Origin of the sequence: Acaryochloris sp. IP29b_bin.137, from assembly GCF_028285745.1 — a bacterium.
GTDB lineage: Bacteria > Cyanobacteriota > Cyanobacteriia > Thermosynechococcales > Thermosynechococcaceae > Acaryochloris.
On sequence record NZ_JANQOP010000040.1, the window covers coordinates 1 to 55,416 of the forward strand.

Annotated in this window: 52 protein-coding genes, 1 tRNA gene and 1 pseudogene; 27 read left to right on the forward strand and 27 right to left on the reverse strand. The window is 48.9% G+C overall.

Annotation, left to right across the window (positions count from 1 at the left end):
* Positions 1-343: penicillin-binding transpeptidase domain-containing protein (locus Q0991_RS02915; RefSeq protein ID WP_299485352.1), on the forward strand; the 343-nt coding region annotated here is incomplete at its 5' end.
* A 381-nt stretch (positions 344-724) separates the two neighbouring features.
* Positions 725-1,936: a M48 family peptidase gene (locus tag Q0991_RS02920; RefSeq protein WP_299485354.1), complete on the forward strand. Its 1,212-nt coding sequence runs from the start codon at positions 725-727 to the stop codon at positions 1,934-1,936.
* A 128-nt stretch (positions 1,937-2,064) separates the two neighbouring features.
* Here the strand turns inward: Q0991_RS02920 and Q0991_RS02925 are convergent, their stop codons facing one another.
* On the reverse strand, positions 2,065-2,187 hold the full coding sequence (locus Q0991_RS02925; RefSeq protein WP_299485356.1) for a thermonuclease family protein: 123 nt from the start codon (positions 2,185-2,187) through the stop codon (positions 2,065-2,067).
* Positions 2,188-2,370: 183 nt separating this feature from the next.
* Positions 2,371-3,725: pseudogene (locus tag Q0991_RS02930) on the reverse strand (IS1380 family transposase).
* A gap of 103 nt (positions 3,726-3,828) precedes the next feature.
* Between Q0991_RS02930 and Q0991_RS02935 the strand changes: the two are divergent.
* A complete protein-coding gene (locus tag Q0991_RS02935; protein ID WP_299485358.1) occupies positions 3,829-4,002 on the forward strand; it encodes a hypothetical protein in 174 nt (57 codons plus the stop codon).
* On the opposite strand, the gene Q0991_RS02940 is transcribed toward Q0991_RS02935, so the two are convergent.
* Positions 3,999-4,655 (reverse strand): SOS response-associated peptidase, encoded by a 657-nt coding sequence (locus Q0991_RS02940; protein WP_299485360.1) that lies wholly within the window; start codon positions 4,653-4,655, stop codon positions 3,999-4,001. The two genes, Q0991_RS02935 and Q0991_RS02940, sit on opposite strands and share 4 nt — an antisense overlap.
* A 519-nt stretch (positions 4,656-5,174) precedes the next feature.
* Here Q0991_RS02940 and Q0991_RS02945 point away from each other — a divergent pair.
* Positions 5,175-5,510 (forward strand): hypothetical protein, encoded by a 336-nt coding sequence (locus Q0991_RS02945; protein ID WP_299485362.1) that lies wholly within the window; start codon positions 5,175-5,177, stop codon positions 5,508-5,510.
* A 98-nt stretch (positions 5,511-5,608) separates the two neighbouring features.
* On the opposite strand, the gene Q0991_RS02950 is transcribed toward Q0991_RS02945, so the two are convergent.
* A tRNA-Val gene (locus Q0991_RS02950) sits at positions 5,609-5,681 on the reverse strand.
* Between the two features lie 97 nt (positions 5,682-5,778).
* On the opposite strand from Q0991_RS02950, the gene Q0991_RS02955 reads away from it, so the two are divergent.
* The 8 genes from Q0991_RS02955 (at position 5,779) to Q0991_RS02990 (ending at position 13,479) form a co-directional block, all read left to right on the forward strand.
* Positions 5,779-6,294, forward strand: a complete 516-nt coding sequence (locus tag Q0991_RS02955) for a metal-binding protein (RefSeq protein WP_299485364.1) — start codon at positions 5,779-5,781, stop codon at positions 6,292-6,294.
* A 105-nt stretch (positions 6,295-6,399) separates the two neighbouring features.
* Positions 6,400-7,620: a nucleoside triphosphate pyrophosphohydrolase gene (gene mazG / locus Q0991_RS02960; protein ID WP_299485366.1), complete on the forward strand. Its 1,221-nt coding sequence runs from the start codon at positions 6,400-6,402 to the stop codon at positions 7,618-7,620.
* A gap of 40 nt (positions 7,621-7,660) precedes the next feature.
* Positions 7,661-8,038 carry an Npun_F0494 family protein gene (locus Q0991_RS02965; protein ID WP_299485368.1) on the forward strand — a complete coding sequence of 126 codons (378 nt, stop codon included), beginning with the start codon at positions 7,661-7,663 and terminating at the stop codon, positions 8,036-8,038.
* A complete protein-coding gene (locus tag Q0991_RS02970) occupies positions 8,038-9,531 on the forward strand; it encodes a cobyric acid synthase (protein ID WP_299485456.1) in 1,494 nt (497 codons plus the stop codon). The genes Q0991_RS02965 and Q0991_RS02970 overlap by 1 nt, the downstream gene beginning before the upstream one ends.
* Positions 9,532-10,282: 751 nt before the next feature.
* The gene (locus Q0991_RS02975; protein ID WP_299485370.1) at positions 10,283-10,639 is read left to right on the forward strand and encodes a hypothetical protein; all 357 of its coding nucleotides are present in this window, start codon (positions 10,283-10,285) and stop codon (positions 10,637-10,639) included.
* Between the two features lie 79 nt (positions 10,640-10,718).
* Positions 10,719-10,940 carry a hypothetical protein gene (locus Q0991_RS02980; RefSeq protein ID WP_299485372.1) on the forward strand — a complete coding sequence of 74 codons (222 nt, stop codon included), beginning with the start codon at positions 10,719-10,721 and terminating at the stop codon, positions 10,938-10,940.
* Between the two features lie 6 nt (positions 10,941-10,946).
* A complete protein-coding gene (locus Q0991_RS02985) occupies positions 10,947-11,870 on the forward strand; it encodes a cobalamin-binding protein (RefSeq protein WP_299485374.1) in 924 nt (307 codons plus the stop codon).
* Between the two features lie 4 nt (positions 11,871-11,874).
* Complete coding sequence (locus Q0991_RS02990; protein WP_299485376.1) at positions 11,875-13,479, forward strand: serine/threonine-protein kinase; 1,605 nt, start codon at positions 11,875-11,877, stop codon at positions 13,477-13,479.
* A 45-nt stretch (positions 13,480-13,524) separates the two neighbouring features.
* Here the strand turns inward: Q0991_RS02990 and Q0991_RS02995 are convergent, their stop codons facing one another.
* Positions 13,525-14,193 (reverse strand): VTT domain-containing protein, encoded by a 669-nt coding sequence (locus tag Q0991_RS02995; protein WP_299485379.1) that lies wholly within the window; start codon positions 14,191-14,193, stop codon positions 13,525-13,527.
* 404 nt (positions 14,194-14,597) lie between these two features.
* Here Q0991_RS02995 and Q0991_RS03000 point away from each other — a divergent pair, with 404 nt between their 5' ends.
* The 5 genes from Q0991_RS03000 (at position 14,598) to Q0991_RS03020 (ending at position 18,913) form a co-directional block, all read left to right on the forward strand.
* Entirely contained in the window at positions 14,598-15,788 is a 1,191-nt protein-coding gene (locus Q0991_RS03000; RefSeq protein WP_299485382.1) for an aldo/keto reductase, read from the forward strand.
* 775 nt (positions 15,789-16,563) lie between these two features.
* Positions 16,564-16,956 carry a hypothetical protein gene (locus Q0991_RS03005; RefSeq protein ID WP_299485384.1) on the forward strand — a complete coding sequence of 131 codons (393 nt, stop codon included), beginning with the start codon at positions 16,564-16,566 and terminating at the stop codon, positions 16,954-16,956.
* 65 nt (positions 16,957-17,021) lie between these two features.
* Positions 17,022-17,789 carry a hypothetical protein gene (locus Q0991_RS03010; RefSeq protein ID WP_299485386.1) on the forward strand — a complete coding sequence of 256 codons (768 nt, stop codon included), beginning with the start codon at positions 17,022-17,024 and terminating at the stop codon, positions 17,787-17,789.
* Between the two features lie 198 nt (positions 17,790-17,987).
* Positions 17,988-18,332 carry a hypothetical protein gene (locus Q0991_RS03015; RefSeq protein WP_299485388.1) on the forward strand — a complete coding sequence of 115 codons (345 nt, stop codon included), beginning with the start codon at positions 17,988-17,990 and terminating at the stop codon, positions 18,330-18,332.
* A gap of 80 nt (positions 18,333-18,412) precedes the next feature.
* On the forward strand, positions 18,413-18,913 hold the full coding sequence (locus tag Q0991_RS03020) for a hypothetical protein (protein ID WP_299485390.1): 501 nt from the start codon (positions 18,413-18,415) through the stop codon (positions 18,911-18,913).
* Between the two features lie 15 nt (positions 18,914-18,928).
* Here Q0991_RS03020 and Q0991_RS03025 read toward each other — a convergent pair whose 3' ends face one another.
* Complete coding sequence (locus Q0991_RS03025; protein ID WP_299485392.1) at positions 18,929-19,351, reverse strand: peptidylprolyl isomerase; 423 nt, start codon at positions 19,349-19,351, stop codon at positions 18,929-18,931.
* Between the two features lie 99 nt (positions 19,352-19,450).
* On the opposite strand from Q0991_RS03025, the gene Q0991_RS03030 reads away from it, so the two are divergent.
* From Q0991_RS03030 to Q0991_RS03040, 3 genes are all read left to right on the forward strand, one after another.
* Entirely contained in the window at positions 19,451-20,188 is a 738-nt protein-coding gene (locus Q0991_RS03030; RefSeq protein ID WP_299485394.1) for a DUF2459 domain-containing protein, read from the forward strand.
* An 86-nt stretch (positions 20,189-20,274) separates the two neighbouring features.
* Complete coding sequence (locus Q0991_RS03035; protein ID WP_299485397.1) at positions 20,275-20,832, forward strand: RNA 2'-phosphotransferase; 558 nt, start codon at positions 20,275-20,277, stop codon at positions 20,830-20,832.
* Between the two features lie 178 nt (positions 20,833-21,010).
* Positions 21,011-21,157 carry a hypothetical protein gene (locus tag Q0991_RS03040; protein ID WP_299485399.1) on the forward strand — a complete coding sequence of 49 codons (147 nt, stop codon included), beginning with the start codon at positions 21,011-21,013 and terminating at the stop codon, positions 21,155-21,157.
* 255 nt (positions 21,158-21,412) lie between these two features.
* On the opposite strand, the gene Q0991_RS03045 is transcribed toward Q0991_RS03040, so the two are convergent.
* Positions 21,413-21,859: a hypothetical protein gene (locus Q0991_RS03045; protein WP_299485401.1), complete on the reverse strand. Its 447-nt coding sequence runs from the start codon at positions 21,857-21,859 to the stop codon at positions 21,413-21,415.
* 237 nt (positions 21,860-22,096) lie between these two features.
* Here Q0991_RS03045 and Q0991_RS03050 point away from each other — a divergent pair, with 237 nt between their 5' ends.
* Both Q0991_RS03050 and Q0991_RS03055 read left to right on the forward strand, forming a co-directional pair.
* Positions 22,097-23,497, forward strand: coding sequence for an AAA-like domain-containing protein (locus Q0991_RS03050; RefSeq protein ID WP_299485404.1), 1,401 nt, complete (start codon positions 22,097-22,099; stop codon positions 23,495-23,497).
* Positions 23,472-26,993 carry an AAA-like domain-containing protein gene (locus Q0991_RS03055; protein WP_299485406.1) on the forward strand — a complete coding sequence of 1,174 codons (3,522 nt, stop codon included), beginning with the start codon at positions 23,472-23,474 and terminating at the stop codon, positions 26,991-26,993. The genes Q0991_RS03050 and Q0991_RS03055 overlap by 26 nt, the downstream gene beginning before the upstream one ends.
* Here Q0991_RS03055 and Q0991_RS03060 read toward each other — a convergent pair.
* From Q0991_RS03060 to Q0991_RS03105, 10 genes are all read right to left on the reverse strand, one after another.
* Positions 26,990-27,550, reverse strand: a complete 561-nt coding sequence (locus tag Q0991_RS03060) for an FHA domain-containing protein (RefSeq protein ID WP_299485408.1) — start codon at positions 27,548-27,550, stop codon at positions 26,990-26,992. The two genes, Q0991_RS03055 and Q0991_RS03060, sit on opposite strands and share 4 nt — an antisense overlap.
* Before the next feature lie 201 nt (positions 27,551-27,751).
* The gene (locus Q0991_RS03065) at positions 27,752-28,279 is read right to left on the reverse strand and encodes a DOMON-like domain-containing protein (RefSeq protein ID WP_299485410.1); all 528 of its coding nucleotides are present in this window, start codon (positions 28,277-28,279) and stop codon (positions 27,752-27,754) included.
* Positions 28,276-29,385, reverse strand: coding sequence for an aminoglycoside phosphotransferase family protein (locus tag Q0991_RS03070; RefSeq protein ID WP_299485412.1), 1,110 nt, complete (start codon positions 29,383-29,385; stop codon positions 28,276-28,278). Before Q0991_RS03070 ends, Q0991_RS03065 begins: the two co-directional genes overlap by 4 nt.
* Before the next feature lie 12 nt (positions 29,386-29,397).
* Positions 29,398-30,843 carry a serine/threonine-protein kinase gene (locus tag Q0991_RS03075; RefSeq protein ID WP_299485414.1) on the reverse strand — a complete coding sequence of 482 codons (1,446 nt, stop codon included), beginning with the start codon at positions 30,841-30,843 and terminating at the stop codon, positions 29,398-29,400.
* Between the two features lie 26 nt (positions 30,844-30,869).
* Complete coding sequence (locus Q0991_RS03080) at positions 30,870-31,859, reverse strand: LysR family transcriptional regulator (protein ID WP_299485416.1); 990 nt, start codon at positions 31,857-31,859, stop codon at positions 30,870-30,872.
* Between the two features lie 264 nt (positions 31,860-32,123).
* Entirely contained in the window at positions 32,124-32,993 is an 870-nt protein-coding gene (gene nadC, locus Q0991_RS03085; protein WP_299485418.1) for a carboxylating nicotinate-nucleotide diphosphorylase, read from the reverse strand.
* Positions 32,994-33,086: 93 nt separating this feature from the next.
* On the reverse strand, positions 33,087-34,475 hold the full coding sequence (locus tag Q0991_RS03090) for an MFS transporter (protein ID WP_299485420.1): 1,389 nt from the start codon (positions 34,473-34,475) through the stop codon (positions 33,087-33,089).
* A 166-nt stretch (positions 34,476-34,641) separates the two neighbouring features.
* Positions 34,642-34,899, reverse strand: coding sequence for an exodeoxyribonuclease VII small subunit (xseB, locus tag Q0991_RS03095; RefSeq protein ID WP_299485422.1), 258 nt, complete (start codon positions 34,897-34,899; stop codon positions 34,642-34,644).
* Complete coding sequence (gene xseA, locus Q0991_RS03100; RefSeq protein WP_299485424.1) at positions 34,889-36,145, reverse strand: exodeoxyribonuclease VII large subunit; 1,257 nt, start codon at positions 36,143-36,145, stop codon at positions 34,889-34,891. Before xseA ends, xseB begins: the two co-directional genes overlap by 11 nt.
* Positions 36,146-36,221: 76 nt before the next feature.
* Complete coding sequence (locus Q0991_RS03105; RefSeq protein ID WP_299485426.1) at positions 36,222-38,156, reverse strand: transglycosylase domain-containing protein; 1,935 nt, start codon at positions 38,154-38,156, stop codon at positions 36,222-36,224.
* A gap of 359 nt (positions 38,157-38,515) precedes the next feature.
* On the opposite strand from Q0991_RS03105, the gene tyrS reads away from it, so the two are divergent.
* The gene (gene tyrS, locus Q0991_RS03110; RefSeq protein ID WP_299485428.1) at positions 38,516-39,730 is read left to right on the forward strand and encodes a tyrosine--tRNA ligase; all 1,215 of its coding nucleotides are present in this window, start codon (positions 38,516-38,518) and stop codon (positions 39,728-39,730) included.
* Positions 39,731-39,942: 212 nt separating this feature from the next.
* Here the strand turns inward: tyrS and Q0991_RS03115 are convergent, their stop codons facing one another.
* From Q0991_RS03115 to Q0991_RS03145, 7 genes are all read right to left on the reverse strand, one after another.
* Positions 39,943-40,629 (reverse strand): hypothetical protein, encoded by a 687-nt coding sequence (locus Q0991_RS03115; RefSeq protein ID WP_299485430.1) that lies wholly within the window; start codon positions 40,627-40,629, stop codon positions 39,943-39,945.
* Between the two features lie 354 nt (positions 40,630-40,983).
* Positions 40,984-41,307: a hypothetical protein gene (locus Q0991_RS03120; protein WP_299485431.1), complete on the reverse strand. Its 324-nt coding sequence runs from the start codon at positions 41,305-41,307 to the stop codon at positions 40,984-40,986.
* Between the two features lie 182 nt (positions 41,308-41,489).
* A complete protein-coding gene (locus Q0991_RS03125; protein ID WP_299485433.1) occupies positions 41,490-42,665 on the reverse strand; it encodes a DUF58 domain-containing protein in 1,176 nt (391 codons plus the stop codon).
* Positions 42,666-42,695: 30 nt separating this feature from the next.
* Positions 42,696-44,111, reverse strand: a complete 1,416-nt coding sequence (locus Q0991_RS03130) for a heterodisulfide reductase-related iron-sulfur binding cluster (protein WP_299485435.1) — start codon at positions 44,109-44,111, stop codon at positions 42,696-42,698.
* Entirely contained in the window at positions 44,111-45,454 is a 1,344-nt protein-coding gene (locus Q0991_RS03135) for an FAD-binding oxidoreductase (protein WP_299485437.1), read from the reverse strand. Before Q0991_RS03135 ends, Q0991_RS03130 begins: the two co-directional genes overlap by 1 nt.
* Positions 45,455-45,675: 221 nt before the next feature.
* Positions 45,676-45,957, reverse strand: coding sequence for a hypothetical protein (locus Q0991_RS03140; RefSeq protein ID WP_299485439.1), 282 nt, complete (start codon positions 45,955-45,957; stop codon positions 45,676-45,678).
* A 335-nt stretch (positions 45,958-46,292) separates the two neighbouring features.
* Complete coding sequence (locus tag Q0991_RS03145; protein ID WP_299485441.1) at positions 46,293-47,009, reverse strand: hypothetical protein; 717 nt, start codon at positions 47,007-47,009, stop codon at positions 46,293-46,295.
* A gap of 373 nt (positions 47,010-47,382) precedes the next feature.
* On the opposite strand from Q0991_RS03145, the gene acs reads away from it, so the two are divergent.
* Complete coding sequence (gene acs / locus Q0991_RS03150; RefSeq protein WP_299485443.1) at positions 47,383-49,353, forward strand: acetate--CoA ligase; 1,971 nt, start codon at positions 47,383-47,385, stop codon at positions 49,351-49,353.
* A 520-nt stretch (positions 49,354-49,873) separates the two neighbouring features.
* Here acs and Q0991_RS03155 read toward each other — a convergent pair.
* A complete protein-coding gene (locus Q0991_RS03155; protein WP_299485445.1) occupies positions 49,874-50,281 on the reverse strand; it encodes an MAPEG family protein in 408 nt (135 codons plus the stop codon).
* Positions 50,282-50,335: 54 nt separating this feature from the next.
* Entirely contained in the window at positions 50,336-50,875 is a 540-nt protein-coding gene (locus Q0991_RS03160) for a peroxiredoxin-like family protein (protein ID WP_299485446.1), read from the reverse strand.
* A gap of 119 nt (positions 50,876-50,994) precedes the next feature.
* Here Q0991_RS03160 and Q0991_RS03165 point away from each other — a divergent pair, with 119 nt between their 5' ends.
* Positions 50,995-51,864: a LysR family transcriptional regulator gene (locus Q0991_RS03165; protein WP_299485448.1), complete on the forward strand. Its 870-nt coding sequence runs from the start codon at positions 50,995-50,997 to the stop codon at positions 51,862-51,864.
* 739 nt (positions 51,865-52,603) lie between these two features.
* Complete coding sequence (locus tag Q0991_RS03170) at positions 52,604-53,218, forward strand: pentapeptide repeat-containing protein (protein ID WP_299485450.1); 615 nt, start codon at positions 52,604-52,606, stop codon at positions 53,216-53,218.
* Between the two features lie 64 nt (positions 53,219-53,282).
* On the opposite strand, the gene Q0991_RS03175 is transcribed toward Q0991_RS03170, so the two are convergent.
* On the reverse strand, positions 53,283-54,254 hold the full coding sequence (locus Q0991_RS03175) for a branched-chain amino acid transaminase (protein WP_299485452.1): 972 nt from the start codon (positions 54,252-54,254) through the stop codon (positions 53,283-53,285).
* 67 nt (positions 54,255-54,321) lie between these two features.
* Between Q0991_RS03175 and Q0991_RS03180 the strand changes: the two genes are divergently transcribed.
* A complete protein-coding gene (locus Q0991_RS03180) occupies positions 54,322-55,149 on the forward strand; it encodes a helix-turn-helix domain-containing protein (RefSeq protein ID WP_299485454.1) in 828 nt (275 codons plus the stop codon).
* The last annotated feature ends 267 nt before the right edge of the window (positions 55,150-55,416 follow it).

Genomic DNA, 55,416 nt, shown 5'->3' on the forward strand with positions numbered 1-55,416 from the left:
ACAGCCCAAGTTAGTGCTCAATCAATGGGCGGCGGCTTCTGTCAACAGTACATTGCAAACCGTTGTCCAAAGTGGGACGGGCGTTGCTGCTCAGATTGGTCGTCCGGCTGCAGGGAAGACGGGGACCACTTCATCCGAACGAGATGTTTGGTTTGTCGGCTATGTACCTCAGCTGTCAGTGGCGGTATGGGCCGGCAATGATAACTATGCCCGCATCGGAGCGGGAGCGACGGGGGGCGGGTGGATGGCCCCGGTTTGGCGAGAGTTTATGAGTGAGGTCCTCAAAGACACCCCTGTCCAATATTTTGAGCCACCTTCTAAATTCGAGAAGCCTAAAGGGTAGATCTCACCCCAGTATTCTTCTGAGGTACGTCATCATGGAATTAGTGATGTCTTGGAAGACTGGTGATGTTCCCCTTCTGCTGCCAATCGAATACTGGCCATCAACCAAAATCGAGAGAAAACTATCGACAGCACCAGCTTGAATTCCTGAAGATGATCCAAGACCATTTAGAAGCAGGTTTAGCTGTTGTTAGCGCAGCCGTTCAAACTATTGAGGCTCAAATTCAAAATTCCAATTCTCGACAGGGGAGGCCATCTGATAGCCCTACAGCAACAAATTGTGCCCATGTAATGACTATATGGCCTGTATCGAACTAAAGATATCCTTAATCCTGCATAAGTTTGATATCCTGCAGTTGGTTAATCCAACGACAGGCGTTTCATGAGAATTAAGGGATTGGTGAAAGCCTCTAATCAAGTTAGAGATCAGCTTAAAATTGGCATCCCGATCAACGAAGTTCCTCAGTTCAAACAATATGTAGCAGGATCAATCAAAACAACAGAGCAAATCTGTGCCAAAGCCAAGATTTCGCCCAATCAGTTACCTCTGCCTTCACGAAAAGCCTATCAATTCTTGAAGAGCGTTGATCTGAAGAATTTGCCCATCGTCCAGCAGCACAGCCCACTCCAGAGCCAAAAACGGATCTCCATTCGTCAGATCCGTCCCCAACATCAACGCCTGCAGTGTCAAATTGCTGAGGTTGCCAATGGCTCTGGATTAAAGTCAAAGCAAGGACAAGAGCTGGTCCAACAACTTCAACATACAGCACAGGACATTGAGGGCTTATGTGATCGCCAAGGGGCAACACCTGCGAACTTAACAGGGCAATCCCGGCAAATCTATTGTTGGGTCAAGTTTCTGCTGAGTGATGACAATCTTCAATCCCATCTCAATGCCGTACACACCTTTCAGCAGCTTTTGCAACTTGGCCTCGAACGGAAACAATCCTTGAATGCCAGCTATAAGGAGTTCAAAGATCCTAAAACCCTATCCATCGAGTTTGCAAATATGTCAGCGTTGTATCGCTGCAAACTGGGCAGTGAATCTGGAACCCTCAAGATCAATGAGGGATTTATCCTCGCTGACGCTTCAGTCCTGCAAGCTTTAGTGGATTCGATACTGAAAGGTAAGTCGCCTCAAACAACCCGTGTGTTCTTGGAATACTCTCTGTCAGAGGAGTTTGCAGAACTTCTGCTAGCAATGGAGCTTATAGTGGAGGATCTAGAGGAAACGGCACAAGGAAATGCCCATAATCTAGAAGAAGTGTTTAAGCGGGTGAATCAAGTCTATTTTAACGGCACCCTGAATCAACCTAAGCTTTGCTGGAGCCATACCTACAGCAAGCGTAAATTCGGCCATTACGAGCCCAGCAGGGATCGGGTGGTGATCAGCCTGACTCTGGATTCAAAGAAGGTTCCTAGATATGTTGTCGATTTCGTGATGTACCACGAACTTCTTCACACCGTTCATGGGCATCGGATTCAAAATGGACGGTATCGTGTACATACTCCTGAATTCCGGGTCGATGAACGCCAGTTTAGTCAGTACTCGCAGGCACAGCAGCACCTCAATCGCTTAGCCCAAGCTTCTTAGCTCTGGCGTTTACGATAATCCCACGGCATGAGCGGATCACTCTGATTCCAAAACTTCAATCTCTGTGATCGCGCCTCCTCCTCAGTGGCAATATACTGATCTGAAGTCTCCGAACAGCCACCGAGGTATTAATAATAAACCACGGCATACCCTTCGCTTACCAGCTTTAAATCCACTGATTTCCCCTTGGAATAAATCTTAGTGACTGTGCGCCTATATTGATCAGTGGTGATTTCTCGAAGCTTAACCACAGCTCCAGTTGGCAATCGTAATGGACTGGCCTTCTATCTCCAAAACGCGCACTACACTTTGGGCAGACTCCTGTGAAATATGGGTGAGACGCCAGTACCTCTATCCGCTCCGATGAGGTGAGATATCCCGGCCAGTCCTTGATCAACTCATCATCTTCAACAATTGACCCTAACCTGGATTATTCATGACCCTATTGGATGCGACTTTAAAGTGAGTGGCATCGGGTCACATAACCGTTGAGCAATTAAGCGAATCTCTTTTTCAAAGGGACAAAATGTTGCAAGCTCCACAAGCACTCGTCGAGCAGACACCCTTACCCGAGCAGCCCCTTTAATCAGCACACATCGTAGACGTTCCACTTGAGCCGTCGCTAACTCTGTTCCCTGGGCAGCCTGTCGTAACGTAATCATCAGCAAATACGCTGCCTGTGCTAACAGGAGACGAAATTGATTTGCCGTGAAACGGTGGCAACTGAGTCGGTCTGCTTGAATGCCCCGCTTGAGTTCTTTAATGGGATGCTCACTATCCCCACCACGCTGAACATAGAACGAGTCGTAGAGTTGCTGTGGACTGAGCATCATATTGGTCAGGACAAACCGAGGATTGGCCCCTTTGGGCAGATATTCAGCCTTCATCACCAGACGTCGAGGATAGTCCCAGGTGGCAGCCGCGTAGTAGACATCATCAAATAATCGAGCCTTTTGTTGGGTTCGACAATACTGGAGTCGGGCCTGCTCTAGTAAATTCGAGATTTTCCGCTTCAGCACAGCATTCGAGCTAGAGCCAATGGCATAGTGCATGCCAGAACGCTCACAAACCGTCAGTATAATCCAGCATCAGCACGCAGAACAAGCGTCACATCTGGCCAGACTCGCTTGAGACGCCAAAATAGCCAACGCAGAATCCCGGCCACTGCTTTACCGGGATGAGAGTTGCCTCGACGCAGTTGGCATACCAAGGGAAAACCACTCTGAGCTTCATTGATTAACACGGGAAAATACATATGCTGGCCATAGTAGCCATGAAACGCACTCCCTTCCTGGTCACCATGAGTCGGGTCATCCCAACCGTCAATGTCTAAAACGATAGTCGATGGCGGGTGAGGATAACTGGCAATGAATCGGTCAATAAATTGACGGCGCATGGCTGCGGTCTGGCGAGCGGTGACCTGATTCTCTAGACGACTGATCGTCGGTTGACTCGCCAGTACGTTGGACTCAGGAATAGGCAAGCGCTCACAGGCGATTTTGAAGATGGGGTCATGCCGTAAACTATCGCTATCATTGGCATCCTCGTAGCCTCCGATGAGTTGGTATACCCGTTGAGTCACTAACTGAGGCAAGGGGTGGGTGAGTTTATCGGGGTCGCGCCACTCCTCTATACAGGCAGCAATATCTTGGCATATATGGACTCGTGACTCGGCTTGAGCAGCAAGTAAAATGCCAACATCTGAACTCAAGTCAAGGTCTGAAAATTGAACACATAACGGATGTTCTTGATAAAAGTCGAGGGTTACATCACTGTCACACGGTGTCATGGCACAATAAAGCTACAAATTTCTTGGAGAGCTTGAGTCTACTATGGTTCAAGCTCTTTTCTCTAGGGCACTCAAATACCTCATGAATAATCCAGGCTAATGGTTGTCAGTTCTCAACCACTTCCACAAAGTCAGGGCAAGGATTCTGATCCGGGCCACAGGGGTGGATGGCACAGACGAGGAAGCCTTCAGCGAGGTATCCACTGAAGCGATCGCATCTATGGCAGGGGCTATCATTGAGAGTCATGATAACTATTGGGGTACCTCTCCACTCTAAGGCTTGGGTTTGATACATTCTGGCCTATCCACTTTTGCGTTATTGACCAATTTTGATACGGGAGTTGCTCTTAGATGTTGAATCCGCTCAGAATCAAACAGATGAAACAATTGTTTTGGGCTCTGGATATCAAAATCCAACCAAGTGGAATAATCTTCAGGGTCAAGAATTACGGGCATTCTTTGATGGACTGGAGCAACAACAGCGTTAGGTTGGGTCGTCAAGATTGTACAGGTTTCTATTTCATTCCAAGACTCCCATAAGCCAGCCAAAGCAAAGGGTTTAGCTTGAGCCCTACTGAAGTAGTAGGGCTGCTTCGTACTTTTATCAATCTTCTGCCATTCATAGAACCCACTAGCAGGGATCAGGCAGCGCCGATATTTCAATGCTGATCGGAAAGCGGGCTTCTCATGGGCTGTTTCACACCTTGCATTAATCAACTTGTAGCCAATGCTTGGATCTTTAGCCCAGCTTGGGATTAAACCCCATTGCATCAGCCGAAATTCACGAGGTTGATGCTGCAACTGCCGAATCACGGCGACGGGCTGGCTGGGGGCAATATTGTATCGAGGGGGGAAATCGGGGACATTTTGGAGGCCAAACGCTGTAGCTATCTCCTCTGATGAAGCAAGAAAAGCAAATCGCCCACACATAATCCTTGCACCTCTGGGTTATGAATTTGGTCTAGTTGACTGACAAAAGTTTAGCCTTCTAGGACTCTAATGCCAGAGGTGCCTTAGATTTGGCAAGTCTTAAGGGGAGCAAGCATTCTGGCATCAGATTCGACTCACGCACCAGAATGCTTAAAAAAACTCTCCTCTCTACCATGCCCTGCACAACTGGATTGGTCAACCAGGGGATTGGGCATACCTGAGCTACCTGTATTTGGTTGATGATTGCAGTGATGCAAACAGGTAGCGTCAGCCTCACCAGATGGATCGTCTATGTACCCTGTAGAGGGAAATTTGCCCAAAGCATTCAACGCCGAATTCAACGCTGGTTGTATAATCCGCGCATCAATATCCATCGACTCTATAAACCACTCATTAAGCAGCCTTGGCCGATTGGAAAGACAAAGATATCTTTCTGGCGCTAAATACCTCACTGTTCTGGGATGAATATTGTCTGGTGCGACTGTGTGTAGTCTATCGAGGACGAGCCTTGCCTGTGGTATGGCGAGTCCTAGAACATCGGAGTGCCAGTGTCTCCTTCGAGCAATATCAGCAGATGGTGCAGCAAGCTTGCCGACGGCTGCCCACAAAAAACGGGGGGTGCTATTGGCGGAACGAGGGTTTATCCACGTCAAACTCATGCAACTGCTGACGCCTCAGTTAGGCTGGTACTATCGCCTCCGCTTCAAAAGTAATAGTTGGATTTATCGAGTCGGGAAGGGGTGGTGCCAACTCAAGGACTTCCACTTCAATCGAGGTGAAGCGTTGTGTTTGCACAATGTTCGGCTCCATAAGGGGGTAAAGATGGGGGTTACTGTAAACCTCCAAATCCCCTAAATCACCCTAAAAATACTGTCTTATTGACAATGGGATAGGGTAAAAATGGGCTTTGGGTGGAGCTCCAAAGTCTTACTGGTATTGAGTTATAGCGGGAATGGGCGATGACGGGCTCGAACCGCCGACATCTTCGGTGTAAACGAAGCGCTCTACCAACTGAGCTAATCGCCCTTGTTATCGAAAATGTATTGTAGCAGACTGTTGCTAGCTTTACCCATAAATTCAATAAACCCAGCATAATGGATGCAACTTTATCTCGGTTTCTCCCATGCCTTCAGGCCGCACCCATGACCAAATTACGCTAGGGATGCTTCCCGGCATCGCTGTTGTTGCGCTGATTCTGAGTCGGAGTGCCAGCCAGACCCTCAGTCTATGTGGTGCCTTTCTGTTCAGCGGGCTGATGTTTGGGCCTGATCTCGATATTTACTCTGTCCAGTACAAGCGGTGGGGCTGGTTAAGAGTGATTTGGTTGCCCTATCAGAAACTATTGCACCATCGTTCTTGGCTCTCTCATGGTCCCATTATTGGTACAGCCATCCGGCTAACATATCTTGGAGCCTGGCTGGGAATTGGAATGGTGCTGACAAGAGTACTGTTGGCTCAGGGTTGGAATATTTCTGTAGATAGCCACAGCCTTGTGCAACAGGCAGAGCAACAAAGCAGACGTTATCTGCCAGAAGGACTAGCGATCTTACTGGGGCTAGAACTAGGAGCTATGAGTCATTCCTTTAGCGATACTCTCGGATCATTGTGCAAGTCAGCCTTTAAGTGGCTTAAGCCTTAAACCTCCTAGCTTCTCTGCCAGCAATCTTGACCACTTCTCTTGAATTGCTAGCTATATGACTGGTAAATAGCGCATCATATGGTTAGCCCTCACAATTGTGATGCCATGCCTAGTTCCGAATCCCCCGCCAGATTGCAAATTGTCACGGCAGCCAGTGTCCTAACTGAGGGCGTTCAACTCCATGTTCCAGTCCTGATTACTCAGATTGCATCCGCCTCAATGATGCGAACGTTGCATGCAGCTTTGCAAGCCGCATTTTCCTTGGATTATCCCGTCAGTATTGTGGGAGAACTGGCTGCTGATGATCCACAGCTCTCGCAAACCACCCTAGAACAAATCGGTGATAAGAAGGGGATTTCCTACCCTGCCGTTATCTATCTACCAGCGCAGGTATCGGCAGTGACGATCGCAGTTCAGCAACTCGTAGAAGTGGTTGCTAAGCTGAGATCGCCTGATGGGGGCTGTCCTTGGGATCTGGAACAAACCCCTCAAAGCCTTACCCCTTATATTATTGAAGAGGCTTACGAAACCATTGATGCCATCCAGTCCGGCAGAGCTGAAGCGATGACGGAGGAGTTGGGGGATTTACTTTTACAAGTGGTGCTCCAGGCTCAAATTGCCAGTGAGCAAGACCTGTTCAGTTTAGAAGAGATTGCTCAAGGCATTACCAAAAAGCTGATTCGTCGCCATCCCCATGTCTTTGCCGATGTGGAAGCCAATAGTGTTGAAGAAGTGCGCGCCAATTGGGAAGACATCAAAGCGGCCGAGAAAGGCGAAGCGACCGGTAAAACGCAAGCCTTGAGTGCCAAGATGCAGCGATATACTCGCAGCTTACCGCCTCTGATGGCTGGACTAAAACTATCGGAGAAAGCCGCTGCCGCCGGGTTAGAATGGCAAGATTTGAATGATGTGTGGACGAAGTTCTATGAGGAGTTGGCCGAGTTTCAGGAATCTCTATTGCAAAGCGATACGGAACATCAACTTTCTGAATTAGGCGATCTCTTTTTTACGCTGGTGAATGTCGCTCGGTGGTGTCAACTCGATCCGACCGCTGCGTTGCGCAGTACGAATAAGAAATTGATTGACCGGATCTCCACCATTGAAGCCCAGACCACCAAGCCTTTGGCAGAACATACCTTTGAAGAACTTGAAGCGCTCTGGCAAGCGGCCAAACAGCAGCTTGAGCTTGAGGCTGCCGTTCCAGCTCCGACCCCGGTGAAGGACGAGGCCGAAGTTCTGAGGGAAGGCTTACCCACAGCTTTTGTTGCACCTGAGGGGCGTCTATCGACCAGTGATCCAACCAATTCTGAATTACCTTCTCCCTAATTCGGATTACAGTTAAGAATATTGTCTGTCCGCTCAATTTATGCATTATCCCCGTCCTACGATTAACCGGGCTGTCCGGGCTGTAGCTTGCAGTCCCTTTACGATTCATCTATTGGCAACGATGCGATCACACAGTGTATCGCTGCAAGAGATGTGCGATCGCAGTGGGGTTATCGCAGGCTATACCCAAACTGCTCTGTCGGAGCGGCAAGCAGAAGATACCTTATTGTGGCTGATTCAAGTTGGTCTTTTGCGTCGAGAGGTGGACGGTCAAGGTCTGACGGATAGTTTTCGCCTCACCCCCTTAGGCCGTCAACTGGTGGATCAGTGGCAGCATCAGGGTAAGGATATCCCCAACCCTTCCCTCGCTGACCGCTGCCAGAATCTTTGCCAACGTTGGGTCCGAATCCCCGTCTAATGAGCGCCATTATGGTGGTTGGGACCACCTCCCACGCCGGAAAATCAATCATAGCCGCCGCCATTTGTCGAATGCTCAAGCGCCAAGGCCATCGGGTGACGCCCTTTAAAGGGCAAAATATGGCCTTGAATGCCTATGTCACCCCTGCGGGGGGTGAAATCGGTCATGCTCAAGCGGTGCAAGCTTGGGCTGCTGGCCTGGAACCCCGCGTCGAAATGAACCCTATTTTGCTAAAACCTCAGGGAGATATGACCTCCCAGGTGATTCTGCAGGGCAAAGCAGTGGGCAGAACTCAAGCTGCTGATTACTACCGCGATTATTTTGATCGGGGTTGGCAGGCAATTACGGATGCGTTAGCCACTCTCCAAGCAGAGTTTGACTGGATTGTCTGTGAAGGGGCAGGCAGTCCGGCTGAGATTAATCTCAAGCACCGAGATCTCACCAATATGCGAGTCGCTAAACATTTGAAGGCTCCTACGCTTCTGGTTGCGGATATTGATCGAGGGGGTGTCTTTGCTCATATCGTCGGTACCTTGGAACTGCTCGACCCCGATGAGCGGGCTTTGATTACAGGGTTTGTGATTAACAAGTTTCGTGGACAACGCTCCCTCTTAGAATCCGGCATTACCTGGCTGGAAGAACGAACGGGTATCCCTGTGGTGGGCGTTATTCCCTGGCTAGAGCAAGCCTTACCCGCTGAAGACTCCCTCGATCTCTTTGAACGACGGCGGACCAAACCCCATGCTGAGTTAACCATTGCCGTTATTCGTCTTCCTCGCATTTCAAACTTCACGGATTTTGATCCGCTGGAAGCTGAGACATCTGTTCAATTACAGTTTGTCAGCCTGCATCAGCCGTTAGGTCAACCCGATGCAGTGATTATCCCTGGGTCAAAAACGACGATCTCAGATCTTCAGCAGCTACAGATCACGGGTATGGCCGATCAACTCCTTACCTATAGCCAAGCAGGAGGCACGATCTTAGGGATCTGTGGCGGTCTACAAATGCTGGGGCAAACGATCTCAGATCCCCAGGGTACTGAAGGCCAGCCTGGCGACTTTCAAGGTCTAGGGCTGCTCCCCCTCCAAACCATTATGACTGGAGCCAAGATTACCCGTCAGCGCCAAGCCCACATCACTTTCCCAACCTACCGTTCTGCATTAAACAATGGCACTCAAATCGTGCAAGGCTACGAAATTCATCAAGGGCAAACCTTTGTAAAGCAACCTGAAACGGTCGGATCCTGGTTTGATGATCCGGCCTTAGGTATGGTCAGTCATTACCATCGCACCCAAGGCACCTATTTACACGGGTTGTTTAACAACGGACCATGGCGGCGCGTATGGATAAACCAATTGCGAGACCAGAAAGGATTGTCCCCTTTACCGGTTGAGATTCCCGACTATGAAGTCTATCGAGACCACCTGCTGGACCAAGTCACGGATGCCATCGCCTCCCACCTTAATCTTCAGCCTTTTCTAGAGTGTTCCTAAAACAGATAGAGTGTTCCTAAAACAGATCTGCCACCTCACCGTCAACAAGTTTAGAATCACCACGACCCATCTATTTAATAGTGGCAGAGACCTTGATTCCAGTCATTGCTAATAGCTATCATTCTGGGCTAATAGCTATCATTCTGGAGGTTCATCTCAGCCAGAATCAAGACCCATTACCCATTTTAATTAGAAATTCTCAGATTTTATCTGTGAATACATTTTTTTGGAATTAGCATACTAAGCCATACATTTTGAGACAGTAATCGAACGACACCACAGTTCTGGAAACGTTTTTCGACCCTACCCCAGACAATCTAGAACCAAGCCCGCAAAAACTTTGACCAACTCAAATGGATTGGCATCAGCCAGATAAACTATGCATTCCGTTGAGTACTTCTACTGTTCAACCCCGCCTAATTTTTCATTACCACCGTATTTCCACGGAGATTTTTGTCCCCTCATTGGCAGTCGCCATTTCATTCGCGAATGGGTAGCCACCCCAAACCAAGGTTTACGTGGTTCCACGATATCGCCGCTTTTGTGGAACTGCGAAAGTAAACACATGGCTATCTTAAGTGATTGAACTTCACTTGCACTCAGAGATAGTCTCACTTGCACTCAGGGATAGTTATTCTTCACTGGGGATAGCTATCCTTCCCTCTTTCTCTTAAATCTGTCGTATCCCTTCACCCATTTATTGCAGTTGGCTCCTATGATCACCAGACGCTCGACCCTGCTTGAGGAAACAATGAAGAAGCCTCAGAGACCGACCTTCGCCAGTATTCGCAACCGCTATGTTGAACTCGCGCAAGCAGCTCACCAAGATTTAGGATTTCACTGCCTTGGAGCGACCTACGACGAATACTATTCCATTGTCTCCCTCTATCCTGATATGGGACCCACGCTCGATCAGGGGGTGTTGGCAGAAGCCTTACTCCAAGAAGAACCACCGGAACGTGCTTGTGCTTTAATTGCGCAAAGCCCTTATGTCCAATCTCAACTGCATGCCCACCAGCAGGATTTTCAGGTTATGTCAGCCTATGGAATGCCTTTAATTAATACCTACACTCAGGTGTATCGTAGCCATCATGGTTATGCGGCTTAACCAGAACGGTGCAAATTGTCTGCAGATATGTCTAAGAGTCGCGTTACCATTACTGTAGTATCCTGCACGAGCCGAGTAGATGTTTTTGGACGAATTATCCCCACTGTTTCAAGAATTAGTCAGTAAACCCGTTGCCTTTATGGGAGGGTTTGCCTCGGGACTACTGCGACTAAATTTGGCGGAAGAGCCCGTCAAGAGTTGGCTCAATCAAAAACGAGATCCGGGTGACCCTCCCCCTCCCTCCTCCAACGATGACCATCACTCAAACGGCAGTGGTCCACAATCCATCACCATTGAGTAATTGATCTTGCCAGCGTCTGATCTGCGGATTGTTTCTTTGATTCCCAGTGCAACCGAAATAGTCGCTGCGCTGGGCTTGGCAGATCATCTAGTGGGTCGATCTCATGAATGCGATTATCCCCCTCAGATCAAGAATCTGCCGATCTGTACAGCTGCTAATCTCAATGCAGATCAGCCCAGTCACCTGATCCATAAACAAGTCACCGCTTTACTCCAGTCTGCGCTCAGTATTTATCGGTTAGAGCTGGTTCAGCTGGAACGACTCAAGCCCACCCATATTTTGACCCAGGCTCAATGTGAAGTGTGTGCCGTCAGTTTGGTTGAGGTTGAAGAGGCACTCAGCCAGATCACGGATCAGAACACTCAGATCATCTCGTTGCAACCCCAGATGTTGGACCATGTTTGGCACGATATCGAACGGGTTGCAATTGTACTCGGCTGCGACAGCCAACCCATCCTCAACTCACTCCAGGCTCGCATCACCGACTGTCAGCAACGACTCAAGGATCTTCAGCATCCCCCCACCGTTGTTTGCCTAGAATGGACTGATCCGCTGATGGTAGCGGGGAATTGGGTGCCAGAACTGGTAACCCTTGCAGGTGGGCACCCCTGTTTAGGCACGGTGGGGCAACATTCGAGTTGGTTAACCTGGGAACAATTGATTGCAGCCAATCCCGACATAATTGTTTGTATGCCCTGTGGATTTGATTTAGCGCAAACGACTCAAGCGACGGTGGATCTCGCTCAACAATCTCAATGGCAACAGCTTCAAGCCGTTCAGAACCAGCAAGTTTATGTGGTGGATGGCAATCAATACTTCAACCGTCCTGGCCCTCGTTTGGTGGACTCGACGGAACTTTTAGCTGAAATCTTTCATCCCCATCTCTTTCCGCCCCGCTATGCTGGGCATGGATGGCTAAAGTTTCACTAAAAACATGATTGGGCAAACGTTAGATGGACGTTATCGGGTACTCCGTTCCTTGGGAGCAGGCGGTTTTGGGCAAACTTATGTCGCCGAAGATACACGGCGACCGGGGCATCCGCCTTGTGTGGTTAAAGTGCTTCAGCCTGCCAGTAGCGATCCTGAATTTTTAGCAGTCGCTCGTCGATTATTTCGCAGTGAAGCGGAAACGTTAGAAAAATTAGGCCACCACGATCATATTCCCCGTCTGCTGGCGTTCTTTGAGCAAGATCAAGATTTCTTTCTCGTCCAAGAATTTATTGATGGCATCCCCCTGACAGATGAACTGATGCCGGGGGAACAATGGTCGGAATTGAAAGTGCGATCGCTATTGTCCGAAGTGCTTGACATCCTGGCATTTATTCACGAACAGGGCGTTATTCATCGCGATATTAAACCAGAAAATATTCTCCGTCGACGAGCGGATCAGAAGCTGGTATTGGTCGATTTCGGCTCCGTCAAGCAGGTTCGTAACCAAGCCCTAGTGACTAATCCACCGACGAATATCACCGTGGTAGTCGGTACCCCTGGGTATATGGCCAGTGAGCAAAGTCAAGGCAAACCCCGACCCAATAGCGATCTGTATTCTCTGGGCATTATCGGGATTCAGGCCTTAACGGGACGTCCCCCCTCCCAATTTCGGGAAGATGGGGATGGAGAACTGATTTGGCGAGATCAGGCGGAGGTCAGTGACGGATTCGCTCAGGTATTAACCCAATTGGTGCGCCCCTATTTCAAGTTGCGCTATCAAACTGCTAAGGATGCGTTACAAGCCCTCCAACGTATTAGCCTGCCACCCGGAATCGCTCCCATATCGCCTCCTCCTTCGCCGCTCACGGCTAATACGCCTGCCCCAGAACCGACGCAAGTCGTTGCCTCACCGGTATCTGTAGAGTCTCCTCGGCAACGTCTTCAGCCACAGCCGCTTCACAAGTCATCCGGCTGCGCTCCCTGGGTGTTAGGCTTTGGCATTATGACAATATTGATGGGACTGGGGCTCGCTGGGCTGAGCTACTGGGGGGTGACGGATGATCTATTGCCGTTCCTCCAACCGAAAGAAGTAACGGTCGATAATGGAGAAAATCTGCTAGCGCAGGCCCAGCAAGAGGCTCAGCAAACGGGAAACTTAGAGGCAGCGATTGCGATCGCACAACAAGTTCCCACGAACAGCAGTCGTGCAGAGGCTGCCCAAACTCAAGTTCAGCAATGGCAGGCTCAATGGCAGCAACAACAAAACCTATTCAGGCGGGCTAAAGCTGCGTTTGATGCCCAACAGTGGTACGCTGCCCGTGACTTAGCCTTCAAACTGCCCCAAAATCCTTACTGGGATAGACAAGCCGATCCCATCTACTTCACCGCTAAACGCAAAATTGCTGAATTGGAGCGCCCCTCACCCAAACCCACCCCCACGCCGACAGAGGCCCCAGAACCAACTCTAGAACCTAGTCCCAGTCCAAACCCCACGCCTGCGGATGAACCGACCATCAGTCCTAGTCCAAACGCCCCTCCTTTAGGGTCGCCGGTTGAGATTCCGGTGCCAACCCCCGCCAATCCTAATCCCAACGAAGGCAGTTCATAGCGAAACTGGGAGATCTTTGAACAGCAGGTGCGTCTGCTGATGCGCCTATTTATTCGTCTGGTTAGCCGCTGAAGCGGCCCCACGTTTTTGTAGCCATCCAGCTAAAATAGCTAAACAAAAAGCACTCAGGATAGCTAGTCCTGCAAACAAATAGCCACTCCCCTTTTGGAAGATATTGGCACCGATCGCCACCATTGGTGCATCCGAGACTAATGCCCCTAACACTAAAGCAGGAACAAACATGGACCATTTCGTGGTCGTCAAACCTGCACTATAACTCACAAAATCAAATGCACCCGTCATTAAGGCTCCAGATAAAAGGAAAAAGTTATTTTCCAAGTGTTTCTTACTAATTTCATCCACTTTCCCCATAAATCGAGCTCCAACTAGCTTCTCCACCATGCCACGACCATATTGCTTCGCCAGATAAAACCCAAAGGTACAGGAAATGATATCTGCGCTGACGACTGTGGCAACTGCCAAGGGATAACTCAGGAACGATCCAGCAAAGATCGCCCAAATCGTGCTGGGAATGATGGGGACGACGATACTAACCGAACGTAGGGCAAAAATACCCAAGGGCGCCCAGGGACCCAACCGTCTAATTTGAGCTTTTACAGGTTCTACATTCAACTGCTGTAGCAACACGATAGAACCAACAACCGCGCCAACAATCAATCCAAATTTAAGAACCTTGCGGAATGTTTTGTTCATAGGTAAAAGAAGATAGTGCCTGAGTACCAGCCTAAACTTGGAGGCTTAAGCTTTGCTTAATACTCGCTTACTACTTAGTGTATGGAACTTTGGCGAAAAAGACTGGGCTTGTTGCTTCAATCTGAGGGACCGTTGTCCAATTGCTTACAATGCAAAGTACCGCTCGAATCTGCTGCCCTATGAACGACCGTCAATCTGTAGAGACTTATACCCGCTGGTTGTTAGACCTGTGGGTTATTTGCATTGTGACGTCAATTTTGCACTACGTTGATAATATTTTGTTCCTTGCTCAATATTCTGAGCCAACCTGGTTTAGTCTGGCTACAAATCCGTACAGCGCCAACATTGCCACTTGACGACTCAAAATAACGCTCAATCAGAATTTCAGTTAACGGAGGGTAAGTATGCGGTATCGTCGATTTGGCCGAACAGAGCTGCAAATGCCTGTCTTTTCTTGTGGTGGGATGCGGTATCAACATTCTTGGAAGGATGTACCAGGCTGGCAAATCCCCCAGGCCAATCAAGACAACCTTGATGCCACCATTCGTCGGTCTGTAGAGTTAGGGATTAATCATATTGAAACTGCCAGAGGCTACGGTACTTCAGAGCTTCAGCTGGGTCGGATTCTGCCGACCATCCCCCGCCATCAACTGATCATTCAAACCAAAGTATCGCCAAAGGAGAATGCCAAAGAATTTCAAAAGACCTTTGAACAATCGCTACGCAATCTCAAGTTGGACTACGTTGACTTACTGGGGATTCATGGCATTAATACCCCCGATCTTTTGGAGTTCACCATCCGCCCAGGTGGGTGTTTAGAGGTAGCGCGTCAATGGCAAGAGCAAGGGAAGGTAAGGTTTGTGGGTTTCTCTACCCACGGTCCAACAGATTTAATCGTGGACACGATTCAGACCGATCAGTTCGATTATGTTAATTTGCATTGGTATTACATCAATCAGTTCAATTGGCCTGCGATTGAAGCGGCCATGCAACGTGATGTCGGGGTGTTTATCATCAGTCCTTCGGACAAAGGGGGCCTGTTGTATAAGCCTTCACCTAAATTGGTGGAGCTGTGTCAGCCCCTTAGCCCCATGGTGTTTAATGACTTGTTCTGTTTGAGTCATGCCCAAGTGCATACCTTAAGTTTGGGCGCAGCACGACCGAGTGATTTTGATGAACATCTGAAGTCGTTGGAGCTATTGGACCAGGCGGATACTTTGTTACCCCCTATTTTGGAACGGTTGAGACAAGCTGCGATCGCAACCCTAGGAAAAGACTGGGTAAACACTTGGCATCAGGGTTTACCGACCCACGAATCAACCCCCGGCAATATCAATATTCCTGTTATTCTCTGGTTGCGAAACTTAACCCTAGCCTACGACATGCGAGAATATGCCAAAATGCGTTACAACCTTTTGGGGCAAGCCAGTCATTGGTTTCCGGGTCAAACCGCAGCTCATGTGACCAGTTTGGATTTGCAAGAATGCCTAAAGCACAGTCCTCATGCTGGGAAAATTCCTGACCTACTATTAGAGACGCATTTGCAACTGGCTGGTGAGTCCATTCAGCGTTTGTCGCAAAGTGAGTCAACTTGAGTTCTAGATAGGCGCAACCCCCGATTCCTGAATGGGCTGCAACCTGAATCCTTGTATGTATAAATCAAAAAATGGCCTAACCTGAACTGATGTTCGTCCCACTTAACGGGAGTCGGCATCAATGGGTTTGGGGTACCGATAGCACTCAGCTATTGACATTGGCTCGAACTATGAACCCACATTGCCAGAGACATCCGATAAAAATAGGTGCGATCAGAACCGAAATAGTGTTCAAGTCTCTTAACACCAACCAGGAAGATTAGCTTCTCATAGTCTCATATAATATTCAAAAAGAATAAATCTCTTAATTTTTTCTCTAGGTGAGTGAATAATTTGTGAAAAATAGATGGAGGGGAAAAATTCCAGATTAAAGTTGCTGTGTGGGTTGAATTATTTATCGTTCAGAGCAAATTAACTTTCTAGACCTCTAATCTATACGATTGACCAGTAAGTTATTTTGTTCCTCGGTATAGTTTCAAACTCAATACAATAGACAAGATATAGTTTTGTAAAGTCAGTTGTCTAGGCCCATCAAACCAAGCTGTCATGGTTTGGAGCGTTGGGTGATGAGCAAGAAATATATTAAAAAGCACCGACAGGGGGATACCCAAAATGGGTAGTTGGTGCTAAAGGCGTTGGATGAATTCTTGTGCCAGCGTTGTTTATTGCTCTAACAACTAATCTGTTTCTAGCTATATTTGTTTGGACTTATGTCTTGGGCAAGCTTCTATCACCAAAGTCCATTGCTACTAAACACTTTCAGCGGTAACTACTCATGAAATTCCAAAAAATTGCACCTCTCGCAGTGCTACTGTCCCTCGGTGCTGCTCTACCTGCATCGGCAGGTTCATCTTATGTTAAGAATAGCTATGATTTAAGGAGCATCTACGACGGTAAGTCTACGACCAATATTCATGTGCACGAGACTTACAAGGCTGACACTTGGGCTCATTCTAGTGCAACCAAAAAAGAATGGGGGTACACAAGTGTAACTGAGCATAAAGATGGCCGCGATTTCAACGAATTTGAATCCTTCGACATCAAAACCACAAGCTATGCTCAGGAAGATGGCAGACTCGAGAGGGACGTGAGAGTTCATACTCATGAGTCCTATAAGTTTAGCGGATTTGAGAAGGATCACACCGTTTCTAGTGGTTTTGAATTCTAACTGAATTAATCAGCAAACTGAGGGGCAACACTATGTTGCCCCTGTCAATTCAGGAGAATATAATCATGTCTTCTCGCCTGCTCACTTGTGCATCAGTGTTTGGGATATTAATGATCTCAGCTAACTGTGCTTTAGCCCAAACGACCACTAATAATATTGATGCCCCCAATAATGCCACCTCTACAGCTAATCCTGCAGTGGATTTGAACCAACAAGGTTCATTGGTCAATACACAAGTTAATACTCACCCTTTGGGGCGTAGTATTGTTGGTCGAGGCGTCGCAGACTGTACCAGCAATGGTATTGCCTTTTCTGCTTTTGGCAATGGCATTGGTCCCTTTGATACCGGTACTCTGGGTGGTTCGTTTACCTATACTCACTCTTTTGGGATGGGAACGTGTAACGAATATGCTCAAACGCAGCTTTCAAAAGCTAAGTTAGAGAACTGTTTGCTACTGATTAGTAACTATTCCAAGATGGTCAAAGCCGGTGTCAAAGTCAGTTATCAAGCACTCAAGACCATTGGTGGTGTTGACTGTCCTCCAATCGCAGTTCAGAGTGCAGTAGCTCCGACAAATGGCCCACTTGGGCGTAATGCTGTTCCAGCACCGCAAAATCATCGGCCCCAACCTATTCTGTCTCACCCCGAACAGCCGGAACAGCCACAACCTCTCCCTCAGCATATCCCGCCGAATCACCACCAGGTTCGGCAGCAGCAAAATCCCCATTATCAACATCAGCACAGTCCTCAACACCAAGTTCCTGTAGCGACTCCAGTGCAACATGAACCCACACATCAGCAGCAGCCACAGAACTTTAATGCTTATCGGTAAGCTGAAGAATTGCCAAAGATGTGACCGAAGAGTCGTGCAAACTGAAAATCTTTTGCTGTGAATAAGCGCTAGTGAATTTCTATGCCCATCGTCTAGGGCCATCACTGTACAGCTTAGGTAGGTTTTGTTGTGCAAGTGAATAATTGTGAAATCGTGAAATATTTCTGTATACCCTTTTTGTTAATCGTTACCGGAGTTGTGACTAAGCCTGCTATGGCTCAGGGTGTTTTCGCAACGACCGTAACGACCTTCCAAATGTCTCCAATGGGACATACCGTCATTGAGCGCAGAATTAATGACTCTGTTCAAACCAGTGAAAGTTCAGTGTCTTTGACGACTGACAGCCAAAGTGGCTCCTCCCAAACATCTAATTCGGAAGAGGGGAAAACGACACGAACGAACTATAACTATGGAACCACTGCAACAAGCGTTGCTATCGAGAATATTGATATCACGCGGGAAGTGAAAGTTGAGTTCCGTGAAGAATATAACTACAGCGAGTTTTCAATCGATAATAGCTCTTCTACGGGTTATAGTTTTTAACCTTATTTCTGTTCAGACCAGTGCAAGCTCAAGCATCACTCTCAAGACAAACGGCCTCTGGCTCAAGGGTAGGGGTTGTGATGCTTCTTGTTGCGGTAAAAGTTGTATTCATTCCTACTCTGAGTGTGGCTCAGACAACTAATACGATTGATGCCAGTAATTCAGCAGAATCGAATGTGAGTCCTGATCTGGAATTGCAGCAAAGTGGGATATTAACGAATTCCCAAAGAGGGCCTCGCCCATTAGGTAAATCAATTGTGGGTAAAGGCCTCAGCGATTGTACGACAAGTGGCTTAGCACTATCAGTGTTTGGCAATGGTGTGGGGCCATTTGATACAGGCTCTATCGGTGGCTCGTTCACCTATACCCAATCAGCAGGGATGGAGGCTTGCAAGCGCCATGCACGTTCCCAGCTAACTCGCATCAAACTGGAAACGTGTTTATTACTAATCAGTAATTACTCCAAGATGAAAAAGGCAGGCATTAAAGTGAGCTATGAAGCTTTAAAGAAGGCTTCAGGCGTTGAATGTCCTAACCTAACGTTGGAACAAATTGTGCCGGGTGCTGCCATCAATAATTGAAGAATCTTGCAATCTCTACTCGTCGGAGATTTTGACGGAGAGAATCTTATCTCCTTGGCCAATGGCATTAACCACGTCCATATCTTGGGTTTGGCCAAAGGTAGTATGCACCCCATCCAAATGGGGTTGGGGGGCATGGCAGATAAAAAATTGACTGCCACCTGTATCCCGACCCGCATGGGCCATGGAGAGGGTACCGGCAAGATGTTTATTTTCGTTAATTTCGCACTTGATGGTGTAACCGGGCCCGCCCGTACCGGTTCCTTTAGGACATCCCCCTTGAATCATAAAATTAGGAATGACGCGGTGGAAGTTTAAGCCGTCATAAAATCCTTTATTAGCAAGGTCGACAAAATTCTTGACGGTGTTAGGCGCGTCTTGATCGAATAAATCAAGATGAATCGTGCCTTTGTCTGTTTCCATGGTGGCTTTGGTCATGATGGTCTTAACGCGTTGATAGTGTTGGCAACTCTGGCATCCTATCTTGGGACCTATGGGAATGCAAACTCGCCGCAAAAATGAGCGCAGCGTAAGCTTATGCAAACAGGTCAATTCTGGCAAAACATCATTCGTAAAGGTTGGGCAGTGCTGAAAAAGCGCCGCCGTTGCATTACCATTTTACTTATCCTCAACGGCGGATTGTGGGGCGTTCCTGCCCTATATATGGCCCTATTTACTCCGCCTAAGCCAGCGATTCATCTCCCCAGTATTCAGCAACTCCAAAAGCCACTCTATGATTTATACGTTGTTAATTGGGGTTTTCATACTGCAATCATCCTGGAGCAACCGACTGGCTGGCGCTTGGGACCGCACAATCACCCCCAGGCACGCTATGTGGAGTATGGGTGGGGAGATAAGCAGTTCTTTATGTATTCAGATACGTCAATTTCGACAACTTTGGCAGCGGGAGTGCTACCCACGGCCTCTGTCATGTATGTACGAGGTAGAGACCAGGTACCTACGGCTAAAGACCAAGTGCGCCAACTCTATTATCGACAGGTGACGTCGCAACAGCTCTACGATCTGATTGAGGCGCTTGAGCAAAGTTTTTTGCGTCACAATGGTAAACGGGTAGAGCCCTATCCCAGCGTTCCTGCTTTTGTGGGTCAATTCTATCCAGGGCGGGAGTACTATGTGATCTGGTCCGATTGCAATGCCTGGACGGTCAGACATCTCCAAGCGATTGAGGTTGCCTCCCCTGTGATACCCGTTATTTTGTCTGAACAAGTGGGGCCAAGTTTAAAGGGATTTCAACTTATTTTAGGAGCGGAATAGATACCTTCATTCTGAGTGTTCATTTATTCTTGGAAGAGTCTTGTGCAATAGCTGCTCCGTTTTGATGCTTAAAAGCTTGTTCTGGTATGGATAAACAGTTGAAATCCGTGAGTAAATTTCTAAGTTATGTGTTGCGCCATCGACCGGATGCGATTGATTTGAAGTTAGATTCTGGGGGTTGGGCAAACATTTCTGAATTACTTCAATGTGCTGCCAACCACGATCATGTATTGACGGAAGAAATCATTCGAGCGGTAGTGGTTCAGAATGACAAACAACGCTTTCGATTAAGTGATGATGGCCAACTGATTCGCGCCAACCAAGGTCACTCTATTCCTGTTGATTTGGATTTACAGGCTTTGAACCCTCCCTGCCCATTATTCCATGGGACGGCCAAACGATTTCTCGAATCAATTATGGCGAGAGGGCTTTTGCCGTCCGGTCGACAATATGTGCATTTATCAACAGCGTATGAGACTGCGATCGCTGTCGGGAAACGTCACGGACACCCTATCATTTTGGAGATCAAGGCCCAGCAAATGCATCAGGATGGATTTCTATTTTATCGCTCTGAAAATGGGGTTTGGTTGACGGAATATGTTCCTGCCAATTATTTAGTAGAAATCAATAAAGATATAGCTTAAAAATATAGTAATAATCTACTATTGCGGAAGCAGAATAGAAAAAATATAATTAAGGATATTCGAGATAAGGATATGCAAAAGAATACCGAATAAGACAATAATGCATATGTTTCGAATGGTGTAATTGTGCTTTGAGACCGCACTCCGATAAATTGTTTATTTTTAAAAATGTTCTGCCATGATTATCAAGACTTTATTCGTATCCCTTAGTGTTGTCTTGATCAGTGGACTGAGCGTCTCCGCCTATCGGTATCGTGTCGATCAGAACATCGATGCACCTCCGCAGCAAACCAACCCAGACTGTAAGTACCCGCCCTGTGACTAACCCTTCTTGTGACTAATAGGGGAGCCCTGTGCTATCTCAGTTCAACCTCTGGAACGACGGACTCGTCAAGGTTATAGGCCGGAATTTCAGTAAAAAAAGCTGGACATAGGACTTGAGCATCGCGCGGATCAGGCGTGTCTCTTTCCCAGACTCTTACGCAAAAAAAAGCCCAGTTGCCTCTGAGAAATCAATGGCAACTGGGCAACAGGCTTATCTAGCTACTACCAAACGGATACCGTTTGCCAGTGAAGGCTTTTAATCATCATCATCATCGTCGTTTTTATTGCCGTTATAGATCCAGCGCTCCAGCTTATCGCGGAAACCTTCCTGTCGCTTTCTTCTACGCCAAATCTCATATTCGCGATCGCGACGATTCCAGTAATCATCATCATGTCGATGTTTTTCCCAGCGACGACGTTTTCGCCAATAGCGATCTCGATCTCTTCTCCATTTTTGTCGATCCCGCTTTCTTTGCCGATGCCAGCGATCATAATCACGGTTATGACGGCAGCGGACGCGGCCATAACGACGCCAACAATATTTGCGACGCCAAGAGCGATTCTTGTGCGCAATTAACGAAGAGGCGTTCTCTTCTTGTATTTGCTGGGGACTTTCTTGGCTTAGAATAACCGCTTGGGCCGGCGAGATAATTGCCACTGCACCCATCATTACGGCTGCCAACATCACAGAGGATTTAGCCATTGCTTTTTTCTCAGCTTTATCGGTGACTCTCAAGTGCTAGATTAGGTTCAAAGCTGAAGGATGTCAGTCTAAAAACCTCCGAAAAAAAAGCCAAAAAATATAGAAAATTAATCGTGTGAAAGTGGAAAAATGTAGAACTAAGTGGAATCATGATTCCACTCATCGACTGTGTTACCCCTCCAGTCAGAGGTTCTTCGCCCTATTTCTAGTTCTGACTTAAGTGGGTCATGGTAACAGATGAAACCACAGCAATGGGATAAGTTTTTAAAGCAAACAGCTCAAGAATTTGGCATTACGGGTAAAGTCAGAGACATCTTTCTGACTCGGTTTGCCTATGAAAATTGGCGAAAACCGGATAAAGAAATTTGGCCCATGGCTCAATCCGCGAGTCTTGAATCGTATAAGAAACAAATGACAGCAATTTATGCTGCTTTTACCGCCAATCCGGCTCAGGGATGCACAGATCTAAATGCCTTGAGTAAGGGACCGGGGAAATTCAATGTTTTGCGAGATTGGTTACAAGAAACTCGATATGCAGAGTGGATTTATACTCCATCTACAGATCGGGCGACCAATATGTCCATCTTGAACTATCGGACCCCTTTACCTGCAGAATCCCCTTTTTACATCGAACGACCACCAACAGAGTCAGACTGTTGGCAAGCGATTCAGCAGCCTGGCGCACTGATTCGGATTAAGGCCCCCGCTCAAATGGGTAAAACCTCGTTGCTGCGTCGGCTGTTATTTCAGGCCCGAATGACGGGGTATCAAGTCGTATATTTGAATTTCTTAGATGCAGAGACCTCTATCTTTTCTAGCTTAGATAAAGTCTTACAGTGGTTTTGCGCCAATATCTGCCGTGAATTGGGATTAGCGCTCCAGTTCGAACAATATTGGGCAGAAGATATCTATGGTAGTTTGATGAGCTGTAAATCTTATGTGCAAGGCTATTTACTCCCCAACGTTGACAATGCCTTGGTATTGGGGCTCGACAATGTTGATCGCCTGTTTGAGTATCCGCTAATTGCGCAAGACTTTTTACCCATGCTCCGATCTTGGAATGAAGAAGCGAATACCCAGGCGATCTGGCAAAAAATCCGCTTAGTATTGGCTCATGCTACGGAAATTTATATTGATCTAGATGTCCACCAATCTCCGTTCAATGTGGGGTGGCCGATTAAGTTGTCTGGGTTTAACGTCGAACAACTGCGGGCCGTCGCTCAGTTGTATCAGCTGGAATCGAAGCTAGCGGCCCTGTCTCCTCGTTTTTTTCAAGATCTAGACACTTTATTGGGTGGACATCCCCATCTGGTTCATTTGACCTTTGATACCCTCCGTCGTCGGATGATTCCGCCGGAAGAACTACTCCAGCAAGCACCGACCCAAAGCGGGATTTACGGCGAACATTTGCGAGGTCTATGGACGACCTTGCAACGTCAACCCCAATTAGCCGCAGCGATGCAGCGAGTGATAGCTGACTATCCCAAAGCACGGTTAGAGCCGATTCAAGCGTATCAACTTGAAAGTATGGGATTGGTTCACTTGGTCGGAGATTGCGCCCAACCCAGTTGTGAGCTGTATCGTCAGTACTTTGCCAATCGACCGATTCATTATGACTCCAACAGCGCTGGCATATAAAGTTGGGGGCAGTCTCGGCTACAATCACCCGTCTTACGTTATCCGCCAAGCGGATACGGAACTGCTGAATGCCCTTCTGAACGGCGACTTTTGCTATGTCTTTAATAGCCGTCAGATGGGAAAATCCAGCCTCAAGGTGCGGGCCATGCATCAGTTGGCGCAGGACCACCGTTGTGTCTCGATCGATATGACCGTGACGGGCAGCCAAGTGCAGGGACAACAATGGTATGCCAGCCTGATTGTTCAGCTCTGCCAAGGACTTGCCCTCAGTCATTCCCTTCAGCTGAAACCCTGGTTCCAGGACCATGCCCATTTACCCCCTGTGCAACAGTTGCAGCAATTTATCGAAGATGTATTGGCACAATACTTGCCCAACAACAAGATTTTTATTTTTATTGATGAAATCGATAAAACCTTAAGCTTGCCGTTTATCGTCGATGATTTTTTTGCCTTGATTCGGTGGTTTTACAATCAGCGAGCTGAGAATGACCTTTACAAACGGTTGACGGTTGCCTTATTTGGCGTGGCTACACCTGCCGATTTGATTCAAGACAAGACGCAAACGTTATTCAATATTGGCCATGCCATTGAACTAACGGGGTTTACTGCCACAGAAGCCCAACCCTTGGTGCATGGCTTGCCGTCTCAGGTGGACCATGGGCAAGCTGTGGTTCGAGAAATTTTGGAGTGGACGGGCGGACAACCTTTTCTGACCCAGAAGCTCTGTCAGTTGGTGACTCAATTAGAGGTGCCGATCCCAGCGGGACAAGAACAGACCGTCATTGCTGGGCTGGTGCGATCTCAGATCATTGACCATTGGCCCACCCAGGATGAACCCGTGCATTTGCGCACTATTCGGGACCGTCTTCGCCACCCTCCCGACCGCACGGGACAACTATTAGGGCTGTATCGACGTATTCTCGATCAGGAGACGGTGGTGGCGGACGGCAGTGTTGCCCAGGGAGAACTGCAACTGTCTGGGCTGGTGGTCAAACGCCAGGGGGTTTTGCGGGTTTACAATCGCATTTATCAAGCGATCTTCAACCATGCCTGGATTGAACAGGAATTAGCCAGCCTGCGTCCCTATGCTGCCATGATGCAGGCTTGGGAGGCCTCGGAACGCGAAGATACCTCGCGGTTGCTCCGGGGTAAAGCCTTACAGGATGCCCTGGACTGGTCTCAGGATCAGCAGCTCAGCAATCAGGATTATCAGTATTTAGCCGCCAGCCAGGCCCTGGATAAACAAATTGCCCTAGAAACGGAGCGCAAAGCCCGCGATTTAGAGCGTCTAAGTACCCAACTCGATGCTGAAAAACGGGCGAAACAAGCTTTGGCCAAAGCCTATGCCGATGCCAAACGGAAGCTGAGACTGGGGACGGGAATTCTCACCCTATCCTTGATCGGTGCGATCGCAACTGCGCTGTGGATTAATCATGCCTTGCAGCAGCAGCGAATTGCCCAAACGCAATCTATTGAATGGGCGGGTAAAAGCGCTTTACAACAATTTGACTTTGACCAAGTTGTGGCGCTGCTAACGGCCATGGAAGCCGTGCAAAATCTTCAGCCCCTCGTTCGCAATCATCGATCCTTACACCAATACCCCACGACAACACCCGTGATTGCTTTGCAAGAAATTTTGCAACATATTTGGGAGCGCAATCGCCTGGAAGGCCATGAAGCCACCGTCAATAGCTTGAGCTTTAGCCCGGATGGTCAGTCCATTGCGACTGCATCGCGGGATGGCACCGTGCGGCTCTGGAATTTACAAGGTCAAACCCTACAGATTTTGTCTGGGCATCAGGGTGATGTATACAACGTTGTCTTTAGCCCGGATGGTCAACGACTCGCAACGGCAGCCAAAGATGGAACCCTCCGACTCTGGACGCTGGCAGGCGAAACCCTTCAAGTTCTGCGCGGCCATCAAGAGGATGTCTATGATCTCAGTTGGAGTCCTGATAGTCAGCTGATTGCCTCTGCCTCCAAGGATGGAACAGCCATTGTGTTCGACCGCTACGGCAAGGAATACAGCCGGTTTACCCAGCATCAAGATTCCGTGTATGCCATTAGCTTTAGTCCAGACAGTCAGCGGATCGCGACAACATCTCGAGACAGCACGATTCGAATCTGGACCATCACAGGGGAGCCCCTAGCCGTTCTAAGGGGTCATCAGGGAGCGGTGTTCGATGTCGCCTTCAGTCCCGATGGTCAACAGATGGTGACTGCGGGGGCGGATCAAACCGTGCGGCTATGGACAGAGACAGGTCAACCCCTCCAGGTCTTGAGAGGTCATCAAGGCGCTGTCTATGACGTGAGTTTCAATGCTACGGGTCAATGGTTGGCTTCAGCGTCGGGGGATAAAACGATTCGCTTATGGAGCGCTGCGGGGCAGTCCTTACAGGTTCTAAGGGGGCATCAGGGGGCTGTCTTTAGTGCCAAATTTAGTCCTCAAGGGAACCTGCTGGCGACCGCCTCCAACGACGAAACAAATGTTCATTTGTGGCAAGTCCGTTTCAATGCCTTAGAGCAGCAGCAGCGACACATGCAACGCAGAATAACCAGTCTGGGCTTTAGTATGGACGGTCGGCAACGGGTGACCGCTTGGAACGATGGGGAGATCGAGATCGGCAAAAACTTGCAATCAATGCGGAAGCTAAAGGGGGGGCTTAAAGCGATTAGCAGCCTTAGCTTTCATCCGCCCCAACAGTTACTCGCTGCGGCAACTAAGCAAGGAAAAGTACAGCTCTATCAACGGGATCAACCAATTTCTACCTTTGTGGCCCACCCAGACACCATTTACAGTGTCCAAATCAGTTTCGCTGGAGACCGGATTGGGACGGCTTCCCGAGACGAAACCCTTAAGTTATGGTCTCCCAATGGTCAGCAACAGGCGGTGCTCAAGGGGCATCAGGGGGCGGTGTATAGCCTCCGCTTTAGTCCTGATGATCAGCAGATCCTCAGCACTTCCTCAGACGGTACCGCTCGCCTGTGGTCTCGGCAGGGTCAACTGCTGGCCCAATTACAAGGGCATCAAGGGGCAGTCTATGACGGGCGGTTTAGCCCTGATGGCCACACCATCGCCACTGCTGCTGAAGATGGTCGAATCCGCTTATGGACGACCCAAGGTCAACTGATTCGCGCCTTTCGCAACCAGCCAAGTTCAGTCTATCGATTGCGCTTTAGTCCAGATGGACAGCGGGTTGCAGCAGGCTCGACAGACGGCAACATCCAAATCTGGGATTTGCAAGGTAACCTACAGATGGAATTTGATGGTCATGCGGCCGTGATCCAAGATCTCAGTTTTGATTTAGAGGGTCAACAGTTAACCACTGTGGCGAGTGACGGTTCGGTGCAGGTGTGGCCCCTCTCCGCTTCTCCTCAGCAGCATCTGGAAACGCTGATGCAGCGCGGCTGTCGCTGGTTAGCCGATTATTTAATCAATCATCCCCAACCCCAATTATCGAGCTGCCCCCAGCCAGCCAAACGAAAGCCTAGCTAGGCTTTCTTCGGTGCTTTCTTAAAAAACATGGTGGGCGGTAGCTCTTCTTCTTCGGGGGGAGAGGTGCTATACCCGTTGGAGCGACTCCCTTGCTCCCCAGACAGGGTGGCATTGGGATTGAAGGTATGGGGCAGGGTACTGCGAATATCTAACCCTTCAACATTAATGTGATTGAGGCCGGAGGGGGACATGGTCAGCAAACGATAGGATGCTTTGACATTCCCCAGCATAATGGCATCCCCTTCGACTAGGGTGTGGGATGTGGTGCGCTCACCATTGATCATGACCCCATTGGTACTCAGTTTGCCAGTGGCATCCCCATCGACGATGCGATAGCTATGGCCCGAGCTATTAGACCCAGGAATGCGCAACAGCATGGCATGAAAGCGGGACACGGCCTTAGAAGCCGGTAAAACAATTGAATTTTTTTTATCTCGGCCTAAGGAATACGTGGGAGATTCCAACAACACACAACGCATACCTTCCTCTTCTTCGATCATCAGGACATGGCAATCTTGGGTAACCACGGTCGGTGAAGCTGGAGCTTGTACATTCATAATCTCTAGGACCAAAGAAGGACTGCTGAGGAACGGCCATTATTTGTGACACTGATCTTAAGTTAAGGGGGGCAAGCAGCCTACAACCACCGTAAATCCTCGGAATTTTGCCGATGTTTTTTGTTGTTTACAGATAAAAATCAACCGATTCCCTCTAGTAGTGGCGCTAATGAATGTCCTCGGAGAATAGGTGGGGCTACCTTAAATTTGGAGGATAAAGCTGTCCCGTTGATGAAAATCGGCCTGAGGACCACAGTGCGTTAAGGCCCAGTAGGATAGGGAGGTTTGGGGAGATTGAATGACAGCACAAATCGCCACGTCTAGGGGGTAGGCAACTGCCTCGATTGAAGCGAGATCGAAGGTGAGGGATAGGGTAAATGAGGATATCCCTAACTGCACCTGAAAGGGCAATGCGTTTACGGCCAAAGCCTCTTGTAAATTATGGCGATAGGACTCGAGGTGAAACACATTCCAACTGCCTGTAGGGGATAGATTAAACTCCCAGTAATTGGGCTGCTGAGGGAGACCGAGGAAAAATTCAAAGCAAGTTCCTTCCCATAGATCGTACTGGCGAGTGGGCGGGTCAGAGGAAGCGGGAAGAATAACTTGATCTAGGTTGCCAGAGAGATGATAAGCGATCTCAAGTTGATTCCCCTGTCGATCTAAGGTGCCAGTAATGGTGACATCTGGATGGGGCTGGGCAAAGGGTTGGAGGGTAAAAGCAGTCATCGGAGGGATTGAACCAGGGCTTGAATCTCTTCCGCTTGAGCTTCAATACTCTCTGTCAGCTTGAACTGAACTAAAGCACGGTTGAGATTGTGGTCTGGATGCTTGACTTTGAAATAGACATTACCCGCAAGATAGTCCGTAAAGAAGCGCAACCCCAACTCAAAGGCAATCAGGCGAATGGCATCATAGAGGTAATCATAATCCTCTGGGGTGAGGAAGGACTGGGCTACGGCCAAGTAGCCCTGCAAAATTCGCTGGCACAGGGTCAGATCAAACCGAACCATTTCCCATTGCTCCGTTTCTTCGCCCAAGGCGTTACAGCCGGAACGGAGGCAATCCCCAATATCGTAGTGAATTAGCCCAGGTTTTACGGTATCGAGATCGATCACACTCACCGCCTGCTGGGTATCCGTATCCATCAAGATATTGTTGATCTTGGGATCACCATGCATTAAACGAAGCTGGAGTTTGCCGTCGGCTTTAGCGGCCTCGAGCACATGGGTATCTTGTTTGCGATCGCGAATGAATTGCAAACAATATTCTACTTCGGGTGTTAGCTCAACCTGGGTATCTTGCACCTGCTCAAACTGCTGTAAATATTGGGGCGTAATGTGAAACCCTTCTAGGGTATCTGCCAACTGTTCTGCCGGAAGATCGCTAATCAGATGGTGAAACATACCCAGAGCATAGCCCACCTCTTCCGCCTGATCGGGCGTCTGGATCTCCTGTAAGGCTTGGGCCGTTTCAATAAAGCTCATGGCCCGCCAAAAGTCGCCGTTAGGGCTGACCCAATGATCCTGATGAGCTTGGGTAAGGAGGACTCGGGGGACTTCCCAGCGACGGTGATAGCGATCGGTTTGCAGCCGCTGGCAAACATGTTCTGAATAGGCCCGAATGTTCCGCATCACCAGTTGGGGCTGCTGGAAGACCTGAGTATTCATGCGCTGCAAAATAAAGCGTTGATCAGGCGCTGAGTCTAACGTCACCAGAAATGTACTGTTGATATTCCCTTGACCAAATTCCTGGATATCAACAATGGTCCCTGCAGACTTAAACTGTTCTGCGACCAACCAAGGGGATGAACTGGGTGGGAGAGGATCACTCATGAGGCTAAAGAATCAAAGAAACCGGGATAAAAAACCATAAATCAGTCGAAACACTAGGCTCAGCGTCATCAACACCAAACTAGACACGATACCTAACAACACAATCGCTTGAATGGGATTGCCGCCTTGCAACGCCGGGACAAAGACAATGATCCCCAGGGTGATGACTGCAATGATCACCAAATCAACGCGTTCAATCCATTTCTGCAATTGGCTATAGACCAAAACGGCAACTAGACCGAGCCAAAAACCACCGCTGATCAAGGTGGTGCCTAAAAAGCTGGTGAGGGCGACAGCTAATAAGCCTCCCTCAAACCCCGTGAAGGCAGCTCTTCCCAATAAACGGATGAGGGAAAAGGGTGGGGGTGGTGCTTTTGCGCGTACGGGAGCCGGAGCGACTGCCTGAGGCGCAGGGGCCGCAGGTGCCGACAAGGGAGGTGCCTGTGGTGCAGGCTGGCTATAGTTGAGAGATTGGCCTAGGCTGGAGCGAGGCTGTCCCAACTCAGCTAGAACTTCTGCCGCAGACTGAAATCTTTTTTGGGGCGACGTCTCTAACATCTTGTCTAGAATCAAAGCGAGGCGATCGCTCACCTGAGTATGGGGGCGCCACCGCCACTGATTATGGGACGTGTCAAATAAGTCATTGGGAACTTTACCCGTTAACAGCACAATACAGGTAACAGCCAAGGCATATAAATCAGACGAGGAAAACACCTGATTGCCATGGGTTTGCTCTGGGGGCGCATAAAAGGGGGTATAGATGCTGGTGGCCTTGCTAGGCGTCGGAGCAGCTACGTTAGCAACCTGCTTCACGGCCCCGAAATCCAGGAGGTACAGCAGCCCATTGCCCGTTTGGGTCATATTGGTTTGCGTGTGGCGCATGATATTCGAGGGTTTGATATCCCGGTGAATCGAGCCGTTCTCATGCACAAACTGGAGGACGGGTAAAAGTTCTTGCATCAGTTCAAGAATTTCTTTCTCTTGGAACTGACTTTTGTCTTCTAATTCTTCTTCTAACGTTTTGCCATCAATAAATTCTTGGACTAAATAGAAAAAATCTTCCGCCGGTTGAGACCCGCGCCCCGACACAGGGAGCTCAAAAAAGGCAAATAAATCGGGGATTTGGGGATGTCGACCCAGTTTCTCTAGGACTTCGGCTTCCCTCTGAAAAAGGTTTTGGGCCATTTGCATCTGATTGGGGCCTAGACCTGTCGGCTGGAACTGCTTGACCACACATTGGCGTAAGCCAGGTGTATAGCGATCGCAAGCCAGAAACGCCGCCCCAAACCCACCCTTGGCCAGCAGTCGGGAGGGTAAATATCGTCCGATCAAGATCAAGGGCATCCCACAGCTCAAGCAAAACTTTTGTTGCACCGTTTTGAGGGTCTGGGGATTGTCTAGGTCAGCAAAAAAGTTACTCGGACGCTGACAATGAGGGCGGGTACAGTAAATCTCCATTGAAGCGTTGCAGCTACTCGCAAGAACTAGTTGGTGGCAGAGGTGACGAGTTCGGCATCGCCAGATGGAGTCGTAATCCTTTTCAAGTCTGAGGATAGGGTACTAAACTGAGGCAAAATCTCTGAGATAAAAATCTCCGCCGCTTTGGAGCGATATCGATTGGGATTGATAATTAGAGATAGTATTCTCTTTATAGCTACATTCTCAATCTTGACCCGTTTCAAGCTGCCTAACTCTAACTCTTTCTCAATCGCAGATGTGGAGACAAAGGCAGCTCCTAAGCCAGACTGAACGGCATTTTTGATCGCCTCAATGGAATTCAGCTCCATTTCAATTTTTAACAAACGGGGGTCGATATTACCTCGCGTCAGGATTTGATCGATCACTTTGCGAATCGTAGACTGAGCATCCAAAGTGATAAAGCTTAGCTTGTATAGATCTTCCCGCTGAATCACTGAAGACTCAGCCAGAGGATGGGATTCCGGCAGAATCAACGCTAACTCATCTTCAGCATAGGCCGTCATCTCTAGGGATTCTTGCAGTTCCAGCGGAACTTCTCCCCCGATAATCGCTAAATCAACCTGCCCATTGACAATACTCCAACAGGTCCGACGGGTGGAATGAACATGGAGTTGGACCGCCACATCAGGATAAGCCCGACGGAATAAACCGATAAGACGAGGCATCAAGTAGGTTCCCGTGGTCTGGCTGGCCCCAATCACTAGCGTACCGCCCTGCAAATTCTGTAAATCTTCAATAGCACGGCACGTTTCTTGGCAGAGGGCCAAGATCTTATCTCCATAGTCCAGTAAGAGGTGACCGGCTTCAGTCAACTGAGCCCGGCGACCGCCTCGATCAAAGAGCGGTACAGCTAGCTGCCGCTCTAAGTTCTGGACTTGAAGACTCACTGCGGGTTGAGAAACATATAAACTATCAGCGGCACGCTTGAAGCTACCCTCCGCCGCAATGGCCTTGAGAATGCGGAGTTGATCAAGCGTAAACGGAAGGTCAGACATGGGGGATGACCTGCATGTAAGACAATAAAAGTGGGGCTGTGGTCAAGATATTCTAAGTTAACCGCAAAACGTAGCAGGTCGCACTGATTGTTGGTTTTTGCATCCCCCCTGAGCGGGGTTTAGATCCTGATCTGCAGGACTGATTGGTAGCGCTAGAACCCTTGAAAACCCTTTCAAACCTGCCGATGTCGACGAGTATGGGTTGGATGCCATTAATTCTTAAGTTTTGTTGCCTAAACCGTCCCCAGAGGGTGACTGGCTTACTCAACCCATAAACTTAAGGCTGAAGTCGAGCCACTGGGCTTGAGTGATGGTGGCACTCGTGGAGATGTAATCCACTCCCGTCTCGGCGACAGTGCGAATCGTTTGCAGATTGATATTGCCTGAAGCTTCAATAATGGTCCGATGAGACGGGGAATAGGATCGGATCAACTGGACGGCGGCCTGCATCTGCTCCACAGACATATTGTCAAGCATAATAATATCGACTTGATGGGCAAGGGCCTGCTGAACCTGCTCTAGGGTTTCAGTTTCGACTTCAATGGCCAGTGGGAAAGGGACGTGCTGACGGATGCAACGAACTGCCTCGCCAATGCCGCCCGCGGCAATAATATGGTTATCTTTAATCATGACCGCATCGTCAAGGCCCAGGCGGTGATTGATGGCTCCTCCAACATGAGTGGCATATTTTTCTAGCATTCTAAGGCCAGGGGTAGTCTTACGGGTATCGACGAGTTGGGTCGGTAGATCCGCAATCTGCTGGGCATAGGTACGGGTCAGGGTGGCAATGCCACTCAGCGGCATGATCAAGTTGAGAGCGACGCGTTCCCCCATTAGCAAGGCACTCATGGGTCCTTTTAGCTGGGCTACGACGGTTCCCGATGGGCAGGTATGGCCATCCTGAACCAGGGGTTGAACGTCTACTTCAAGGCATAGCAGGTGAAACACTCGCTGAAATAAGGGCAAGCCTGCAATAAGCCCTGGCTGCTTCAGTCGGAGTTCGGCTTGTCCCCACGTCGTATCAGACTCGACAGGCCACAAGGCTTGAGTGGTAAGGTCGCCCCGACCCAGATCTTCAGCCAGCCAGGATTTTAGCGATGGGTCCAGAATCAGCCAAGGAGGTAAATGTGCCACAAGTCTCTGATGGATAGATTATATCGTTAGAAGCAGTACAGGCCTGCCGTTCGATGACAGCAATGCCCCTCAAAATTGCCCAGACAGTCCTGATTAGGGTTCATCAATGACGTCCATTTGTGGCGGTGCTTGACGAGTGGATGTTTCTTCGCCTAGCCGCTTTTCCCGTAACTTTAAGAGGATTTCCGCATGGACTTCACGGGAAATGGGATAAAAATAAGCTAACAGTAAACCGATTAATAAGATAACGGTCGGCAACGGACCAATAATGACACGAATCGCCCATAACGCGGCTGCTGGCTGATTTGGGATCGGCTCGCCTGGGGGGGGTGAAATAAATCCTGAAGCCTCCAGTGCCTGGCCGACGAGGAAAATTCCTAACGCGAGTCCCATCTTTTGAAGGAACACCATAATGGCATAAAAAACACCTTCTCGCCGCTCCCCTGTTTTGAGTTCATCCAATTCAATAACATCCGGCAACATGGACCAGGGCACCAGATACGCTGTTGCGACGCCAACACCCGAAATCACACTGAGGAAATATAATCCAGCCACTTGGCCAGGTTGTAAAAAGAATAAGCCCCCTTGAGCAACAATCCATACGGACATCCCCAAGAAATAAACCATCCGTTTCCCCACCCGTTCACTGACGGCTGTCCAGACAAATAACATGACGATGGCAACCGCTTGAACCGTAAGCGCAATCCAAGTGTCACCGTCATATTCCATCCACTTAATCACGAAGAAACGGAGATTGGCAGCCGTGAGCTGGAACGCTAACCAAGAGCAAAAGTAAATCCCAATAACATACAAAAAAGGACGGTTGGAAACCGCAATTTTTAACTGAGCCAGGATAGGAAGAGGTTTGGTTTGCGTGTTTGGGTCAAATCGCTCTTCAGTCCCCCACACACACCAATACAGTGGCAATACGGATATGACGGCACAAGCCAGCCCTAACACCCAATATTGTTGGATGGGATTCTCAATAACGCCTTTAATCAGAATCTCTAACAGCAACGCCAAGATGCTACCCACAATCGAAAAGGTGAACCGAAAGCTATTTAGACTGGTTCGTTCATTAAAATCCTGAGAGATCTCGGCAGTAAGGGCTGTATAGGGAAGATTAACGGCAGTAAAGGCCAAATTAAAGAAAATAGAGATTAGGATGTAATACCAAAACAGCCCCCAGGGACTGAGATTTGGAACAAGCCACTGTAAAAAGAAAAATAGACCAAAGGGGAGAGAACCCATTAAAATCCATGAGTGTCGTCGCCCCCATCGAGAGCGAGTGCGATCGCTCATGACACCAATAATGGGATCATTGATGGCATCGCTAATTTTGCCAATCGCAACAATTGCCCCGGCCATGCCAGGACTTAAGCCAGCGACCTTGGTCAGAAAAAATAATAAAGAGAAAGCCAGTAACGTTGCAGTAATTCCTGCACCCATATCACCCGCACCATAGGCGAGTTTGGTTTTCATACTCAATTTCCCAACGGTTGGAGCTATGGGATTAGTCATGGTATTGCAAGAGCGTCTATGACCTCCAATTGTGCCTTACTCCTTGCCCATTGCTAAATTTCTTCCTAAAAACGTTCCAATGATTGAGTAGTGCTGCCCCAAAGGAGACGGGAGTTAGACGTGTGACCTAGAAATCAGTCTCATCTCCCAGTTCTTCGATCAGTAATTCCATTTGACCTTGTCGGTCCGCTAAGAACATTTCACACTGCCGGAGATAGGTAATTGCAGTTGTAAACCGCTCAAAGACATCCGCTAAATCTAACTGCCCTGTCTCAATGTCATTAATAATGGTTTCGACTTCGCGGATGGTATCTTCATACCGCCAGTCGGAGGGGAGGTTCACTTCGTTTTGAGCCATCGATGGATCGCTGGGATTAGCTTTCATCATCTGATTCCCTGGGTGAGGACGGTAGTGCCGTTACACGAGCCATAAAATGGCCTTCAGCCAACTTGATTTGGAGTTCTTGATTGACTTGTAATGTGTGGGTATTGCGAACAATTTGATGGTCTGGGGTTTGGACAAGCGCAAATCCGCGCTGAAGGACTTGAGTCGGATCAAGAGCGATAAGTTGCTGCTGTAAAAGCTGTTGGTGTTGTTGAGCCTGCCCCAGCTGCTGTTTGACGGTTTGGTGGAGGTGGGTTTGTAGGCGAGATCGCAACACCTGTTCTCGCTCGAAGCGGCGGTCCAACTGTAATCGTCGTAGGCGTGTTTTTTGGGCCAGCAGGTGTTCGTGAGCGACATCGAGCTGGCGATTGAGAATAATATAGAGACAGGCAATACAGTTCCGATAGGCCGCCTGCCAATCGGATAAGGGCGAAATATACTCAGCCGCAGCTGTAGGGGTGTGAGCACAAACATCTGCCACCAGATCGGCGAGGGTTTCATCCCGCTGATGTCCAATGCCGGAAATGACTGGAATAGGACATTCTGCAATAGCCCGCACCACCCGCTCATCATTGAAGCAGGCTAAATCCTCCGCCGCGCCTCCCCCTCTGGCCACAATCAACACATCCGCTCTCCCATCCTGAATCACGCGGTCAATGGCTACCACGATGGCCTCTGGGGCCTGTTTACCCTGAACTAGGGTAGGCGATAGCAGAACGTGCAATCCTGAATGTTGGGCCTTTAAGGTGCGTTGAATATCCCCCCAAGCCGCCGCTTGAGGTGAGGTGACAACGCCAACGGTTTGGGGATAGGCCGGGAGCGGTTGTTTATGCAGGGGATCAAAGAGGCCTTCACGGGTTAAACGCTCCCGGAGTTGCTGATAGCGCAGTGAGCGTAATCCTTCCCCGGCGGGAAAGAGTTGCCAGGCCATTAGCTGATACTGGCCACGTTGCGGGTATAAGCGAATCCGGCCCAACACCAAAACTTGCTCACCCACCTCAGGCTCAATCACCAGTTGCTCACAGTAGCTATTCCAAACCACACCGTGAATGGAGGCAGCTTCCTGCTGATCCTGGAGGGTAAAAAAGAAGCCACTCCGATGGCGAACCGCACTCGACACTTCTCCTTCGACCCAAACTTGAACGAGCAGCGGGTCGTCTTCCAGTAAGGCCTGAATGTAATCCGTCAACCCCTTAACGGACAACACCTCAGGGGGCACTAACAAATTGGGCTGATAGGATGTCATCGCAGATTTCTGGTTCCATCAACAGAACGATAAAGCAGGCCATCCAGCCGTTTGGCCCCATGAAGTCTGGCCTAGTTTAGCCACCCGGCTTTTGAAAACTACTGGGAGACTTAAAATATTCCACTCGCTGATCCGCGAGAGCTTTACTCATAAAATCGCGCCATACGGGGGCTGCATAGCTTCCTCCTGATGCCCCTCTTCCCATCGGCGAATAGTTATCATTTCCAGCCCATACTGCCGTGGCGAGCTGAGGGACGTAGCCGACAAACCAAACATCCCGTTCTGAAGAGGTGGTGCCGGTTTTACCAGCAGCGGGTCGGCCAATTTGAGCAGCGGTCCCCGTGCCGCCACTGATAACGGCTTGCAGAGACTGGGTTAGCGCAGCAGAGGCCCAGGGATCCAGGACTAGCTTGGGCTGAGGGGTATTATCTAAAATCAACCGCCCGCTGCTATCAGTGACTTGGGCAATGGCGGTGGTTTCAGATTGCCAACCATTATTGGCAAACGTTGCATAGGCTGACGCCATTTCTAAGGGGGTTAAGTCGACCGAGCCCAAGGGTAAAGAAATAACCGGGGGAATCGGGCTTTTAATGCCTAACACTCGACAAATATCAATGACTTTCTCCACCCCAACTTTTTGGCCCAGAACAACGGCTGGAATATTACGGGAGGTGGCTAAGGCTTGCCGCAGGGACATGGACCCCCCATAGGTTTTGTCATAGTTCAAGGGCGTATAGCCCCGAGCGGTGCCATCATTAAAGGTGACCTTTTTGTCATTGATGATGCTACTGGGCGTAAATTTCCCGGAGGCATAGGCCGCATAGTAGACAAACGGCTTAAAGGCAGAACCCGGCTGGCGGATCGATTGGGTGGCTCGGTTAAATTCACTTTTCTGACTATCAACCCCTCCCACGATCGCCTTAATAAAGTGGGTGCGGGGGTCGACGGCCACTAACGCCATTTGATCAGCAGCATAGGAAATGCGCCCTTGCCCCCATTTCACGGAATCTTCGGCAATTTCCTGCATTTTTAAGTCGATAGTGGTTTGAATTCGCATCCCCCCTTTACTGAGGGCATCTTTGCCGAAGCGACGGGTCAATTCCTTAATCACTGTATTCGTGACATAGGGAGAGCGACTAAGTTGAAAGGAGGTTACCTTACCAAATTTCAATGGGGTATCTAAGGCGGCTTGCTCTTCTTCAGCGGTAATCCAGTTCAGCTCTTGCATCCGATTCAGCACAACCGCTTGACGCCGTTTTGCGATCGCAAGGGTTTCATCGGTCACAGAATCAAAATCGAAGGGGCTGAACTCTTCCGGGGCTTGAATAATGCCCGCCATCATCGCCGATTCCGCTAAATTCAGGTCGGCGGAAGATTTATCGAAATAGCTGCGGGCTGCGGTTTCGACACCATAGGTATTATGTCCCCAATACACCTGATTGAGGTACATTTCTAAAATTTCGTCCTTCTTAAACAGCTTCTCCAGGCGCATGGCCAGGACGGCCTCGGCAACTTTCCGCCCCAATTCCCGCCGAGGCGTCAAAAACAGATTTTTAACCAGCTGCATGGTGAGGGTGGAGGCCCCTTGCCGTGTTTCCCCAGCCTGCAGGTTAATCACCGTGGCGCGCAAGATCCCGTAGGGATTGATGCCATCATGCTTATAGAAGTTGCTGTCTTCAATCGCCAACACGGCCAACTTCAGATGGGGAGAAATATTATCTAAGGGGACGACTTCCCGGTTTTCTTCATCGTGAAGGCTCGCCAGAATTTTGCCGTTGATATCGTAAATATGGGTGGTCTCGTTGGGAATATAGCCCTTTAAGGACCTTACATCCGGGAGATTGCGAAAGCTAATCGCCACTCCCATTAAGCCCCCTGCAACAGCAGCACTGGTCAACATCGTCGTGATCAGGATGGTTGAACCCGCTGCTTTGCCAATTCCGCCAATAAAACTTGTGCCTCGGGACAAGTGACTGGGGTGTTTTTGGCTGGCAGTTTGCGATAAAGACACAGCAGATTTACATCCTCTTTCGAACAGTTTTGAAATAGTGACTCCCCAGGGATCATACTAGCAATTTTGGCCCACGGGATTAGCCAGTCCATGGAGAGAGCGAGGGCAAGCGCAATCGAGCGATATTGGGCGACAAGGAGTCTAAAATTGAGATTGAGCATAGCTTACCATTCCTATTCCCTGCCCAGCCACAATTTACTTTCATAAAGAGAAAATCAAATTATCTCCCCTGCCGTGAACCCTCCCGCCTTGAAGATGAATGGCACAGCAATGGCATACTAGAAGTTGCTTTAGAGGGGTGGTCTCAACTGGAAACGTTGATGCAGACCCTCCGTTGTTAATCTATACTGTCCTCACCCATGGTAGATGCCGTGTCTTCGTTACTCCAACGGGGCGTTAGCGATATTTTTCCCCATCAAGCCGACTCACAACAGGCAGATGAAAATTTAGCCTTGCGACTCAAAACAGCGGATAAACCGTTGCGTATCAAGCTGGGCATTGACCCCACCGGCACTGATCTCCATTTAGGTCACAGCTTACCCATTCGTAAACTTCGGGCGTTTCAGAATTTGGGCCATACAGCCGTTTTGATTATTGGCGATTTTACCGCTCGTCTGGGGGATCCAACGGGCAAATCAGAAGTCCGTCGTCAGCTGACAGAGGCAGAAGTCAAGCACAATATTCAGACCTACTTGGAGCAAATCAAGCCCATACTGGATTTCGATACCCCCGATCGCTTGGAGATTCGATATAACGCTGAATGGTTATCCAACATTGATTTGGCGAAGACCTTGGAACTGCTGACCACAATGACCGTCGGCCAGATGCTGGCGAAAGAAGGCTTTGCGGAACGGTACCAGCAGGGGACACCGGTCTATTTACATGAGTTTCTATACCCCTTGTTGCAGGGGTATGACTCGGTGGCGGTCAAAGCTGATGTAGAGTTAGGGGGAACGGACCAAAAATTCAATATTGCAGTGGGGCGAGATTTACAACGGCATTTTGGTCTGCGCCCACAGTTTGGTCTCTTGACCCCCATTCTGATCGGGACGGATGGCGTGCAAAAAATGTCCAAGTCTTTGAATAATTATGTGGGCTTGGCTGAAGATGCGGTCAGTATGTATTCCAAACTGGAGAAGACGCCTGATGCATTGCTAGCAGACTATTTTGAGCACCTTACAGACTTGCCCTTAACAGAACTACCCGAAAATCCCCGAGAACAGCAAAAGCTTTTGGCCCATACTTTGGTGAGCCAGTATCACAGTGTTGCGATCGCAAATCAAACCCAACAATCCCTCGCCGCCATGGTGACCCAGGGGGATATGAGCCAAACCGATGTGATTCCTGAATATTCCCTGGCAGAGGTGACCTTCCCCGTCAAATTGTTCTATTTGCTGAACGCTAGTGGTCTATGTTCCAGCAGTAGTGATGCTCGTCGCCAAATTAAGGGAGGGGCCGTCAAACTGAATGGCACAAAAATCATCGAGGTTGATCAAACCTACGACCAGCCAGATAATCTGCTTGGGGCCGTGCTACAAGTGGGCAAAAAGAAGTTTATTCGATTCTCGCCATAAACGTCCTGATCCACTTAGGTTGAAAGCGCCTGATTCTCCGATGGTTCAGAATTTTTTCTCTATAGCCTTTTTTCCCATAAACTTGGAAGCTCAACACGCTTATCGCGATGCATTATTTCGCTACATCCTCGATCGGTATGTGTCTCTATCCTCCTAAAAATGAGTCATCGATAAGGACAATCGTTACAATGCCTTAAAAGGCTGCAGAACAATCAAGGCAGAAGATAAAAAGTATTAATACTCTTCTTAAAGCTAGGCAACCTTTGGTCAAACTCATCGGCGCTCGTTGTATAGGTAACAACCCATACAGTACTATTTCTGTCTTTGATTATATACTGCAATATTCTTGTTTCAATCCCATTTAAGGTTGCTTTCCAAGTCAAATTCCCTGCTTGGTATCTATCTAAAGATACAATTTCTCGGTCTATAACTTTAAATTGGGAAGGCAATTGCTTGATGGTTAGATCTATAAAATCATCGATAGAGACAGTGGATAACACGGGTTCAGCAGTAATGTTGACATTTGTTACCTCTCCCAATGGGCCAATATTTGAATCAAAAGCTAATAGAAGCAATAGGTCTCTGCTTTGCTCAATAATTTGAACCATCTTGTCAAAGTCGGACCCCATTTGCTTCGCTCTAGCAATGATTAAATCTACATCCTTCTTGATGTTTCCTCCTTCATAGCTTTCAGGCAACCATAGTTCTGCCTTTTCGATTGCAAACTTCTTCCACCCTGGGATAGGAGTAGATGGCCCTGAATCCCCATTAGTCGGCTGTGAAGGGGTTGATTCGGAAGTTGACTTTGGAGTTGAACCTTTGTTGTCTTGGCTGCAAGACAGGGAACTGAACAATAAAAAAAACGCTGTGAGACTGGCTGCGATATATTTCGTGTACATAGTTCCAATCTACTAATTTCCAAACTTAAGACTCATTTATTTTCTCTGATGCAGGGCTAATTTTCGATAAAAACGAAAAGGTTTAATATCATTATTGAGCTATTTCTCAATGATTCAGCTAGAGCTAAACAATCGATATTTCCCAAAATATCAGAGTAAAAGCGTCCATAAAAAGCTTGTCTAGGGAAAGACCAGGTCTGATCAAAACGGTGCAGAAATTGACGGCAGGCAAGATTTACCCCTACTCGGTTAGTGGAAAGGGACAGAGCAATTTAGATATACCAAAAGCTCAGCCCAACACCCTAGAACATGGTGTGGGCTGAGCAAATCGTGAGGTTGCTTCAGCGCGTAGAATTAGCGATGCTGACGGATCGCAACGACAGCTAAGTTTTGGGATTCTTGAGCCACGGCGACGGGCCGAGTTTCCTGCGATTTGGGTGCAGCAGCTTTAAAGGTAAAGCCCAAGCGGGATTCTTCTACGGAATTATCCGGTGAATGTTTCGGCGCAGAAGTTGCTGACAGGTGCCGACAACCTGCAGGAACGATTTTGACAATGGATGCAGCACCATTGGGACCGCAAGTCACCAATGTTCCCCCATGAGCAGGTTGTGCTAGGGCCGATGCACTGGCTAAAGAGCCAAAAATCAGTGCAGTATGAAGCAAGGCTTTCGTATTCATCGTACTGACCTACTTACACTCATATATTGTTATGAGTGCAGTATGAAGACCATCGCTGAGTTCACGATGAAAAATGTATTAGATTATACTAATTTATTCAATCAAGACATTACTTTGGAGGCAAAGTCCCTTTACTGCCTACGGTCTTTCCCAACAGGATTAACCGCTGTCGTCCCTGCATTTTAACGATATTGTCGAGTTGCATGAATTGGGGTTTGGAGTTGAACGGCAAGCGGTTGCTCAGCGTGAATCACGACGCCTTCTCCCTGGCGTGACACAATATTTTTATATTGATTTGAACCATTGGGATGCGGCCAGAGCAACCAACCACTCCCAGAGGGTAATGCCGACATACTATCTGGATCAGATGTTAACCAGATCACGGAATGCTGGGGGAGAGGCGCAACTGTTACCTCCCCTGCTTGCACTTGGGCTAGTGTTTCTAGGATGGCTTGCCGGCCCGTTTGCAGCCCGATCTGGGCAGTCCATAGTTGCATCTGATCTTGATGCTTTTGACCATAAGCATACAGAGACGCCGCCGCAATCACCGCTTGTTCAAACTGATCGGGATGCCAATCCCCCGAACTATCCAAAGCAATTACCAAGGTGTTCCCACCTGCAAACATTTCCAGTTCGCGCGTGCGAAACTCATTGTGGCGAGCACTGGTGCGCCAATGGACGAGTCGTAACGGGTCACCCCAACGATAGGGGCGGATAGACCGCGTCACCCCTTCATTATGGTTATGGGGGCCAATCTGTTGCGCTTGGTATTGCCGATCTTGCTCATGTCCCGAGTTATCTAATAGTGGGCAGTACTGTAAGGGCAAGATTTGGGGATAGACGATCGCCTTGGCCTTCACCGGGCGACTCCGGCGGCACCAAAACAGTCCTAACGGTGCAGCACTCCGTAATTGGATATTGTGCCAGCGATAGACCCCTCGTTGTTGGGGGTGGAGGGTATAAGTCCAGGTATGGGCCGCTTGCGGGGGAATATCAGCGATGCTGTGGGAGGATAAGACTCCTAGCTTTTGGGGTGGGTGATCATAGACTTGCAGCAGGGACTTCACAGTCTTAGTTGGATTGGACACCTTCAAGCCCAAATTCAAGGACTCACCCACGCTGACGGGTAACAGGGGCAGCCGCTCCACCTCTACGCCTTGCAAAGACTGAATCGGTAAGACGGCAGATATCAACAAAAGGGCTAAACCCAGTCCTCCTAATACATATAGCCAACCTGCTAGCGTATTCGAAGCCGCCAACAGGAAAAAGGTGGTTAGGCCCAAAATAACCCAGCCTGCATAGGCTGGCGTCGCCCAATGGGTCTCTAACCAGGACGTCAGTTTATTAGCTAAATGCATAGGTAAGGATGGAGCAGCAATCAGACTCGTTTAAAGCGACCTGTCTTGAGCATTCCCTGCACTTGCGGTTGACCATGCAACCCCTCGAATTGAGCAATCTAAAAGCTGCATGGGATGGAGCACGGGGGTGGTGTGATCCTGTTCATCCAAATGTTTTCGAATTTGCATAGTACAACCCACATTCGCTGAGGCAATTAAGGTGGCCCCCGTTTGGGTCAGATTCTGGACTTTCTGCTGCCCTAATTCTTCGGCAATCTCCGGTTGCAAAATGTTGTAGACGCCCGCACTACCACAGCAGAGAAAGGCATCACGAGGTTCACGAAGTTCCAAACCGGGAATTTGCTGCAATAGGTGGCGCGGTTGGGCCTGAATTTTTTGGCCATGCAGCATATGGCAGGCGTCTTGATACACCACTGTCAGTGGCTCTGCCTGCAGAGGAGACAAGGGAGTAGTTAGGCCGACTTCGTCGAGGAATTCTTGGACGTCTTTGACTTTGTGGGCAAAAGCCTGGGCACGATCGCAATACACCACATCCTCTTTTAAGATCTGCCCATATTCCTTAAGGGTGTGACCACAACCCGAGGCATTGATAATCACGGCATCTAGCTCAGTATCGGCAAAGCTATCAATCATCTGCCGCGCTAAATCTTTGGCTTGGTCGACTTGACCTTGGTGATGGGGAAGAGCGGCACAACATCCCTGGCTTTTCGGAATAACCACTTCGCAACCGTTGGCGGTTAGCACCCGAAGGGTAGCCCGATTCACTTCAGACAAAAAGAGGCGCTGGATACAGCCTAGGATCAACCCCACCCGATAGCGCCGTTTCCCTTGGGCAGGAAAAATTTCGGGTCCCGGATCCGTAAAGGCCTGGGATTGAATCGGCGGCAGCAGGGACTCCATCGCCACTAGAGATTTAGGCAAAACTCGCTCTAGGAGACCCGATTGTCGGAGCAGCGCTTGCAAACCTGTCTTTTGATAAAGCTGTAGGGGACCTAGTAGACGTCGCAGTCGTTGTGGATAGGGCAATAGTGAAAATAGCATTTTTCGCAGCAGTCGTTGGGGTAAGCTACGTTGATAATGTTGCTCAATCTGAGCCCGGGCGGAGGTAATTAGCTGGTCGTACTCCACACCCGATGGACAAGTGCTGACGCAAGCCAAACAGCCTAGACATGTATCAAAATGCTCAACGGTAGTGTCGGTTAGGGTAAATTCCCCTTGGTTCAAGCCATTCATTAAATAGACCCGTCCCCGAGGAGAATCGGTTTCTTTGCCAATCACACGATAGCTGGGACAGGTGGACAAACAAAACCCACAGTGGACGCAGCTATCGATCAGCGATTGTTCGGTAGATTGAGGCTTAGCTGGCGGAGCGGTCTGTTCTAAAAGCGACCGATCAATCTGGGCTGTCGTAACCCGCAGAGAACTAGGTGATTCAGAAGTAGGCATTAAATTCCACCAACAAAACGATCGGGGTTCAAAAGATTGTGAGGGTCAAATTGCTGTTTGAGTTGTTGCATACGGGTAAGCGCATTGCCTGCATATCCCCAGACATCAAGGCCGCGCTTGAGGGCTGATGGGGCTTCTAAAACCGTTAAAAATCCCTGGGCGCTTTGGCAATGCGATCGCAACGCTCGTATCCATTCAACCGCAGGAGAGGGGTCCTTGCCTATCCCTTCATGTTCTAATCGCAAAACTCCGGTGCCGCTCCCCCCATGGATGCGTCCCCAGCAGGCAATCTCTTTCGAGTGACAGTACCGCTCAAACTGAGCCAGTAGCTGAGACGCTTGGGCAGGTAGCACGCCAAATTTGCAGACGAGGGCTGAAGGTTGAGGCGTTTGCCAGAACTGATGGGTGAGCTGCTGCCAAAACTCTGTATCTCGGTCAGCGGTGAGGGTGAGACTGGGCAGGCCTTGGGCTAGTTTCAGCATGCGATCGCATTGGGCAACCACGCTCTCTTCTAGACTTTGAAATCGCACCCCTAAGCCTTGTTCCCCCTCTACAGACCAAGCTTGAAGGGTAGATGCAGACAGTACATCCACCGCCGTAGGGGTCAAAGTACTTCTTAATAGAGTCTGAGTCAGGTCCGCAATCTGTACCTCAGACCCACCCACGATCACCGTGGTAGAGGTCTCTGACAGCGGATAGAGCCGCAGCGTGACTTCAGCGATGACCCCCAACGTGCCAAATGCCCCCGCCATCAACTTCATTAAGTCATAGCCAGCAACATTCTTGACGACCCTGCCCCCAGCCTTTGCAGTTTGGCCGTCAGATCGAATCACCGTCACACCGATACACATATCTCGTAGGCTGCCGTATCGATGGCGTAAGCTACCGCCATCGCGGGTAGCCATTAGTCCCCCTACAGTGGCAGTCTCAGGATAGGCGGGATCCAGAGCAACGAATTGTTTGGCATCCGCTAATTGGGACTGAAGCGCTGCCAAGGATAAACCCGCTTCCACCGTTACGGTCAAGTCTCCCGCCGCATGGTCAATCACTCGATTCAGGAATTGGGTGCTCACCACCAAATCAATGTTTTTCGTTAAGCCTCCCCAATGCAGTTTGCTCCCTTGACCACAGATCAGCAATCGCCATTGATGGTGATGGGCCTCAGCAATAACCGTCGCTAATTCTGTTTGGGTACGGGGATAAACCAGATAAGTTGGGAGTGCGGCTCGATCAAAGATCTGCGCCGGTGCAGAGAGCAATGAGGTCTCAGACAAACGCAAAACCTGCTCAGCACCCACGAGGGGAATCAGTTGTTGAGAAATTGCAGTAGTTGAAAGAACCACAATACACCGTTCAAAAAGTCAGGGGAGTTGGAACAGTTGAATTCAACTGTTTATCCACCATAAACGGTATCCCAGATTGCAGACAAATGCTGAGGTTTCCTGGGGGATTTAATGCTGTCTCAGGCCGTCCCCTGGCAAGCACTCACTATCGGGACAGGCTTTACCCTGATCGGTGATCAGTCCAGTTAGTCGTTCAAGTCGTTCACGGACAGGCACACACCCTACTCGTACTGAAAGTTACCCACAATCGGGAACTCATATTTTAGATCACTGCTTAATGTATATTCATAATTTGGGTTAAAAACCTCCTCACCCAGAAAGTAGTAATGGTAAAAGCCTGGGTAGGGAAAATCACCCTTTAAGAACCCCGCAGAGGGAATAAAAAAAGGAATCGGCACCACCTGATTGGAAGACGACCCAAAGACAACCTGAGTTTGAGCAGCGACTCCTGAGGGCAGCAGCGCGAGAGCAGCACCAGCCAGAGCAATCAAAGTGGATTTCATGACAAGTCCCTCCTCACAAGGAAGCAACAATGTTGGGGTGAGGCACCAAACCTCAAAGAGGATGATAAGGATGGGTTAGCCTTTAATTCTTTCTCCGATCAGAAATTTTAAGGATCTTGCATCCAAATCATTCAATTAAGATTCGGTATCGCTAAAGAACACCTACTTTTTGATTGTGCCTAAATTTTATCGGCAAACTTGCAAGACATGTGATCTAGGTAACAAATGTCAGCTTATCCGTAAAGATAAATAAATCTGAGACAACAAATATAAAGCCAACTGAGCTGGCTCGAGAATCGATTGCTGCGGTAAAGCTTTTCCCAGGAGGCGTTTACTTAAGGATCGCTGAAGTCAGCACCGCCTACAGGCTCAGCGGATGTCGTCTCTGGTAGGGTTTGGGACAAGGCAGCCACATCATCTCCTTCCGCAGGTAAGCATACTTTAGTTGCCCACGTTCCTTCGTACTGAGTCACTCGAAGCGTGCGCCCGGGCTCAATCTTCATCCGATTAATTTTGTCTTTTGATAAGCTGGTAACCAGTTGTTCGCCCGTCGGAGAGACCAGGCCCAGCTTATTTTCTTCCACAACAATGACAGTTCCCTCAAAGACCCGACGGACACGAGGTGGCGCTAACCGAACGATCTGATCATTACCATTCACATCAAACCCCACTAAGCTACCCCGGCGGAAAGTTTGAGTCGCGCTGTTGGCCGCAACTTTGTAGGTTCGAGCTGTTCCATCGATAAGTCTGACTGAAAGTTGATCTCCTTTAAGAGATCGCACTAAACCGTATTGGCTCAATATTTCTGCGGGTTCTACTGCAGGAGACGTCGTGAGTGCCGTTTGGGTCGGATCGGATTCAACTTCTGGAGGGTTTGTAGGCAGTGTTGCTGGCGCAAAAGGCCCCAAGACCTCTGCTTCTCGGGTGAAGTTATTGCCAATCGACGCTGAATCTTCGGCCACTAAATCGGTTGCTTGCGCATGGCTGGCTAAGGCCGTTGAGATCAGGGTGAGACAGATAATAGAAGATGAAGTGCAGAATTTTACCAGCATTTCTTTTATGCCTTAGCCAATTTAAATGTTTACTTAAAAATTGCGACGATTCTGAATTTTGTTAGCGAAATATTGTTAACAGTTTTTCAATATTTCTACTTTTTAGCAATTTTTTATATCCGAAGAATACCTTATTTAACTTCAGACCTGCAAGTCATTGATTCAGAAAGAAAGGCCAAAAATCGAGGTTTTATCTGACTTTTTTGAGGTTTATAACAGAATTTCCGTTTTCTCTACTTTTGTAACTCTCTGAAAACTGATCACAAAAGCTTAAAGAATTGCGATCGCATTTTGTGCGACCTTAATTAGCAACACGGCAGATCGGGATCTTCTCGCCTCTGCTGATTGCTCCAGACACTGGTTAACAAGGGCTATGTCACAACCCACGATTGAATCCATCCTGCAAGAACAACGACTATTTCCACCGCCTGCAGATCTGGCGGCCCAGGCCGAAATCAAAAGTGCTGAGGAATATGAGCAGCTTTATGCCAAAGCAGAAGCAGATCCACAGGCTTTTTGGGCGGAACTGGCGGAAAAGGAACTGGACTGGTTTGAGAAATGGGATACGGTGCTGGACTGGCAGCCGCCCTTTGCCAAATGGTTTGCCGGCGGCAAGCTGAATATCACCTATAACTGCTTAGATCGGCACCTCAAAACCTGGCGACGGAACAAAGCCGCTTTGATTTGGGAAGGGGAGCCAGGGGATTCGCGTACCCTCACCTATGCTCAACTGCATCGGGAAGTCTGTCAGGCCGCCAATGTGCTCAAGCAGCTCGGCGTCAGCAAAGGCGACCGGGTCGGCATTTATATGCCGATGGTCCCGGAAGCTGCGATCGCAATGTTAGCCTGCGCCCGCATTGGTGCGCCTCACACTGTTGTTTTTGGCGGGTTTAGTGCCGAAGCTCTGAAAGATCGTCTTAATGATGCCGAAGCCAAATTGGTGATCACTGCCGATGGCGGCTTTCGCAAAGATAAAGCCGTTCCCTTAAAAGTAGCTGTCGACAAAGCCTTAGCCGACAACGGTGTCCCCAGCGTTAACAACGTATTGGTGGTGCAGCGCACCCAAACCGACGTGACGATGGCACCGAATCGCGATCATTGGTGGCATGAGTTAGTCCCAGCCGCCTCGGCAAACTGTCCGCCTGAACCGATGGACAGCGAAGATATGCTGTTTATTCTCTATACCAGTGGCACCACCGGACGGCCTAAAGGAGTCGTTCACACCACCGGCGGCTACAACCTTTACACCCATATGACCTGTAAGTGGGCCTTCGATCTCAAAGATAACGACGTTTACTGGTGTACGGCAGATGTTGGCTGGATCACCGGACATAGCTATATTGTCTACGGTCCCCTCTCCAACGGTGCGACTTCCCTGATGTATGAAGGGGCTCCCCGCGCTTCTAATCCAGGCTGTTTCTGGGATGTGGTGGAAAAATATGGGGTCAATATCTTCTACACGGCTCCCACGGCCATCCGTGCCTTTATTAAATTGGGCGATCAGCATCCCCAAGCCCGAGACTTATCTTCACTACGGATTTTAGGCACCGTCGGTGAACCCATTAACCCGGAAGCCTGGATCTGGTATCAGCAAGTGATTGGCGGTGGCAAATGCCCGATCATTGATACCTGGTGGCAAACGGAAACGGGGGGCTTTATGATCACGCCGCTTCCCGGTGCCACTGCTACTAAACCTGGGTCGGCAACTCGTCCGTTTCCTGGCATTCTGGCCGATGTCGTGGACTTAGAGGGCAACCCCGTGGCTGACAATGAAGGTGGCTATCTGGTGGTGCGGCACCCCTGGCCCAGTATGATGCGAACCGTTTACGGAGATGATGATCGATTCCGCCGTACCTATTGGGAGCATATCCCACCCAAGGACGGCAAATACGTTTACTTTGCCGGAGATGGCGTCCGCCGAGATGAGGATGGTTATTTTTGGATTATGGGTCGCGTCGATGACGTGATCAATGTATCCGGCCACCGTCTAGGCACGATGGAGATTGAGTCTGCTTTGGTATCGCATCCTGCCGTAGCAGAGGCTGCCGTAGTGGGTCGCCCGGATGATCTCAAGGGTGAAGATGTATTTGCTTTTGTCACTTTAGAAAATACCCATCCTCCCAGTGATGACCTCAAAGTTGAACTCAAGCAGCATGTCGTCAATGAGATTGGGGTGATTGCTCGTCCGGGAGAGATTCGCTTTGCTGATGCTTTACCCAAAACTCGCTCTGGCAAAATTATTCGGCGGTTCTTGCGAAACTTAGCCAGTGGTGAGGATATCGCGGGGGATGCTTCCACGATGGAAGACCAAAGTGTTTTGGAAAACCTTCGGCAGGGTTCTTAAAGTAGCTGATGTAGAAAGATTGAGATGGCTCTACCCTGTAATGGAGTAAGCGAAGAGCACCCTATTAGAACGATTGTTATTAATCTATTGCGCTTACATGGCTAAAAATCTCTCAAACCCACTATGACTAAGCTTGAGATCAAGATTCATCAATTTTCTCGCTACTCACTTAAAACAACTCTGCCGTAGTTCAATGGTTAGCATAACAGCTGTCCACGGCTCTTTCGCAAAATACAGGCATCTATAGACACGGGTGTAGGTTGCTCAATCCTCCAATAAATCTCAATACGCTAACTCTTTTGATCTTTGGGAACCTGGACCTCAACGGCTCAACTATCGACCCAATGGCGATTAAAACAGCTGCAGTATCAACTGCTTGATAGCAACCTCAGTAATTATTTATGTATTGCAGATTTAGCCGCATGATTGTGATGGCTATATCGATGGTGAGCTATCGTGATGCTGTCCTTATTGTTAAGGACAGCATCACACTGTTTTGGGATCTGTACAGATGGTTCGCTTAGAAGACTACCTGAGCCCCAATTATCAGGACCGTCGCCCAAGAAACTAAATACGTGGGGGTTCGCAAATAAGGGATCCCCAGAATATATATGCTGGCATGCATGACTCGTGCCCAGAAAAAGGTTGCAGCCCAAGCAGTAATCATACCAGGATCGGCCTCAGTCAAATGAGCTGCGATCACTACAGCGGCAAAGGCCGGCAAGGTTTCCACCATATTTAGATGAGTGCGTTGGGCTCGCTGGGCCCAGACTGGAATATCGGGGGATTCTGCGGGGAATTTTCGAGTGGGATAGTTACTGGCAAAGGCCGGAATCCCCCAGACAAAAGCGCGATTGAGAATATAGGGAACCCACAGCAGTACACAGAGCATACCACTGGCAGCTAGATAGAAAAGGGCCGTGTTCATAATGTGTTCCTTATCGTTGAATAAAAGTTTGTAGAGGAATGGGAGACAGAATCTTTACTCTGTTCCTCTTAAGGGATAGTTGTTGGGAATGATGTAGGCTAAGCCAGTCAATAGCGAATCAAAATTGATGCGGGAGAAGGGATGGGTGCCAATATTGGCGAAGTACAACTGACCATCTGGCTGAATCAGGAATACGGCGGGTTCGCTAAACAGCGCGGGCTCTTGTTCAAAATGGCCTTGACTCAGATATAGGCCCCAGTCCCGCATTTGCTCGGGAGTTAAACCATAACCGAGGGATAGCTGTTGGAGGTTGGCTTGAGTTTTAAGTTGCTGGGTTTTGTCTATGCCATCACCACTCAAGGCAATCACTTGAACGCCAAGTTGGGCAAAGGCGGCCAGCTTTTGGTCAAGTTCCGTGAGGTATTGCTGGCAAATGGGGCAATGGAGCCCGCGATAGAAAACCACCATCGTATAGTGCTCAGGGGTTTGATCGGCTAACCGCCACAGCCCGTGATCCAAGGTCTGAACCACTAAGGGTGGGGCTGCATGGCCCATCAGTAATTTGGGTGAAGTGGATTGAGCGAAAGTCATCATAGGATTAGTCCTGGGTAGAGGGTGCGATCGCAGTTACGATTCACACTTTCTATCCTGGAGTAGGCTAATCTATAGAGCAAGACTATTTTTATTATTATATCTATAGATAACGTCTATATATGGATCTCTACCAAGTTCGATATTTTCTGACCATTGCTGAAACGGGTACCTTTTCGCGGGCGGCAGAGCGACTTTACCTTTCTCAGCCATCCCTATCAGCAGGAATTAAAAAGCTAGAGCAGGAGCTAGGGGTGGCTTTGTTTGAGCGGGGTGGACGACGGACGGTTCTAACCGCAGCGGGACAAGCCTTTAAAGAGCGGGCCACGGTCATTATGGCTCAGTACCAAGCGGCTCTCCACGAACTCAAAGGCTTTAATGATCGACCGACGCTGAAGGTAGGGGTGCTCAGCACCTTGCGGGTGAGTGAGCTAGCCGAGTTGGTCCATAGTTTTCAGCAACAGTACCCCCACGTGACCCTGGAACTGTATGACCATCCTGCCGATTCGTTACAAGACAAACTTACCCAGGGTGAAATTGATGTGGCAATTACGGTATTGGGACCACAGGATGATGCTCAAACCTCAACCCTTTTGTTTACTCAACCTTTACTGCTCGCCGTTCCGGTTCGTCATCCCTTGGCACAGCGAACTTCAGTGCGGTTGGCTGAACTAGATGGTCAACCCTATATCGATCGGGTGAATTGTGAGTTCTTTAAGCAAGAGTGCCAACTGCTAGAGGCACAAAAAATCTGTCCCCAAGTCGTGTATCGAGCCAGTCACGAGGAGTGGGTGATTTCCTTGGTCAAAGCTGGACTGGGGTTGAGTGTGATGCCCTATTGGCGGGGGCTGGCGGACATTGTTTATCTGCCAGTAGTCGATATTGACTTTCAGCGGCGGGTTGGGATTAAGTGGCGGCTTCAGTGTTCCCAGGTGGTTGAACAGTTTTGTCGATTTGCCACGAGCCATAATTGGGAGTCGATGGCGGGGTGAAACTAAGGTGCGATCACAGCCAACGCATCCCAGAAGGCTTGCAAATCCTTATAGTGGGGAAGTACAATTTTTGCCTCTTCAGCTTTACTCCCTTCCCGCCATAAGATCATGCATCTAAATGTCATTAAAATCCTTGTTTATCAAGAATCTGAACACCCAATCTTATGCTGGGATGGGAGTAAACTGTTGAGCATCATCCCCAGTAGCAATACCAATAAAGGGATATCCCAAGTTTTTAGCAGTCCATACATCCCAAATGCCTCAGATCACATGGGAAAAAGTCTATTGGTATAGGTGGCCCAATCTTGGGAAATAGTCGTAATGCCAAAAATGTCTTGAAAGGTTTGGACAAAGGCCAGATCGTCAAGGTCATGGAGGCAGTTAGGGTGCCGTCAATATCGGACATGACCAGTTGCATTATCCATACCTTTGCTATGTGTTCAGAGGCACCCATTAGCATATCTTTACGTTGGCCGACGCCTGAATCATCAGTTAAATGCCGGGCTTAGGGCGTCTCTAATGCAGTAGACCGCATTTTCTAGTTGTGAGCTATATGATCCCTTAAAAAGTGGCCTATATTCTTTGACCCACAACATTATGCATCTTTTTATTCAAGCAATGCTTCTCAACGTTAATCTGTAAGCTTTTCAGTGGTTTGCTACGAAGAAAGATTATCAGAGGTGCAGGGTATATTGGGTATTAACTTATCTCGATACCAATAATTCCAAGGGTTTGCTAAATGATGACACCCATAGCGGCTGGTCCTAACTCAGGACCAAAAAACTTACTCGATATTTTGCTACGTGGATCGGACGCCTGGAACGATTGGCGGATCCAGAATCCAACCGTTCCGATCAATTTATTTAAGACCAACCTCAGCAATGCGCCACTCCGAGGGGCCAACTTTGAAGGTGCTGACTTTCGCAAAGCCAAACTTTTTCGAGCAGACTTGCGAGAGGCTTGTCTACGGGGAGCTGACCTGAGGGGAGCCAACCTCAGAGGGGCCAACCTGTTTGGAGCCAATCTGCAGGGTGCTAATCTGAGCGGGGCCAATCTCAGTCATGCCATGCTCTACTGTGCCAATTTTGGAGGAGCCCATTTGAGAGGTACCGTTCTCGACAGCGCTAACTTATTGCGAGCTAATTTTAGTCATAGCGATCTGCGGAATTCCATCCTGAAAGATGCCAAGCTGAAGGGCGCTAACCTTGATGGGACTCAAATTTTGCAAACTGACCTGATCGGCATTAACCTCAGTGAGGTCCAGTTAAAAGAAGTCCACTTGATGGATGCTAGTTTCAAAAATTACTCCATTGACAGCATGACGATTACGGGCAGCACTGGGGCTGCCCGCTGATATCGCTTGGGGCTATCCCCGTAACCCTGATCATATGGAGGCTCTTCGGTGCTGAACTTAAGCACTATGCAGTTGTAGCACCATTGAGGTTCACCATCGTGAGCCACTCAGCATATCGGGGTTCTGCTCCTATCATGATTTGTTGTAGTCCCTGGCGTGACTGTTCAGTTACGGGGCGTTGTTGCGGCAACCTGTAAGTTTCAATCTCCAACACAGGTACAACTTGTGCTGCTGTACCGCAGAGAAAGACTTCATCCGCTATGAAGAGTTCAGATTTATCGACCGGACGCTCAACAACAGGAATGCCTAGATCGTTGGCTAGCGCGATTACGCTGGCTCGGGTAATCCCTTCTAAAATATCTTGATCAACACTGGGGGTAATCAACTGGCCATTTCTAACGAGAAAAAGATTCATGGCCGATGCCTCACTCACTTTTCCCTGAGCATTCATCAAGATCGCCTCATCAAATCCTGATGCAACTGCTTCCGTCTTGGCTAATGCCGATGCAATGTAGGCAGCACTCAACTTGCCCCGCAAGGGCTGACTACGATCCTCTTGTCGCAGCCAAGAACTGATTCGACAGCGCACACCGCCTGGATGCAAGTACTCTCCCATTTCTAGGCCATAGATTAATAGATCTTTGCTGACATCATGCAGCCGGGGCGCAATGCCCAGGCTAGAGGTATAGATTAACGGTCGGACATAAAAAGAAGTTTGGGGCTGGTTGTGCCGCACAAACTCAATCAAGGTCGCTTCAAGTTCGCTGGGGTCAATATTGGTATTCAGATATTTAGCACTCTGGCTCAATCGCCCACAGTGATCTGCTAGGCGAAACATCAAAATCTGGTTTGAGTCACCAGGAGAAGGTATTCCGCGAATTCCGCCCAAAACTGAAGTGCCATAGTGAAGCGCGTGTGTCGCAATCGAAAGTTGAGCTTCAGGGAAAGGGCGGAACGCTCCTTCAAAAAAGGCAATGGGTAGAAATGCTGGAGTGGAAGCCGTGGTTGGTAAATCCAGTTGAGTGAGGAGTGTCATGATACAGCACTTGCGAAAGGTTCAGGATGAACTTTAAAATAGCACCACTCTTTAGTGGTGTCATCCAATGAGCGATACCCAATACTTAGAAAACCTCGTAGATTTAGGGTTAACTCGCTATCAGGCCGCTGTCTATCTGGCCCTGATGGATCGGCAAGACTTCACTCCTGCGCAGATTGCAACCCGTGCTCAAGTTCCTCGGCAGCGGATTTATGATGTCTTGGCATCATTGTGCGATCGCGGTCTCTGTCTCGAACGCCATTCCGGTCGACAGCGGATCTTCCAGGCCGTGGAGCCGTCCCAGGCCCTACCCACCCTGTTGCAGGAAAAACAGAAGCAATTCACTGCTGAACTCCAGCGCCAAGAGCAGCAGACTCACCGTGCTGTTGCCGCCCTTTCCCCGCTCTATACCAAAGGCCACAACACTCAAGATCCGTTGGCCTACATTGATGTATTGTCCGAACCTAATCGAATAGCAGATTGTGGGGCCAAACTTTCCCAATCTGCTCAATCATCGATCAGCGTCTTCTTCACCTATCCGTCTTTACTGAGCCATGAAGACGGCCTCAACCTTGTCAAAGATCCGCTACAGCGGGGTATTTGCTACCGCACAATCTATGAACACAACATTTGGCAAGATCCCAGTAGCCAGGACTTTATTCGCCAGTGTCAAACCTGGGGACAGCAAGTCCGCTTCGTGGAAAAGGTGCCCTTCAAAATGCAGCTGTTCGACCAGCGGATAACGTTGTTGTCTCTACAAGACCCCCTATCGGGAACGCCCAGCTTTACAGCTTTAAACGTCACCCATCCTGGGCTAGGGGAAATGCTCAATATTGCTTTCGAGTCTTTATGGCATCAAGGGACACCGGAGCCCATCCTGACTGAAAGAGGGTAGCTCTATGCGGTTTGGTGGGGTATGTTTTGACCTTTAAATCAGACCCAGATAGAAGATGAGGATAAATACTCAACGATAAATTTAGGATTCCGAAAAGAAAGTTTACGTTGAGTCCCTTAAATGATAGGTTTAGAAATGGCGAAATCATACGTCTGAGCTGCGCGTAAAAGCAGTTATAACAGTCATCACAACTAGAGTAGGCGTGAGCATGGTCACCACCACGAATAAGAATACTGGTTACATTTCTCAAATTATTGGTCCTGTTTT

Bases quoted from the DNA above. Each gene is read 5' to 3' on its own strand.
- Q0991_RS02940 (WP_299485360.1), bottom strand. From the start codon at position 4,655: ATGTGTGGGCGATTTGCTTTTCTTGCTTCATCAGAGGAGATAGCTACA.
- Q0991_RS03160 (WP_299485446.1), bottom strand. From the start codon at position 50,875: ATGATGACTTTCGCTCAATCCACTTCACCCAAATTACTGATGGGCCAT.
- Q0991_RS02995 (WP_299485379.1), bottom strand. From the start codon at position 14,193: ATGAACAAAACATTCCGCAAGGTTCTTAAATTTGGATTGATTGTTGGC.
- Q0991_RS03025 (WP_299485392.1), bottom strand. From the start codon at position 19,351: ATGACCAAAGCCACCATGGAAACAGACAAAGGCACGATTCATCTTGAT.
- Q0991_RS03180 (WP_299485454.1), top strand. From the start codon at position 54,322: ATGAGCGATACCCAATACTTAGAAAACCTCGTAGATTTAGGGTTAACT.
- Q0991_RS03140 (WP_299485439.1), bottom strand. From the start codon at position 45,957: ATGAAATCCACTTTGATTGCTCTGGCTGGTGCTGCTCTCGCGCTGCTG.
- Q0991_RS03060 (WP_299485408.1), bottom strand. From the start codon at position 27,550: ATGAATGTACAAGCTCCAGCTTCACCGACCGTGGTTACCCAAGATTGC.
- xseB (WP_299485422.1), bottom strand. From the start codon at position 34,899: ATGAAAGCTAATCCCAGCGATCCATCGATGGCTCAAAACGAAGTGAAC.
- Q0991_RS03145 (WP_299485441.1), bottom strand. From the start codon at position 47,009: ATGCTGGTAAAATTCTGCACTTCATCTTCTATTATCTGTCTCACCCTG.
- Q0991_RS03035 (WP_299485397.1), top strand. From the start codon at position 20,275: ATGGATAAACAGTTGAAATCCGTGAGTAAATTTCTAAGTTATGTGTTG.
- Q0991_RS02970 (WP_299485456.1), top strand. From the start codon at position 8,038: ATGAGCGCCATTATGGTGGTTGGGACCACCTCCCACGCCGGAAAATCA.
- Q0991_RS03070 (WP_299485412.1), bottom strand. From the start codon at position 29,385: ATGAGTGATCCTCTCCCACCCAGTTCATCCCCTTGGTTGGTCGCAGAA.
- mazG (WP_299485366.1), top strand. From the start codon at position 6,400: ATGCCTAGTTCCGAATCCCCCGCCAGATTGCAAATTGTCACGGCAGCC.
- Q0991_RS02975 (WP_299485370.1), top strand. From the start codon at position 10,283: ATGAAGAAGCCTCAGAGACCGACCTTCGCCAGTATTCGCAACCGCTAT.
- Q0991_RS03120 (WP_299485431.1), bottom strand. From the start codon at position 41,307: ATGAATACGAAAGCCTTGCTTCATACTGCACTGATTTTTGGCTCTTTA.
- Q0991_RS03010 (WP_299485386.1), top strand. From the start codon at position 17,022: ATGTCTTCTCGCCTGCTCACTTGTGCATCAGTGTTTGGGATATTAATG.
- Q0991_RS03065 (WP_299485410.1), bottom strand. From the start codon at position 28,279: ATGACTGCTTTTACCCTCCAACCCTTTGCCCAGCCCCATCCAGATGTC.
- Q0991_RS03170 (WP_299485450.1), top strand. From the start codon at position 52,604: ATGATGACACCCATAGCGGCTGGTCCTAACTCAGGACCAAAAAACTTA.
- Q0991_RS03005 (WP_299485384.1), top strand. From the start codon at position 16,564: ATGAAATTCCAAAAAATTGCACCTCTCGCAGTGCTACTGTCCCTCGGT.
- Q0991_RS02965 (WP_299485368.1), top strand. From the start codon at position 7,661: ATGCATTATCCCCGTCCTACGATTAACCGGGCTGTCCGGGCTGTAGCT.
- Q0991_RS02945 (WP_299485362.1), top strand. From the start codon at position 5,175: ATGGCGAGTCCTAGAACATCGGAGTGCCAGTGTCTCCTTCGAGCAATA.
- Q0991_RS02920 (WP_299485354.1), top strand. From the start codon at position 725: ATGAGAATTAAGGGATTGGTGAAAGCCTCTAATCAAGTTAGAGATCAG.
- Q0991_RS03155 (WP_299485445.1), bottom strand. From the start codon at position 50,281: ATGAACACGGCCCTTTTCTATCTAGCTGCCAGTGGTATGCTCTGTGTA.
- Q0991_RS02990 (WP_299485376.1), top strand. From the start codon at position 11,875: ATGATTGGGCAAACGTTAGATGGACGTTATCGGGTACTCCGTTCCTTG.
- Q0991_RS03080 (WP_299485416.1), bottom strand. From the start codon at position 31,859: ATGTCTGACCTTCCGTTTACGCTTGATCAACTCCGCATTCTCAAGGCC.
- Q0991_RS02955 (WP_299485364.1), top strand. From the start codon at position 5,779: ATGCCTTCAGGCCGCACCCATGACCAAATTACGCTAGGGATGCTTCCC.
- Q0991_RS02980 (WP_299485372.1), top strand. From the start codon at position 10,719: ATGTTTTTGGACGAATTATCCCCACTGTTTCAAGAATTAGTCAGTAAA.
- Q0991_RS03030 (WP_299485394.1), top strand. From the start codon at position 19,451: ATGCAAACAGGTCAATTCTGGCAAAACATCATTCGTAAAGGTTGGGCA.
- Q0991_RS03075 (WP_299485414.1), bottom strand. From the start codon at position 30,843: ATGGAGATTTACTGTACCCGCCCTCATTGTCAGCGTCCGAGTAACTTT.
- Q0991_RS03090 (WP_299485420.1), bottom strand. From the start codon at position 34,475: ATGAAAACCAAACTCGCCTATGGTGCGGGTGATATGGGTGCAGGAATT.
- Q0991_RS03165 (WP_299485448.1), top strand. From the start codon at position 50,995: ATGGATCTCTACCAAGTTCGATATTTTCTGACCATTGCTGAAACGGGT.
- Q0991_RS03000 (WP_299485382.1), top strand. From the start codon at position 14,598: ATGCGGTATCGTCGATTTGGCCGAACAGAGCTGCAAATGCCTGTCTTT.
- Q0991_RS03125 (WP_299485433.1), bottom strand. From the start codon at position 42,665: ATGCATTTAGCTAATAAACTGACGTCCTGGTTAGAGACCCATTGGGCG.
- tyrS (WP_299485428.1), top strand. From the start codon at position 38,516: ATGGTAGATGCCGTGTCTTCGTTACTCCAACGGGGCGTTAGCGATATT.
- Q0991_RS03130 (WP_299485435.1), bottom strand. From the start codon at position 44,111: ATGCCTACTTCTGAATCACCTAGTTCTCTGCGGGTTACGACAGCCCAG.
- xseA (WP_299485424.1), bottom strand. From the start codon at position 36,145: ATGACATCCTATCAGCCCAATTTGTTAGTGCCCCCTGAGGTGTTGTCC.
- Q0991_RS03045 (WP_299485401.1), bottom strand. From the start codon at position 21,859: ATGGCTAAATCCTCTGTGATGTTGGCAGCCGTAATGATGGGTGCAGTG.
- Q0991_RS03115 (WP_299485430.1), bottom strand. From the start codon at position 40,629: ATGTACACGAAATATATCGCAGCCAGTCTCACAGCGTTTTTTTTATTG.
- Q0991_RS03040 (WP_299485399.1), top strand. From the start codon at position 21,011: ATGATTATCAAGACTTTATTCGTATCCCTTAGTGTTGTCTTGATCAGT.
- Q0991_RS03055 (WP_299485406.1), top strand. From the start codon at position 23,472: ATGACTCCAACAGCGCTGGCATATAAAGTTGGGGGCAGTCTCGGCTAC.
- Q0991_RS03175 (WP_299485452.1), bottom strand. From the start codon at position 54,254: ATGACACTCCTCACTCAACTGGATTTACCAACCACGGCTTCCACTCCA.
- acs (WP_299485443.1), top strand. From the start codon at position 47,383: ATGTCACAACCCACGATTGAATCCATCCTGCAAGAACAACGACTATTT.
- Q0991_RS03020 (WP_299485390.1), top strand. From the start codon at position 18,413: ATGCTTCTTGTTGCGGTAAAAGTTGTATTCATTCCTACTCTGAGTGTG.
- Q0991_RS03050 (WP_299485404.1), top strand. From the start codon at position 22,097: ATGAAACCACAGCAATGGGATAAGTTTTTAAAGCAAACAGCTCAAGAA.